This is a genomic window from Bacillus cereus group sp. MYBK108-1, from assembly GCF_051917185.1.
GTDB classification, from domain to species: domain Bacteria; phylum Bacillota; class Bacilli; order Bacillales; family Bacillaceae_G; genus Bacillus_A; species Bacillus_A cereus.
Map to the genome: position 1 here is coordinate 1 of NZ_JBQAHZ010000016.1, position 57,671 is coordinate 57,671.

Consider the following 57,671-nt stretch of genomic DNA (forward strand, 5'->3'; position numbering starts at 1 on the left):
CGATTTTTCAAATTTATCTATCACAACTTGCAATATATCAACGATTTTTCAAATTTATCTATCACAACTTGCAATATATCAACGATTTTTCAAATTTATCTATCACAACTTACAATATATCAACGATTCAATAAAGGATATCGATTTAACGACAAAGATTGACAATAACATTCCTCCTTGTCATACAAGGAAACTCCTAAAACGGATTGGATATTTTTTACTAAAATGTTATTATAACCATATACCTTTAAAGGGAGATGGTTGCTATTTCATTAATAATCTTCAAAATAACTCTTGGCCTTCTCGTCCTGACTTTAGCCCTTTTCACCATTAACAGTCTAAAAAAGACATCCGCCTATAAATCAGATAAATATGATTATTACTTACTAACCTTACTTACATTTGAACTAGTAGTGATGCAAATATCCATATTTCTTTAATACATATAAAAAAAGCATATATCCAAAATGGATATATGCTTTTCTTTTATTCTTGCCCTACACGTTTCACTTCTACATCTTTAATACGTTCACGTACAACGTGACTTGCCATAATTAAGCCTGCCACAGATGGTACGAATGCATTTGATGAAGGCGGTAATTTCGCTTTACGAATTTTTGCATTCTCGTCTGGTACGATTTCTTTACGTACTTCTTCACGAATTACGATTGGGTTTTCGTCAGAGAAGACAACTTTTACACCTTTTTTAATACCCTCTTTACGAAGCTTCGTACGAATTACTTTCGCAATTGGATCTGTATGTGTTTTAGAAATGTCCACAATACGGAAACGAGTTGGGTCCATTTTATTTGCTGCACCCATACTTGAGATAATTTTAATTTTACGACGTAAACATTGTTTAATTAAATGGATTTTGAACGTAATCGTATCAGATGCATCCACTACGAAATCTAAACCGTGTTTAAAGAACTCTTCATATGTTTCATCTGTATAAAACATTTCTAATCCAATTACTTCACATTCCGGATTAATGTCTGCAATACGCTCTTTCATTAATTCTACTTTTGAACGTCCTACAGTAGATACTAAAGCGTGAATTTGACGGTTTACGTTTGTAATATCTACAACGTCTTTATCAACTAATACGAGACGTCCTACGCCAGAACGTGCTAACGCTTCAGCTGCAAAAGAACCTACGCCGCCAATTCCTAAAATACCGACTGTACTATTTTTTAATATTTCAAGTCCTTCTTTACCGAAGGCTAATTCATTACGTGAAAATTGATGTAACATTCAGCTCTACACTCCTATTACAAAAATGGTCTACCATGTATTCTAGCGTTTTTCCGACTATTTGTATAGAAAAAGTTATAGAATTCCTAAAAATACATATTTCGAGAATGAAAACATAGACCAGAATTTTATTTCTTCCTAAATACACGTTTAAAAAAGAGGATTTAGAGAACCGAGCAGATCGAGGCGCTGAAGCCAGGAGGAGCGCAGTGTAGAAACACTACTCGAGCACCGGACTGGCGAAGCAACGATGGGATGCGACAGTTATCTGAACCAGACTTTTTAAACTTCCTTTCAATACACGTTTAAAAAGGAGGATTTAGAGAACCGAGCAGATCGAGGCGCTGAAGCCAGGAGGAGCGCAGTGTAGAAACACTACTCGAGCACCGGACTGGCGAAGCAACGATGAGATGCGACAGTTATCTAAACCGGACTTTTTAAACAACCTCTCAAAAAAAGTCTAGACGGTTATAGTATAACCATCTAGACCCTATTCTTACTTCTCTTCTTTCAAGCTTAATTTTAAGTTCAGTTCTTCAAGCTGCGCTTCTGCAACTGGGCTTGGAGCTTCTGTTAATAAGCAGCTTGCGCTTGCTGTTTTCGGGAATGCAATTGTATCACGAAGGTTCGTACGGCCTGCAAGTAACATAACAAGACGATCTAAACCTAATGCGATTCCGCCGTGTGGTGGTGTACCGTATTCGAATGCTTCTAATAAGAATCCGAATTGCTCTTGCGCTTCTTCTTGTGAGAATCCAAGTGCTTTGAACATTTTTTCTTGTACGTCACGCTCGTAAATACGAAGTGATCCACCACCAAGCTCATAACCGTTTAATACAAGGTCATATGCTTGTGCACGTGCTTTTTCTGGTGCTGTTTCTAGTAACTCAACGTCTTCACGGAATGGCATTGTGAATGGGTGGTGAGCTGCGAAGTAACGATCTGCATCTTCATCGTACTCAAGTAGTGGCCAATCAGTTACCCATAGGAAGTTAAATTTACTTTCATCAATTAACTCAAGCTCTTTACCTAGACGTAAACGAAGTGCGCCTAAGCTATCTGCAACAACACTCTTCTTATCTGCTACGAATAGTAATAAGTCGCCAGCAGTAGCTTCTAATGTGCTCATTAACACATTTGCATCTTCTTCACCGAAGAATTTCGCAATCGGTCCTTTTAGGCCGTCTTCTTCAACTTTAAGCCAAGCTAGACCTTTTGCACCGTATACTTTCACGAATTCAGTTAATGCATCGATGTCTTTACGAGAATATTTACTTGCAGCACCTTTTGCATTAATTGCTTTTACTTGTCCGCCGCTTTCTACAGCACTTGTAAACACTTTAAAGCCACAACCTGCTGCAAACTCAGATAAGTCTGTTAGTTCCATTTCAAAGCGTGTATCTGGCTTATCAGAACCGTAGCGAGCCATTGCATCAGCATATTTCATACGAGGGAATGGTGCACTCACTTCTACACCTTTTGCATCCTTCATAACTTTCGTCATCATACGCTCCATCATATCTAAAATTTCATCTTGTGTTAAGAATGAAGCTTCGATATCGATTTGCGTGAATTCTGGTTGACGATCCGCACGTAAATCTTCATCACGGAAACAACGTGCTACTTGATAGTAACGCTCAAATCCGCCGACCATAAGAAGCTGTTTAAATAACTGTGGTGACTGTGGTAATGCATAGAATTCACCATCATGTACACGACTTGGCACTAAATAGTCACGAGCTCCTTCTGGCGTGCTTTTCGTTAAAATTGGTGTTTCTACTTCTAAGAACTCTTCTGTATCTAAGAAGTTACGAATTGTTTTTGTTACATCGTGACGCATTTTGAATGTGTTGAACATTACAGGACGACGTAAGTCTAAATAACGATATTTTAAACGCACATCTTCTGATGCATCTGTATCATCAGCAATGATAATTGGCGTTGTTTTCGCTGCATTTAGTACATTTACTTTTGTTGCTTGTACTTCAATACGACCAGTTGCCATATTGTCATTAATTGCGCCTTCACCACGTTCAACAACTGTACCTTCTACGTGTAATACGTATTCGCTACGAATTGTTTCTGCTACTTCTAACGCTTCTTTTGATGTTTCTGGGTTAAATACAACTTGTACGATACCTGTACGGTCACGTAAATCGATAAAGATTAATCCACCTAAGTCACGGCGTTTTTGTACCCAACCTTTTAATTGAACTGTTTGTCCAACAGCTTCTACTGTTACTTTTCCACATGCATGTGTTCTTTCAGCCACTGTAAGTTCCCCCTATATTAATTTCTCTGCTACGTATGAAGCAAATACATCTAACGCTACTTCTTCTTGTTCACCTGTTGCCATATCTTTTAAGTTAATGATGCCTTTATCTAGCTCATCTTCTCCTAATACAGCTACAAATTTCGCCTTTAGACGATCTGCTGATTTAAATTGTGCTTTCATTTTGCGATCTAAATAATCTTTTTCAACTGACAATCCAGCTTTACGAAGATCGAACGCAACTTTTGCAGCATGGTCTTTCGCTTTTTCGCCAAGCGCTACAACGTAACAATCAATGCTATGTTCAAGTGGTAATTCAATGTTTTCAGCTTTTAGCGCCATAATTAAACGTTCAATACTCATTGCAAAACCGATACCTGGCATTTCTGGTCCACCGATTTCTTGTACAAGTCCGTTATAACGGCCACCACCGCTTAATGTAGTGATCGCACCGAAACCTTCTGCCTCACTCATAATTTCAAAAACAGTGTGTTGATAGTAGTCTAAACCACGCACTAAGTTCGGATCTTTTTCAAATGGAACATCCATCATCGTTAATAGTTCTTGAACTTTGTCATAGTATACTGCTGAATCTTCGTTTAAGTATTCTGTAATAGATGGTGCTGTTCCCATTAATTCATGGTTACGGTCTTTCTTACAGTCTAAAATTCGAAGTGGGTTCTTTTCTAAGCGAGATTGACAGTCAGAACAGAATTCGCCGATACGTGGCTCAAAGTGTGCGATTAATGCATCACGGTGTGCTTGACGGCTCGCTGCGTCACCTAAACTGTTTAATACAACTTTAATATTTTTTAAGCCCATGCCGCGGTAAAATTCAACAGCAAGTGCAATTACTTCTGCATCAATTGCAGGGTCATTACTGCCGATTGCTTCGATACCGAATTGTACGAATTGACGATAGCGACCTGCTTGTGGTCTTTCATAACGGAACATTTGACCGATATAGTATAATTTCGTTGGTTGTGTCGCATCACCAAACATTTTATTTTCAACGTAAGAACGTACAACAGGTGCAGTACCTTCTGGACGTAATGTTAAGCTACGCTCTCCACGATCTTGGAATGAGTACATTTCTTTTTGTACGATATCTGTCGTATCACCAACACCGCGTAAAAATAGCTCAGTGTGTTCAAAAATTGGTGTACGAATTTCTTTATAATTGTAACGACGGCAAATTTCGCGTGCTTGCCCTTCGATATACTGCCATAACTCAACAGTGCCTGGAAGAATATCTTGCGTTCCGCGTGGGATTTGAATAGACATATTCAGTTCCTCCTCAAATTGTTTTAATCTTAATAAAAATAAAAAAACTCCCGCCTCTACTGTTTAAACAGTAGGGACGAGAGTATTATACCCGTGGTGCCACCCTAATTGAAGCACGTATGCTTCCACTTTTTTAATAACGCTTAAATATGCGTTCATCCCTACTAAGCATATATGCCGTTCAAGTTGAAACCTCTAGAGTGTCATTCAATCAGTCATCATGCAGAAATGTTTTCAGCCTAAGACATTCCTTCTCTTTCCATGTGTGTCTCATTTACTCTTCTCTATCAACGGTTATATTCATATGTAAATATAAAATTACTATACGTTTGTTAAGTAGGATTGTCAAGTGCTCTAAGAACGTTCAATCTGCTTCTTTAAACGCTTTACATCTTGAAGAGAAATCCCAAACTCCGAAGCAAGCTCCATTGAAGTATTGTTTTGCTCTTTTGAAATAAAATCATGAAAATTCACGTTAAACAGTTGATTTGCACCATTTGTAACAGAATGCCCTTTTTCATTCATACGCATACGTATATCCCTCACATTCAATATGGATGTTTTACTTTTTATTGTTCCATATTGATGAGAGAGTTATACATAACCGAAACTGCTATTGATTCCAAATAAATGAACAAAACATACAACAATGTATAAAAAAGAGAGGATTATATAACCCTCTCTTTTTTATGAACACTATTTACTTTCTACAATTAAGGTCACCGGACCATCATTGATTAAAGAAACGTCCATCATTGCTCCAAACTTCCCTGTTTCCACATGTAATCCTTGTTTACGAACTTCTTCATTAAAGAAATCGTATAAACGCTCTGCATAATCAGGTTTCGCAGCATCCATAAAGTTTGGACGTCTGCCCTTGCGGCAATCTCCGTATAATGTGAATTGCGAAATAGATAGAACTTGTCCTTCTACATCAAGTACAGAATGATTCATCTTTCCGCTCTCATCTTCAAAAATACGTAAGTTTGCAATTTTTTCCGCAATGTAAGTTGCATCTTTTTCTGTATCTTCGTGCGTAATGCCAACTAGTAATGTTAAACCGAACGGAATTTGTCCTACGATCTCACCGTCTACTGTGACAGACGCTTTCTTTGATCGTTGTAAAACAACTCTCATCTTTCTACACTCCCTATTAATGCATCATGCGTCGTACTGCATAAATTTCTGGAACGCGTTTAATGCGTTCTACTACTTTTTTCAAGTGTTGTAAGTTACGAATCGAGATTGACATATTAATTGTTGCCATCTTATTACGGTCACTTCTACCAGAAACAGCTGAAATGTATGTTTTCGTCTCTGTAACAGCTTGCAGTACTTCATTTAATAAACCGCGGCGATCGTAACCTGAAATTTCAATATCAACGTTATACTCAATTTCTTTTTCAGGGCTACCTTCCCACTCTACCTCTAATAATCGTTCTACAGCTTCTTCTGTATGAACATTTACACAATCACGGCGGTGAATTGATACACCTCGGCCTTTCGTAATATACCCAACGATATCATCGCCCGGAACTGGGTTACAGCATTTCGATAAACGGATTAATAAATTATCAGCACCGCTTACCTTTACACCAGAATCCCATTTTCGAATTTTCATCGGTTTACGGACTTCTTTAACTTCAACAATTTCTTCTTCGCGTTGTTTGCGGAACTTGTCCGTTAGTCGCGTAACAATTTGCGAAGCTGTAATTCCGCTATATCCAACTGCTGCAAACATATCTTCTTCATTTGCAAAGTTAAATTTCTCAGCGACGCGTTTTAAGTTATCCGGCGCCAATACTTCTTTCATCTCATACTCTAGACCACGTACTTCCTTTTCAACAAGTTCACGGCCTTTTTCAATATTTTCATCTCTACGTTGTTTCTTAAAGAATTGACGAATTTTATTTTTCGCATGAGATGTTTGAGCAAGTTTTACCCAATCCTGGCTTGGGCCATATGAATGTTTCGACGTTAAAATTTCAATGATGTCGCCTGTTTTTAATTTATAATCCAGCGTCACCATTTTCCCGTTTACTTTTGCACCAATTGTTTTATTCCCAATTTCCGAATGGACACGATACGCGAAATCAATCGGAACAGATCCAAGTGGTAATTCCATTACATCGCCTTTCGGTGTAAAGACGAATACCATGTCAGAGAATAAATCAATTTTTAATGACTCCATAAATTCTTCTGCATTAGAAGCTTCATTTTGCCATTCTAATATTTGACGGAACCATGTGAGTTTCTTCTCTAATGTACCTGTTGTTTCTGCTGTTTTTCCTTCTTTGTATGCCCAGTGTGCCGCGATCCCGAATTCTGCAATTTCGTGCATTTCTTTCGTACGAATTTGCACTTCAAGTGGATCACCTTTCGGTCCAATTACAGTCGTATGAAGAGATTGATATAGATTTGCTTTTGGCATTGCAATATAATCTTTAAAACGACCTGGCATCGGCTTCCAGCACGTATGAATAATTCCAAGCACAGCATAACAATCTTTAATACTATTTACAACGACACGTACAGCTAATAAATCGTAAATTTCATTGAACTGCTTATTTTGCAGTGCCATTTTACGATAAATACTGTAAATATGTTTCGGTCTTCCAGAAATCTCAGGTTGAATTGCAACTTCTTTTAATTTCTCACGAATACCAGTCATTACTTCGTCTAAATATTCTTCACGTTCTGCACGTTTACGCTTCATTAAATTTACAATACGATAATATTGTTGTGGATTTAAATAGCGAAGTGACGTATCCTCTAGCTCCCATTTAATAGTACTAATTCCGAGTCTATGTGCTAAAGGTGCAAAGATTTCTAACGTTTCATTCGCTATGCGACGCTGCTTCTCTTGAGGCAAATGTTTCAATGTACGCATGTTATGAAGACGATCAGCTAGTTTAATTAAAATAACTCGAATATCTTGAGCCATTGCAATAAACATTTTGCGATGGTTTTCTGCTTGTTGTTGTTCGTGAGATTTATATTTGATCTTCCCAAGCTTTGTAACGCCATCAACAAGCATAGCAATTTCTTTGTTAAATTCCCGTTCAATATCTTCTAACGTAATCTCTGTATCTTCCACTACATCATGTAAGAAACCTGCTGATACCGTAGCTGGATCCATGTGTAAATCAACTAAAATACCTGCAACTTGAATCGGATGAATAATATACGGTTCACCCGATTTTCTATATTGTTCGCTATGCGCATCACGTGCATATTCATAGGCACGTGCCACTAGCTCAATATCTTCATCCGCTAAATATTGACTTGCTTTCTCGAGTACCTGTTCAGCTGTTAGTACCTGCTCATTTGCCATCGAATCACCTTTTATTGAAAATTGACTTTATCTTTATTTAATAGAATAAATTATATTCTATCATTATAACCCAATGATTGTGAATTGTGAAAAGGAAAAGATTTTACTGACATTTCACCATAATTTTTTGTTCAATTATACAAAAGTACCCGCTCCTCTCCAAGAGATTCACGGGTACTTTTTATCACCGTAGTTTTACCTATATAGTGATTAGTATTTTTCTAATACTAATACATCGTAACCATCTAACATTTTACGACCATCTAAGTAAGTAAGTTCTACTAAGAATGCAATTCCTGCTACAACTCCGCCTAGCTCTTCAACTAACTTAATTGTCGCTTCGATTGTTCCACCTGTAGCTAATAGATCATCTGTAATTAATACGCGTTGACCTGGCTTAATTGCATCTTTATGGATTGTTAAAACATCTTTACCATATTCTTTACCGTAGTCAACTGTAATTACTTCACGTGGTAATTTTCCTAATTTACGAACTGGCGCAAATCCTACTTCTAACGCATAAGAAACTGGGCAACCGATAATGAAACCACGAGCTTCTGGTCCTACTACAACATCGATATCTCTTTCTTTTGCGTACTCAACGATTGCGTCTGTTGCTGCTTTGTATGCTTTACCGTCATTCATTAAAGGTGTAATGTCTTTAAACACAATACCTTCTTTCGGATAATCCGGTACAATTGCGATATGTTGCTTGAAATCCATATTTCTGAATCCTCCTCAGATCTAAAAGGTTTGTAAATACAAATCCTTTACCCTAACTGTTCTACTTCTTTATGATTACGAATCGTTTCAAACCATGTATATAGTTGCTGATATGTGCTATAAACCAATTCTTTTTCTAATTGTAAGTGGTTCATTTTCTCACGATATGTGTTCGATTCAATTAAATCACGCTTTTGTTTTTTGTCTGCCATAAAAATGACGCCATCTTTTATTGTAACAAATTCTAACTCAAAAAACACCTGTGTCATGAAATTTACTGTATCTTTTGACCAACCTTTATGACGACATAGTTGTTCTCCATATTGTCTTAAAGAAAATGGTGTTTTTTGGCTTAAGAAAGAATAGTACCATTTAAAGTGTTCTCTCGTCGGAACTGTACTAAATAAGTGGTTATTCTCTTGATAAAATAGCGTATAAATTCGCGCTGGGAATCCTACCTTAAATAGCTCACGTAATTCATCTGTTCCTTTTGGTAAATCAAGTAACACGATATATTGATCATCTAAATGCGTTACTTCTGAAGCATGCATGAGCTTTTCTTTATAGCTCTCTAAAGAAAATTTATTCAATACCTCTTCAGAAAAATACACCATTGTTATTTTTTCTTTCGGAAGTTCTGCTAAATTTGCTTCTGCATTACGCATACTACGCCAATCAAATAATTGCCACGCCTCTACAGCAATATCTTGTACCATTAGTTGTGGCTTCTTAAAGTTATTCCATTCATTAATAGACGCTTCTCCTATTACAGATACTTTTGCAACTGGAGAGATTTCTTTCGCATATGCACCAAAGCCAAATCCAATTGTATCCAGTGTTGCTTGTCCATCACGAAGAGCCATTTTTAAATGAGAGCCATCTGATCCGATTGCGCGAATGCTTTCTAACTCTGCATCTTTTACTGCAATACGTGGTTTCGGATTTCCAACACCAAACGGGGCTAGTTTTTGCATATCTTCAATTGCCGCTAGCGTTACATCCTCTACTTTACAAAAAACATCAACTGCTGTAATTGGAATAAAATCTTCTTCTGTTAAAATCGCATCTGCTTGTTCATTTAAGCGGCGACGTAATTCATCTACATCATTCATATGTAGCGTCATTCCCGCTGCCATCGGATGCCCTCCGAAGTGTGGTAATAACTCTCTACAATCTGATAAATTTGCAAACAAATCAAATCCTGCAATACTACGTGCTGAGCCTTTTGCTGTTTCTTTTATAGGATCAATGCTTAATACAATCGTCGGACGATAAAAACGTTCAACTAATTTCGAAGCAACAATTCCAATTACCCCTGGGTTCCAGCCTTCTTTCGCAAGTACTAATACTTTATTTTCTTCTGGTGGGAAGTTATTTTCCACTTCAGCGATAGCCTCTTCTGTAATTTGCTTTACAATATCTTTTCGCAGTTTGTTCAGCTCATCAATTTCTTCAGCTAGCTCTTTCGCTTCCTCTGGATCATCTGATAATAAAAGGTGTACAGCCGGCGCAGCATCTTCTAAACGCCCAACCGCATTAATACGAGGTGCAATTGAGAAACCAATACTCTCTTCGGTAATTTCACTTTGCGAAACGTTAGCAACTTTAAACAATGCCTTCAAACCAATATTTCTCGTCATACGCATATGTTTTAAACCGCGTTTCACTAGCAACCTATTTTCACCATGAAGTGATACTAAATCGGCTACTGTACCAATTACTGCGATCTCTAATAAATGTTCTGGTACACGGCCTAATAGTGCATGCGCAACTTTAAACGCAACACCTACACCAGCTAAATAGTGAAACGGATATACACCGCCATCTAATTTCGGATGTATAATCGCAAGTGCTTCTGGCAATTCTGGCGGTGGCTCATGGTGATCTGTAATAATTAGATCTATTCCAAGCTCTTTCGCTACATTCGCTTCATGTACCGCTGCAATACCAGTATCGACAGTAATAATTAGCGAGAACCCTGCGCTATGCGCCCAACGAAATGCTTCTTCGTTCGGTCCATACCCTTCTGTAAAACGATTTGGAATGTAAAATTCTACTTCTGCACCTAATTCTTGAAGAGCAAGATATAAAACTGTCGTACTACTTACTCCGTCCGCATCGTAATCACCAAATATTAATATTTGCTCTCCATTTTGAATCGCCTTATTTACACGTTCTACCGTTCTATCCATTCCTTCTAATAAAAATGGATCATGAAATTCTTGATTTTCTGTATTTAAAAAATCTAAAATCTTATCTTCTGTATCGAGTCCTCTACCGAGGAATAACGAAACGACAAGTGGCGATAACTGTAATTTACTTGCTAATTCACTCACTCGCTCGTCATTATATTCTTTTTCTTTCCAACGCGTCTTCGGTTGTAACACGAAATCACCCCTTAACCTGTTCATTATACAAGACAGATTAAGGGGTGACAATATAATGCAAACTACGATGCAATATCTATATACTAAAATGTTAATGATGTTTAATTTGGAGAATACGGATTTATATGTACGAATACATTTTGTACATTATCTTGTTTCATAAGTATTTCTTTCACATGTTTTCCAATACGGTGTCCTTCTTCTACAGTAATGTATGGATCTACGGACACTTTAATATCGACAATAACATAATGACCATGCTCCCGTGCATATAAAGAACCAATTTTTTTCACACCATCTACTTGAAGAACTGCTTCTCTAAGCGGAATAACATCCTCCTCATGAAGAACATGGTCAAGCGTTGCATGAATTGCTTCCGCTCCAATGCTCCATGCCATTTTTACAACAAGAAGTGAAACAACTAATCCCGCAATTGGATCAGCGTATACAAGCCAGTCTATACCAAGCTTACCACCTATTATAGCTGCACAAATACCGATTAAAGCTGCAATTGAAGAAAATACATCCGAACGGTGCTCATATGCATTTGCAATAATTGCATCACTGTTTACTCTTTTCCCTAATCGGAATTTATATTGAAACATTCCTTCTTTCACGACGATTGAAAGAACAACAGCAAATATCGTAATTCCTTTCGGCGGTTCTAGTTCTTGCGAAAAAGCTTTTATAGACGAAATCGCGATTTCAAGTCCCACAATAAATAATAATACCGCAACAATAATCGCTGAAATCGATTCCGCTTTACCATGACCATACGGATGATCCTCATCAGGTGGCTGCTTTGCCGCTCGCAATCCAAAAAGTACAGCTAGCGAACCTATTACATCTGATGCAGAATGCACGGCATCCGCTAATAGCGCTTTACTGTTCCCAATATAACCAATTACCGCCTTTACAATCGCTAATATAATATTACCAACGATCCCGACAATAGCACCAAACTCGGCCTGTTTAAAACGTTCATCTTTTTCCATAATTAAAATCCCTTCTTTTCTTAACCTATCTTTTTATTTTAACAAAAACAGCGATAGCACCACCACTTTCTTCCATCTTCTTTCTGTTAAAAAGTTGCTATCTTATTGTATCCACAAACGAAAAAAGAGATGCCTCATAATAAGGCATCATCTTTTCTATACTTGCGGTTCAGATTCTACTTTCTCAACCTTCTTCTTGTTTTTTCCCTTTTTCAAACGACGGTTTTCAAGCATTAACCAAATTTGAGAGGCAACGAAAACAGAAGAGTACGTACCTACAATTAATCCAACAAGTAACGCAAACGAGAAGTTACGTAGTGACTCACTACCGAAGATAAGCAGTGCAATTACTGGGAATAACACTGTTAATACGGTGTTAATCGAGCGACCAAGCGTTTGGCGAATACTTGCATTTACGATTTCTTCTAGATCTTTTATATCGCGCACTCGTTTTTTCTGTTTGTATAATTCACGGTTTCTATCAAATGTAACAATCGAGTCATTAATAGAATAACCGATGATTGTTAGTACTGCAGCAATAAACGTTAAGTCTACCTCTAGTTGGAAAATACTAAACATAACAATCATAACGAATGCGTCATGTAATAATGCAAGTACTGCAGATAACGCATACGTAAAGCGGAAACGAATACTTACGTATAAAATGATAACCGCAGAAGCAATTAATACTGCGATAAATGCATTTCGTGCAATTTCTTTACCGATTGTCGGTGAAACTGTACTTACGTTTGGATCTGTACCATATTTATCGTGGAAGAATGTTTTTGTTTTCGCAATTTCATCTTTTGATAAAACACCTAATGTACGAACTGCGAAACCTTTATTGTCATCTCCAGTCGGTACAATATTTTCTTCCTTCACATCAATGTTCAATTCTTTAAAATCTTTATGAACATCAGACACAGTAACGGCTTGTTTTGATTGCAAGTCGATACGTGTACCACTCGCAAAGTCAATACCAAGGTTCAATTTGAAAATTGGTAAGATAATTGCTCCTGCAATTACAACTACAATCGAGAAAATAAGGAATTTATGACCGATATTTACGAAATTAATACGATCAAATCTCGTTGGCGGATGTACTACACCTTTTGTTAATGGAATAATATCCTTTTGTTTCACACCAAAATATCCTGGTTTTTTATCAAAGTAACGGCTCTTTACAAGTAGACCTAGTAAGAAACGAGTACCGAATACGTTCGTAATAAAACCAACTAAAATACTTACGATTAAACTTGTTGCAAATCCTTTTACAGAGCTATTACCATAAACGAATAACACACCAGCTGCTGCAAGAGTCGTAACGTTTGCATCTAGAATTGTTGCTAATGAACGATGGTTACCAGCACGGAATGCCGACATCATTGACTTACCAATTTTCAGCTCTTCTTTCAGTCTCTCGTACGTAATAATATTTGCATCAACTGCGATACCTACTCCGAGCACTAACGCTGCAATACCTGGCAACGTAAGAACTGCATGCATCCAGTTAAAGACAAGTAATGTAACGAAAATGTATAACCCTAACATAATAACCGCTACAAGTCCTGGTAAACGGTAGAATACAAGCATAAATAAGAAAATAAGAGCGATACCAATCGCACTAGCGAAAATCGTTTGCTCTAACGCTTGTTGACCAAATTTCGCTCCAACAGATGTTGAATACATTTCTTTTAAATCAACAGGAAGTGCACCTGCATTTAATAAAGATGAAAGTTGTTTCGCACTTTCAACTGTGAAGTTTCCACCTACGATAGATACTTCAGCTTGGTTAAATACTTGGTTTACTGTTGCTGCTGATAAGAATTTCGGATTCGGTTTTGCAGATTCTGCTTTATACGAATCTTTTCCTTCTTCAAAGTCAAGCCAAATTACCATTAAATTCGTTGGTGGTGGCATTTTAGAAATTTTTTCAGTTACTTCACGGAATTTTTCAGCGCTTTTTAGTGTAAGACCTACGCTCGCACGGCCTTGCTCATCAAATGTTTGCTTCGCTCCGCCGCCTTTTAAATCCGTTCCATCCATAAGAAGGTTATCATCCACATCACGGAATGTTAATTTCGCTTGTGTTGATAACATTTCACGTGCTTTTTGCTGATCTTGTACACCAGCAAGCTGTACACGAATTCGATCTTGCCCTTCGATTTGAATGTTCGGCTCACTTACACCGAGAACATTGACACGATTTTCAAGAGCACCTACTGTACTTACAAGTACATCTCGATCGATTTTATCACCTTTTTTGGCTGGTTTTACTTCATACAGAATTTCAAAACCACCGCGAAGGTCTAGTCCTAGACTAATTCCTTTTGCTATGTCTTTTCCTGCCGCACCAATTACTCCACCGATTAATAAGACGATGAGGAAAAAGGCGGCAATTCTCGTACCACGCTTTGCCATATGTACCCTCTTTCTGCTACTAACACTTTCAATAAATCTCTTACGATTCACTGCTATACGTGTGCATACGCCTAGTTAGTAGACTTCCTTTCTATAATTTTTGCTAGTTCATCACTAGCTCTATAGGTAAGCTTTTACACTACCTACACTTCCATCATTTATTTTCCTCTTCACTACCTCCTTTATATATAATCTTAGACATAATTATTTCCTCTTTATCAATACATATCATTATACTGCAAAAGGAAGAACAAACCAATTGCAGTCGGTTATTTATTTTCGTACTCATCAAATGACCAAAGTGGCGCTTGGTAAGCTTCAACAGTTAAATATGTCATATATTCATTAGCTGTTACTGTTAATACGTCATTAACTAATTCATACAATCTAACATCGCTGTCTATCTTCTTCCACTTTTTCACTTTAAGAAACTTCCAAATGTCATCATCTGTCACTCGGTCGTAACCGAACATTTGAAACTCTTCTACTTTACTTTCTAAAACGACTTGTAACTGTCCGCGGTATGATTCTACCAAAGCCTCTCTATCTAACATCTATAAACATCTCCTTCTTATTTCAGCACGAAAAAGTCGCTTTAATCCCGCTCTAATGGACAGCAATAACTACTTTCAAGAGCACTATCATACTTCACTCTCTTAAATGCTTGTCATTCTTGTCTCGTACGTGCATATAAATTATTGTAAATCATTCCATTGATTTTGAGAAGGTAGGAGAAGAACATGACGAGACAAAGCTTTTTAAAAGGCGCATTTATTTTAATGATAGCCGGCTTTATTACAAAAATACTCGGCTTTATCAACCGCATAGTAATGGCACGTATTTTAGGAGAAGAAGGCGTTGGTCTTTATATGATGGCCGTTCCTACATTCATTTTAGCAATTACATTGACACAAATTGGTCTTCCTGTCGCAATCGCAAAATTTGTAGCAGAAGCGGAAGCTGTGAACGATAAACAAAGAGTTAAAAAAATATTAACCGTATCACTAGCTGTTACATCCGTTATTAGTATCATTTTAACAATCGGAATTATGTTCCTCACACCTATTTTAGCAAAAACATTATTAACCGACGAAAGAACCTACTATCCATTAATGGCCATTTTGCCCGTTGTTCCTGTTATTGCTGTTTCTTCTGTGTTGCGTGGTTACTTTCAAGGGAAACAAAACATGAAACCTAGCGCTTATGCGCAAGTTCTAGAACAAGTCGTCCGCATTACCATTATCGCTATATGCATTCAATTATTTTTACCTTACGGCATAGAATATGCTGCAGCCGGCGCTATGTTATCAGCTGTTCTCGGTGAAGTTGCATCCTTATTATTTTTACTCACGTTATTTCAGCGAGAAAAACATTTATCAATACGCTCTGGATTTTTCACTACTGTAAAGGAAAGCAAAGGGACATTTTATTCTCTGATGGATATTGCCCTTCCAACTACAGGAAGTCGTTTAATCGGCTCCGTTTCATATTTTTTTGAACCTATTGTCGTTATGCAAAGCTTAGCAATCGCTGGTGTCGCTGCTTCTGTTGCAACCCAGCAATACGGTATATTAAACGGTTATGCATTCCCGCTCCTATCACTACCCGCCTTTATTACATACGCTCTCTCTACAGCGCTCGTTCCTTCTATTAGTGAAGCAATGGCAAAAAGACAACATAAATTAGTAGAGCACCGTTTACAACAAGCACTTCGAATTTCATTAATTACCGGCGGATGGTCTGTCGTTATATTATACGTATTCGCTTCTCCTGTTTTAACTCTTATGTATGGATCAGACAGCGCAACAGCATTCATTCAACTTCTTGCGCCTTGCTTTTTATTTCATTATTTCCAAAGTCCACTTACCTCTGTTTTGCAAGCTTTAAACTTAGCAAGAGCCGCAATGATGAATACATTTATTGGTGCCATCGTGAAATTAATCGTTATTTTTGTACTAGCATCAAGGCCAGAGTTTCAAATGATGGGGGTTGCACTTGCTATTGCTGCAAATATTGTAACAGTAACATTTCTTCACTACGCTACTGTTTTAAAAAAGATTACATTTACCATTTACGCAAAAGACTATATTTTCGGCGGACTTGCCATCGGTATCGCAGGCGCCTTCGGTTTTTATCTTCATAAATATATTATTTTCTCTCATTCCCTTGGCATACAAACATTATGGGAAATCACTTTAACAACAATTGTTTATATCGTACTTCTCTTCACTTTCAAACTCATTCGAAAAGAAGAGTTAAGTCGTCTCCCTATCATTCGTAAGCTTTCATTTTTGAAATAAGGTGAAACTTTAATCAGTGGGGTAATCTCCACTGATTATTAGTTATACTAATCATTCTTACTCTTCCAAAGGATAAGTCTCTAATTTTCTTTTACATCAACAAAAAATTGTCCATTTTGAAAACTACAGTATAAAATTTGTGTTATATCGTTATAACCTAAGTTTTTTAATTTCTCAATAAGCCATTCATCTGTATGCTCAATCATTTGTAAATGACTAGATTGAATTTCTCCATCAATAATAAGAGGAAGCGTAAACTGCAATGTATCTTGTTTATTTTTTTGTTTTTGAAAGACAGATAACTTCCCAGACGGTTCCAAAATAGCATATTCTACATCCCGAATATCTCCAACTCCTTGTTCCCTTAATTGCATCATTAAATCATCAATATTATATCGTTGGTTTCTCATCTTTTTTTCATCAATCTTTCCCGCATTAATAATAATTGCTGGTTCACCTTCTATTAAATGCCGAAATCGTTGAAACTTTAATGAAATGACTGACAAAATGATTTGTATGCACATAAGAAAAGTCATCGGAACTAATTGATGCCAAAGTGATTTATCGGTATTTTCAATTGCTACTACAGCCATTTCTCCAAGCATAATAAATACGACTAAATCTAATACACTTAGCTCTCCTATCTCACGTTTACCCATAAGACGAAAAATAATTAAGATGATGATATACAAAAGCATTGTCCGTCCAATTACCGATATCCATTCCATTTCTACATCTCCTTTTTTACGTATAGACTCCCCTATAAAAAAGAAACTAGTCTAACTTGAGCAAAAGGAAAATATGCTTGTATTAAAAAGGGGGAATGCATAAATGGATGGAACGAAAAAATTATCAACTGCAATTGGCTTCGGTATTGTTACACTACTAATTCTCGCATCTATTACTAGTATGATTATGGCTCTTTTATTAAAGTTTACGAATATAAATGAAGGGACATTAACCGTTACTATTTTTATACTCGCTCTTTTATCTATGCTTATGTCTGGATTTACTGCCGGCAAAAAGGCTCAAGGAAAAGGTTGGCTAGTAGGTTTCACAACAGGGCTCACGTTCACTATACTCGTCTTTCTAGTTAACTATTTAGGCTTTTCTCAAACCTTATCGAACTCACAATTACTATATCAATTAGCATTAATGGGGGCGAGTACACTCGGTGGTATTTTCGGTGTAAATATGTCAAAGCAAAGTAACTAAAAAAGGCCCTGCACATTTCATGCAGGGCCTTCCACATTAGTTTTTCACAACTTCACGAATCGCATTGCGATCGAAAGTTAAGTGTGAACCACCAGATTTAATAACGATTTTTGTCTCATCTACTGATTCGATTGTGCCGTGTAAACCACCGATTGTTACGATAGCATCACCTTTTGCTAACTCACTTTGCATTTGAGCAACTGCTTTTTGACGTTTTTGTTGCGGGCGAATTAATAAGAAATAGAAAATCGCAAACATCGCAACGATCATAACGATATTCATCATACCTGCATTCATCTTTTGTTCCTCCTTTTAAATTATGTATTAGAAGTTTTTAGCATTCGGTTTATTAAAGCCATACTGTTCAAAGAACTCTTCGCGGAAATCGCCAAGACGGTCTTCACGAATAGCTTGTCTCACCTGCTCCATTAAGTTTAACAGAAAATGAAGGTTGTGATAAGACGTTAAACGAATTCCGAACGTTTCATCACATTTCATTAAGTGACGAATGTACGCACGTGAGTAGTTTTTACATGTGTAGCAATCACAGTTTGGATCAAGCGGACCGAAGTCTCTTGCGAATTTCGCATTTTTTACAACAAGGCGACCTTCACTTGTCATACACGTACCATTTCGAGCGATACGAGTTGGAAGTACGCAGTCAAACATATCAATCCCACGAATTGCGCCATCGATTAACGAGTCAGGAGAACCTACACCCATTAAGTAACGAGGCTTATTATCTGGAAGAAGTGGTGTTGTAAACTCAAGAACACGGTTCATAATATCTTTCGGTTCACCAACAGATAAACCACCTACAGCGTAACCAGGGAAGTCCATTGAAACAAGGTCTTTCGCACTTTGACGACGAAGCTCTTCGTACTCCCCGCCCTGTACAATACCGAATAAACCTTGATCTTGCGGACGTTCATGCGCTTTTAAGCAACGTTCTGCCCAGCGGCTCGTACGCTCTACAGATTTCTTCATATATTCAAAAGTAGCCGGGAATGGTGGACACTCATCAAATGCCATCATAATATCTGAACCTAATGCATTTTGGATTTCCATCGCTTTTTCTGGTGATAAGAATAATTTATCTCCATTTAAGTGATTACGGAAGTGAACGCCTTCCTCTTCAATACGACGGAAGTCACTTAAACTGAATACTTGGAAACCACCAGAGTCTGTTAAGATTGCACGATCCCAGTTCATAAATTTATGCAAGCCGCCTGCTTCACGAATAATTTCATGACCTGGACGTAGCCATAAATGATACGTATTACTTAAAATAATGCCAGAATCCATTGCTTTTAATTCTTCTGGTGACATTGTCTTAACTGTTGCAAGTGTACCAACTGGCATAAATGTTGGTGTATCAAATGAACCGTGCGGCGTATGCACACGACCTAAACGGGCACCCGTTTGTTTACATGTCTTAATAAATTCATAACGAATTGCTGTCATAACTTACTCCTTTTATTTGTTTCTCATTTTAGCGTGAGATGCAACGAACATTGCATCACCGAAGCTAAAGAAACGATATTTTTCTTTTACTGCTTCATTATAAGCATGAAGTACATTATCTCTATTTGCAAATGCACTTACAAGCATAATTAATGTTGATTTCGGTAAATGGAAGTTTGTAATTAAACCATCAATTGCTTTAAATTCATATCCCGGATACATGAAAATATCTGTCCATCCAGAAGAGGCGCAGAGCTTACCGTCATGATCTGTTGCAATTGTTTCTAACGTACGAGTTGATGTCGTACCTACAGTAATAATACGTCCACCATTCTCTTTCACACGATTTAATAATGCCGCTGTCTCTTCAGACATATGATAATATTCTGCGTGCATATGGTGTTCTTCAATCGTGTCTGCAGAAACTGGTCTAAATGTTCCAAGTCCTACGTGAAGTGTAATGAATGCTAACTGAACGCCTTTTTGCTTTAACTTCTCAAGTAACTCTTCTGTAAAGTGAAGTCCCGCAGTCGGCGCTGCTGCTGAACCGATTTCTTTCGCATATACTGTTTGATAACGATCGCGATCTTCCAGCGTCTCTTTAATATATGGAGGAAGCGGCATTTCCCCAAGTTCATCTAAAATTTCATAGAAGATGCCATCATATGAAAATTCAAGCTGGCGTCCACCTTGATCTGCAGTTCCTGTGCAAGTTGCTTTTAATTTCCCTTCGCCAAAAGAGATAACAGTTCCTTCTTTTACACGTTTCGCTGGCTTTACAAGCGTTTCCCACTTATCACCTTCTTCTTGTTTTAAAAGAAGTACTTCAATGTGCGCGCCTGTATCTTCTTTCACACCGTGCAAACGAGCAGGCATAACTTTCGTTTCATTTAAAACTAAGCAATCCCCCTCATGTAAGTAAGAAAGAATATCCGTAAAATGTTTATGCTCAATATCACCTGTTTCACGGTCTAACACCATTAATCTTGATGTTTCACGATCTTCTAACGGGACTTGTGCAATAAGTTCTTCTGGTAAATGAAAATCAAACAGATTTATATCCATAGCTATATCCACCTATTTCTTATTTAAATCGATTTATTATATACATAATAAAAGATAATACAATACTTAACACAATACATGTAATGATAGGAAAATAAAAGGTAACGTTTCCTTTTTTCACAAAAATATCGCCTGGAAGCCTTCCAATGAACTTCCAAGCTAATCCAACAACGATGAGTAAGATCCCGGCTGTAATAAGCAGCTTTGGCATCTCCGTCATACTTTTGGTATCTCCATTCCGAAATGTTCATACGCAAGCGGCGTTACAATTCGGCCCCTTGGCGTTCGTTGTAAAAAGCCAATTTGTAATAAATACGGCTCATACACATCTTCAATCGTATGAGATTCTTCTCCAATTGTTGCTGAAACCGTTTCTAATCCAACTGGACCGCCACGGAATTTCTCAATAATACCAAGCAGTAATTTATGATCAATATGATCTAGACCTAATTTATCTACTTGCAGCAATTCTAATGCCATTTGTGTAATTTCCATCGTAACCGTTCCGTTACCACGAACTTGCGCGAAATCACGTACACGTCTTAAAAGACGATTCGCAATACGAGGTGTACCACGAGCACGTCTTGCAATTTCTAATGCAGCTAACGAATCGATTTCAACTTCAAATACTTCTGCTGTACGTTCAACAATCGCAGAAAGCTGATCTACTGTGTAGTACTCTAACCTTGAAAGTACACCGAAGCGGTCACGAAGCGGTGCCGATAATGCTCCAGCACGTGTTGTTGCTCCAACTAATGTAAATGGCGGTAAATCTAGGCGTACAGAACGTGCTGAAGGCCCTTTTCCAATTACAATATCAAGGCAAAAGTCTTCCATCGCAGGATACAATACTTCTTCAATTGATCTATGCAAACGATGAATTTCATCAATAAATAATACATCCCCTGGCTGAAGCGCTGTTAATACAGCAGCTAAATCTCCTGGTCTTTCAATTGCGGGACCTGAAGTTGTTCTAACATTAACGCCCATCTCATTGGCAATAATATTCGCAAGCGTCGTTTTACCAAGACCTGGTGGTCCATATAAAAGTACGTGATCTAACGTTTCTTCACGCATTTTCGCCGCTTCAATAAATACTTCTAAATTATGTTTTGCTTTATCTTGGCCAATATACTGACGGAGCGTCTGTGGCCGTAATGAATATTCTAAATCCGCATCTTCATATGCAGATTCCCCTGAAAGGAGACGTTCGTCCATTATACTCACCTCTTACCATTTAGTAAAAGACTAAGTGCCTTTTTAATATACTGATCCGTCGTTAATGATTCTTTTAATAACTCTGGTACAACACGAGAAACTTCGCGTTCTGCGTATCCAAGTGCGCGGAGAGCTTCCAGTGCCTCATCAAGCTCAGCTGATGAACCTTTCTTCTCATCAAAACGTTCTGTGTCTGAGAATAAATCAACAAATGCATCTGGTACGACATCTGCTAGTTTTCCTTTTAAATCTAAAATCATTTGGCGTGCTGTTTTCTTTCCGACGCCTGGGAATTTCACTAAAAACTTCTCATCTTCATGCTCAATCGCTTGAACGACCTGTCCTGTTTGACCAGAAGCTAAAATTGCAAGAGCTCCTTTTGGCCCAATGCCAGACACGCCTAACAACTTTGTAAATAATAAACGCTCTTCACGTGTTTTAAACCCGTAAAGTGCCATAATATCTTCTCTCACATAATGATATGTATAGACACGGATTTCTTGCTTACTTCTTTGAAATACATACGGATTTGGTGTGAAAATTTGATAACCAATTCCATTATGATCAATTACGACATATTCCGGCCCTACATACTCCACGTAACCTGTAACATATTCAAACAAAATACGATCTCTCCCTCTTAAATCATGTATTCCATTTTAACATATTTAATGATAGAAAAGCGAGACTGCCCCAACAAATGTTCTCCACTTGAAACTTCTGTTATTTTCCATTGACAGAAAGGTTAAAGCACCTTAATATACAGAAGTCGATAATGATTATCAATACTAATTAAAGGGGTTACATCAGGATGAAACGTAAGCTATTTATTTTATTTACTATTATGCTCGTTGTTCTTTCTATCGTTGGCTGTTCTTCTCAAAAAGAGGAATCGAAGGCAAAAGAACAACCGAAAACAAAAGTTGTAAAACATGCTAAAGGTGAAGCTACAATTCCAGTAAATCCAAAGAGAATTGTTGACTTATCTGGATCAACAGAAGAACTATTACTTCTTGGACACAAACCTGTTGGTACAGCAAATACATATAAAGATAAAATCCAAAATCACTTAACAGACAAGTTAGATGGAGTAAAAGCAGTAGGTTGGTACTGGGCACCTAAAGTTGATTTAGAAGCTGTTACTGCTTTAAAACCAGACTTAATTATTTTAAACAACCGTCAATTGAAAATTTATGATCAACTAGAAAAGGTTGCACCTACAGTTGTTCTAGAAACAAACTTAGAAGACTGGCGTGGTAAGTTTAAAGAAGTAGGTAAGCTATTTGACGAAGAGAAGAAAGCAGACAAATGGATTGCAGACTACGATAAGAAAGCAGACTCTTTATCTAAAAAAATTAAAGAGAAAACAAAAGATGAGAACTTTATGTTCGTTGCAGTTACACCACAAAACTTCCGTGTATACGGTAGCTTCGGATACGGTGACATCATCTTTAATGACTTAAAACTTCCAGCAACAAAAGGTACGGATTTAAAACAAACGATGGCGCAAGTATCACTAGAAGGTCTAGTTGCATTCCAGCCTGACCAAATGTTTATTGTAAACTTCGGCGGCGAAGCTGATAAAGTTTACGAAGACTACAAAAACAGTGCCGTTTGGAAAGACAATAAAGCAGTTAAAAATAATCACGTATATGAAGTATCAAATGAAGTCTTCAATACGAAAGCATTCAATCCAATCGGAAAAGATATGCTAATTGATGAAATCGCAAAAGAAATTTTAGCTAAAAACAAATAAGAAAAAAAAGCAGCTCACCATGAGCTGCTTTTTTTCTTACTTTGAACTGCGTATTGCTTCATTTTTTCAATCGTCTTCACAAAACCTTCTTTTGATTTAATACGAATGCCACGTTTCAATTTCGCACGTTCATAGCTCTCAAGCTTTTTCATATCAATTTGAAAGAAAGAATGGATCGCATTATCACTTTTCGGTACACCTTTGAAAATTTGTAATATCCCTTCCTCTGAAACACCAAAATACCCGCTCGTTTTCAATAACGGAGAAATATCATCAACTTTCTTTTGCAATACAATTTGTACATCATCACGATCAACGAGCTGCCATTCTTTATACTGCTGTAAAAACTTTTCTAAATCCGTCACTTTTTCTGTAAGTATTTCTTCGCTTACTTCGCCATCAACATACATACGCTCTAATAAAATTGTAACCTCAGGTTCTTTTTTCGTTACTTCTGGTACTGGCCCTTCCGCCTTCACATTCGTTCCATAAACGAAACAAAACATCATAACGAAAGCTTGCATCGCAATCAGTATCCATTTCATTTCCGTTCACCTCTTTTAGGCAAGATCATACTTTCATTAGTAGTTTTTCCGGAAATGGGGGTTTTATCCATATTACATTTCTTTCGAAAAATAAAAAATGCAGATAAGGGTTTACCTCATCTGCATGTATCATTTACTTTTATATAAAATGAAAGACGCCTGCAAAGCAGGCGTCTTGATGCGTTTACGGCGAGAGACCAGGCGACCACATTCGCGTGTTTAGCACTTAAGCATATCTCTCGTCTTACGTAAATTAGCTCATCGCTTTGCTAATATAACATTAATAAAGTATAAGTGCAACATGTTTATAAAAATATTTTATTTCCTCTTTCATCCAAATTATTTTATGTAAATTATAAATTGATAATTGCAATATATATGTTACAATTAATGTGACAGCGAAATCATAATAAGCAGGGGATGAATATTATGAAAAAAATAAAGGATGAACGCCTCATTCTTCAAATGTTAAAAAACATACGTATTGTCTTTCTTTTTCAATACATTGGCGTAGTTGGAATTTTAGGCTATATCGGATTCACTGAAGGCATTGATCAAATTACGAAATCTCCATTGTGGCTATTATTTATGTTTACAAGTATTTTACTTGCTTATTTACAGTTAAGTGTTTCAATCGATGTAGAAGAAGGCGAAAAGGAAATACAGTTAACTCCTTATTACAAACTTGTCTTCCACTCCCTTATTGTAGGAATCGTTACGGCTATTATTTATATTATTTTCAGTCCAGAAAGACCTCTATTTGAAGCTATTTCAACAGGTAGTATTCTTTTCATATGCTTTTTAGTTTCTTATTCCGTTAGTTATTTTATTAAAAAACGTCGCTTACAAGACAACGATGAATAAAGAGGAAGGGCTATCCCTTCCTCTTTTGTTTTGTTATCGCACTGTACCAGTTAAACCGTAACGAATGTCTCGGAACATATTCACTATGTCACGATTAAAATCGTTTGTAACTGTACCGTTACGTAGACGCGTACTCATTGCATCGACACGAGTAAACATATCATTTCTTACAGAAACATATACGTTTCTGTTTCCAACTTCATTTGCAACAGCTTGACGAATTTCGTTAGCCATCGCCGTTTCATTTGTCACTGTGTTACGTGGTTTTACCGCAATCGCTACATCGTTTCCATATACAACTGTAGACACACGGTCTACGTTATTCATACGTTTCACACGATTTGTTATTCTTTCAGCTGTTTTACCATCATTGTTAATGTATGAATTGTTCATTGTAATATTACGAGTTGGATGCGGATTAGCAATTTGTCCATTGTAATTTACATCTCGATAATAATTGTATCCTGTATCGTTACGACCATTTCTATATGTTACATAATCTGTATAACGATCATTACGTGTCACATTATCACGATACTGGTGTGTATCATTATAAGATGTACGCTCGTAATTGTAGTTACGTCCATCCATTGCATTGTTATCTTTCGGTGTACCACATGCAGCTAATGCACTGGTAACTAACAAAGAAGCAGCAATCACTTTTACTTTCGTATTCAATACAAAAACCCCCTCTGTTAGAATGAGCTTCTCTACTGAAAAGCTCCCTCTTATGATGAGTAACCGAGAAGGTTTTTACACTGTTAATATTTCACTGGGAATTTTCTAGCACTTCATAAAAAAACTTCATTTTCTTAATTAACAGGAATGTAAAAAAGGCGGGAATACTCCCGCCTTTTTAAACTTCTTCTTCGTCCTCTTCTTCTGAAACGGGCTCTCCAAATACATTCGGTGGATCTGGTTGATAATACATCGTTCCTGGCTGTGGTGCATATGCAGACTGAGTTGGTTGGTAATATAAAGGATTCGCATATTGCGGACCGCCTGGTTGTGGACTATATAGTCTACTTTCTCCTCCGCATCCACAATCTTCCTCACCCTGCACAAGCGGCGGCATATTATTATCCATTGGCATCATATTCTGGTTTGGCATAGACGTATATTGCGGTCCAAACGGCGCTCCTTGCTGATATGGCATTTGATATGGATTTGGTTGTTGATAATACGAATTCGGCGGCATCATGGGCTGTTGATACGGCATTTGATAGGGCATCATATTGGGTGGTTGATTGTTATCCATAATCGGCATCATATTCGGCATTTGATTGTTATCCATAATCGGCATTATATTCGGCATTTGATTGTTATCCATAATCGGCATCATATTCGGCATTTGATTGTTATCCATAATCGGCATCATATTCGGCATTTGATTGTTATCCATAATCGGCATTATATTCGGCGGCTGGTTGTTATCCATAATTGGCATTATATTCGGTGGCTGGTTGTTATCCATAATTGGCATTATATTCGGTGGCTGGCTGTTATCCATGATTGGCATTATATTCGGTGGCTGGTTGTTATCCATGATTGGCATTATATTCGGTGGTTGGTTGTTATCCATGATTGGCATTTGAATATTTGGCATTTGAATATTTGGCGGTATGACTTGTGGAATAACTACATTTTCTTTCGATACATTTGGCGATACTATATTCCCTACGTTTTCTTTTTTCACTTGCGGTGACACTATATTCCCTACATTTTCTTTTTTCACTTGCGGTGACACTATATTCCCTACATTTTCTTTTTTCACTTGCGGCGATACTATATTTCCTACATTTTCTTTCTTCACTTGTGGCGATACTATATTTCCTACATTTTCTTTCTTCACTTGCGGCGATACTATATTTCCTACATTTTCTTTCTTCACTTGTGGCGATACTATATTGTTTTTTTTCGTTTGCGGAGAAATGATATTGTTAGGTTTCATTTTACTAATTTGAGGAGCAATTAACTCGCTTCCTTTTTTTATTACATCTGAAATTTTATATTCTTTTTTCGGTTTTATTGGTGGTTGTGGCGGCTGCGGTAATACATTTACCGAAAACTTCGTGTTTTCTTTTTCCGCCGGTTTTTGTTTTTCTATCACAGGTGGTTTTTGAATAACAGACGGTTTTTCAACTGGTTTTTCTTTTTGAATTGGCTGTTCTTTTTGCACCTCTTTTTGCGGTTTCACCTGTACTTCTTTTTGTGGCTTTACCTGCATCTCCTTCTGTGGTTTCACCTGTACTTCTTTTTGCGGCTTTACCTGCATCTCCTTCTGCGGTTTTACTTGCACTTCTTTTTGTGTTTGTTGCATAGCTGGCTGCTGTGTAATTGGTGCTGATTGATACGTAACTTCTTCTTCATCTTCTATTCCAAGCGGAGTTGGTGTTGCTGCAAATTCTTTTTGCTGCACTTCTTTTACGTATTGCTTTGGAGGCGCTGAACCTGCTCCAGCCTGTTGTTTCATGTGAACACTCTTGGATGGCACTTTAATTTTCATACCTGGCATAATTAAATCTGGATTACTAAGTTGTGTATTTGTTTTTTTCAACGTGTCAAAATCCACTCCGTACTTTTTCGCAATTTTCCAAAGGGTATCCCCTTTTTGCACGATATGAATTTTCAAATTTTCCCCCTCCTGTATAACTTATCTATAAGTAACAAATCTCATGAAGTAACTCTTTCTAAATAACATTAACTTCTTTTCACTTTTATCACTTCTTCGATTTTCAATATCATTCGAAGCGGAATAAGCATAAAGAACCACAATGATTTCTTCAAAACAATGTATGCCCATTTCGTTCTCGTTATGATTATATGTATGAAAAAAAGCAACAGGAATACCGTTGCTTTACACACGCTCTAACATACGATTTAATGCAAGAACCGCTTCTGCCGTTACTTGTTTGTCTACGCTAATAACGTTAATTTCTTCTCCTCTTTCTATCGTTTCAAGTGTCCATAATAAGTGAGGCAGATCAATTCGGTTCATCGTTAAGCACGGACACATAAATGGATTAAGTGAAACAATTTCTTTATCTGGATGTTGCTGAATAATTCGGTTCACTAAATTCATTTCTGTACCAATCGCCCATTTGCTACCAGATGGCGCTGATTCAATCATATCAATAATATATTTCGTTGAGCCTGCATAATCTGAAGCAGCTACAACTTCATAGCAACATTCTGGATGTACAATAATATTCATATCAGAATGATTTTTTCGTACGCTCTCAATGTTCTTCACTGTAAAATTTTGATGAACAGAACAATGCCCTTTCCATAAAATTACTTGAATTTCTTCTATATCCCCATCGTACTCTAATGAATCTGTGTGTGGGTCCCATACTGCCATTTTATCTAACGGGATACCTAAATCGTACGCTGTATTTCTCCCTAAATGTTGGTCTGGTAAAAAGACGAGACGTTCTTTTTGAGTAAACGCCCAAGATACCATTTGCTTTGCATTAGAAGATGTTACTGTTGCTCCTCCGTTACGACCACAAAACGCTTTAATTGCAGCTGTAGAGTTCACATATGTTAACGGAATCATCGTATCTCCAAATAATTTCGTGAGCTCTTTCCATGCTCTTTCTGTTTGTTCAATATCTGCCATATCCGCCATCGAACAACCTGCACGCATATCTGGTAAGATGACAACTTGATCATCTGTCGTTAACATATCTGCTGTTTCCGCCATAAAGTGCACCCCGCAAAACACAATATATTTTGCGTCTTTATTGCTCGCTGCAACTTGCGCAAGCTGAAGTGAATCCCCTGCTGCATCTGAAAATTGTACCACTTCATCTTTTTGATAATGATGCCCTGGAATGAATAACATTTTCCCCATTTTCTCTTTAATTTCACGAACACGCTTTTCCATATCTTCCGTTGACATCGTGTAATAACGCTCTGGTAACATCGTTTCAATTGGCTGTACTTGTTCTAAAATACTCATATACGTTTCTCCCCTCTAAGCCACTTTCCTTATCCTTCAATATTGAAACTAATATCAAGTGCTTTCACTGAATGTGTTAACGCTCCAAGTGAAATATAATCTACCCCTGTTTTTCCGTATTTCGGTAAATCTTCAATTGTGATGCCCCCTGAAGCTTCTGTAACGATAGCACTTGGTACAATTTTTGAAAACTCCCGGATTTCATCTGGCGTACGATTATCGAACATAATAATATCAGCACCAGCAGCAACAGCCTCTCTCACCTGTTCCTCAGTTTCTGTTTCTACTTCTACTTTCACCATATGTCCTAACTTCTCTTTCACTGATGTAACAGCTTTTGTAATAGAACCAGCAAACGCAATATGATTGTCTTTAATCATGACACCATCATATAAACCGAAGCGATGATTAAATCCACCGCCGCACACGACTGCATGCTTATCAAACATACGTAGTCCTGGCATCGTTTTTCGCGTATCACAAATGCGAGTATGACTGCTATCTAAAGCAAGAACCGCTTTACGCGTCATCGTCGCTATTCCGCTCATACGCTGAATAATATTTAATATAACGCGCTCTGCTGTTAATAACGATGCAATTGGACCTTGCACAGTTGCAATGATTTCGCCTTTTTCTACAAGGTCCCCATCTTTTTTATGAAGCTCTACTTCAATTCTCTCATCAATTAATTTAAATCCTGATTCAATTACTAAACGTCCTGCAAAGACCCCTGTATCCTTCGCAAGAAACGTTCCTTTCGAAAGCAAGTTATCTGAAAAAATAAGCTGAGATGTTACATCTCTTTCCCCTATATCTTCTAAAAAAAATCGATTTAATGCTTCTTTAACTTTTATCGTGTTCATAAAGCCCCTCTTCCCCTCATTACACAAGTTGTCGTTTTCTCTTTACTCGAACAATCTCTTTCTTTCCTATATTTCTATCTGGATAATCACTCCGGTAATGCCCGCCAATACTTTCTTCTCTTTGCAAGGCTGACACAACTATAAGCTCACAAACCGTTAACATATTAATAAGCGTTATCTCTTCATTCGTAAGAACATCATGTTGTAATATCATATTTCGAACACCATACTTACTAAGCCATCTCTTCGCATAAGATAAACTTTGCTCTGTTCGCACAATCCCAACATATTTCATCATGCATTTTTGTATTTCTTCTTTCGTCGGTAAATGATTCAGAACGATAAACTTTGCTTCCTTTTCGGCTAGCATATTCACCTTTTCTTTTGTCTCTCTAGATAAAATGTGTCGTCCGATTCTTTTTCCAAACACAAGACCTTCTAATAATGAATTACTCGCTAATCTATTTGCACCATGAACCCCGTTACAAGCTACTTCACCGACTGCGTATAAGTTCGAAATAGACGTCTCTCCATCACAGTTCGTTTTCACGCCGCCCATGTGAAAATGAGTACCAGGCACGACTGGAATAAGTTTTTTATTTATATCGACTCCATTTGTTTTACATATCGATGACACGGTCGGAAAGCGTTGTTCAAAGTTTTGAATCATTTCGATGTTTAAGTACACTTTTTCACCCGCAAGTAGCTGTTCATGAATAGCCCTTGCGACTACATCACGAGGCGCTAAATCCTGTTCGGAATGTATATCCATCATAAAACGCTGCCCTTTTCCATTTATAAGGACAGCTCCTTCTCCGCGAACAGCTTCGGACACAAGACCAGAACAACGCCCACCCGCGTATAACATCGTCGGATGAAATTGTATAAACTCTAAATCTACAAGCTCTCCGCCTGCACGGTACACCATTGCAAGTCCATCGCCTGTAATCGTCTCATCATTAGAAGTAAAGGCGTATAAACCGCCAATACCGCCTGAAGCTAACACCGTATAATCTGCATTGTAACGTTTCAATTCTCCTTTATTGTTGCGAGTTAAAGCCCCAACACATTTATCTTTTTCTATAATAAAATCGAGCACCATTTCCTGTTCCACTACCGTAACGTATGGAGCTACTTCTTGAATAAGATGCTCTAATAAATTCTTTCCTGTTGCATCGCCACCTGCATGTAAAATACGACGTTTTCGATGCGCTCCTTCTTTTCCAAGATGAGGACCTGTTTCATCTCCATCAAATTTCATTCCATTTTCAATAAGGTTATTAATTTCTTTCGGTCCTTCCTCGACTAAATAACGGACCACTTCTTCATTGTTATAATGACACCCTGCTACTAGCGTATCTTCAAAATGATCATTAGGATTGTCGTATGTAGCTACCGCTGCGGCAATTCCACCTTGGGCTAAATGTGTATTATTATTACGTTTCGTCTCCTTTGTGATAATAATCACATTCTTTTCGTGACAAATCTCTTTTGCAACACGAAGTGCCGCAACGCCACTTCCAATAATTAAGACATCTGCGCTTGGCATAATTGTTGCCTCCTACTTTACACTTTTCAACTGTCTTGACACCTATATTTACATAGTTTTAAAATAATGACAAGAGTTTTTTTATAATTCTTATTTTCACTACCATTTAAAAAGTAAAAGAAATGTAACTCTTACTAGAGAGAGGAACTTACATGATGATATATCTTGACTATGCAGCTACTACACCTATGAGCGAGGAAGCGTTACAAACATATATGAAAGCAGCATCGCAATACTTCGGAAATGAACAAAGTTTACATGATATTGGAGGAACGGCTTCTTCTTTATTACAAGTTTGCCGAAAAACATTTGCGGAAATGATTGGAGGCAAAGAACAAGGAGTATTTTTCACAAGCGGTGGATCGGAATCGAACTATCTTGCGATTCAATCACTTCTAAATGCCCGAAATAAGAAGCATATTATTACGACACCTATGGAACATGCATCCATTCGAAGTTATTTTCAATCCCTAAAATCAAAAGGCTATACAATCACTGAAATTCCTGTTGATAAAAATGGACTCATTTGTTTAGTAGATTTAGAGGCAGCTATTACGGAAGATACTGTGCTAGCAAGTATACAGCATGGAAACTCTGAAATCGGAACCGTTCAAAACATTACAGAAATCGGGGCACTTTTAAAAAAATATAATGTTTTATTTCATACGGATTGTGTGCAAACGTTTGGTAAACTGCCTATCCATGTTTTTGAGATGGGGATTGATAGTCTTTCTGTTTCAGCACATAAAATATACGGACCAAAAGGTGTCGGCGCTTGCTACATAAATCCGCAAACTCGCTGGGAACAAGTATTTCCAGGAACTTCTCACGAAAAAGGATTTCGCCCAGGTACAGTGAACGTTCCCGGCATCGCATCTTTTTTAACAGCTGCTGAAAATATATTAAAAACTCAATGGGAAGAAAGTTTACGTTTTAAAGAGTTACGATCCTACTTTTTAGAGCAAATACAAACACTTCCGCTAGAAATTGAAGTAGAAGGTCATTCTACTTCTTGTTTACCACATATTGTTGGGGTTACAATAAAAGGAATAGAAGGTCAATATACTATGCTAGAATGTAATCGCCATGGTATCGCCATTTCCACCGGAAGTGCTTGCCAAGTCGGTAAACAAGAACCTTCGAAAACTATGCTTGCAATTGGAAAAACGTATGAAGAGGCAAAACAATATGTCCGCTTCTCTTTCGGACAACAAACAACGAAAGATCAAATTGATACTACTATTCATGCACTACACACAATTGGAAATCAATTTTATAGAGGTGTTAAATCATAATGAAACAAAATGAACAAAAAAAGATTTTAGGTGAAGAAAGACGACAGCTTATCCTCCAGTGGCTTCTTGCTGCAAATGAACCGTTATCGGGGAATGAACTATCGAAAAAGACGAACGTAAGTAGACAAGTTATCGTGCAAGATATTTCCTTGCTTAAAGCACGAAACGAACCAATTATTGCGACTGCTCAAGGTTATTTATATTTAAAGCCACAAGAGAAGCAACAAACTTTTGAACGCGTAATCGTATGCCAACATAAACCAGCAGAAGTACGTCAGGAACTTACAATGCTTGTTGACCATGGCGTTACGATTAAAGACGTAAAAGTTGAGCATCCTGTATACGGTGACTTAACAGCCTCCATTATGGTAAGCAATCGCTTTGATGTAGAGCAATATTTACAAAAAATCGAAAACACAAATGCTTCCTATCTTTCACAACTAACAGATGGTATTCACTTACATACAATCGAGGCAGATTCTAAAGAAAAATTAGATGCTGCTTGTGAGGCGTTAGATAAAGCAGGATTTCTCGTTTATTAATGTAAAGCACAGAGTTTTTATCATTCTCTGTGCTTTTTTAATGCTATAATATTGTAATCAATCGTAAAGGAGATCAAATATGGGAATTGAACTCGTTCACTTTAGCATTGGCAAACCGAAACAAATGAAATATGGCGAAGATAAAGAAATGATAACAGGTATATGTAAAGATCCTACAGAAGAGGCCTTTCTCTCAAAAGACGGATTTCGTGGTGATGACGTAGCGGATTTAAAACATCACGGCGGACCTGATCGCGCTGTTTGTGTGTACCCACACGAGCATTACGCACTATGGGAAGAGGAATTTCAAACTACGCTTCCCGCTTCCACATTTGGTGAAAACATTACCGTAACAAATATGTTAGAGCATGACGTATGCATCGGAGATACATATCAACTAGGCGAAGCAATCATTCAAGTAACGCAAGCTCGCGTACCTTGTAGCACAATTTCAAAACGTCTTGGCATCCCTGGCATACTGCCGCGTATTGTAGCAACTGGATTTACTGGCTACCTATGCCGCGTTCTTCAAGAAGGTACTGTACGTAAAGATTCAAAAATTACATTACTAGAACGTCCATCAAGCAATGTTTCTGTTTTATTCTCTAACGAAATTTATTTTCATAATAGAAAAGATAAAGATGGCATCGAGAAGATTCTTGCTGTTCCAGAACTAGCTGATATTTGGCGTGGTCAATTAGAAGATCGTCTTGCGAAGTTAAAATAAAGAATCCCACCTTCTGCAGGTGGGATTTTATTAATCTATTAAAAAATATATTAGGCAATGAAATGATATTGACGATTAGACAAACACCAACATTCCATCTACATCTTACAACCAATAAGAAGAATAACTCCCCAGCACAGTAACAGAAAAACCGAGTGCTTCAAGTTCCATCGTTACGCCTGGCAATAATACGTCATCGTATGCTTTATCGACATCGATTAAGAAAAAGTAATTTCCAAGACCTGTTTTCATCGGACGCGATTCGATTTTTGATAAGTTTAATTTTCTCCATGCGAAAGCTGATAACACTTGATATAGGGCACCTGCATAATCTGCAGGTAACGTTATCATAAGCGTCGTTTTCTCTCCGCGGTTCTCTCCGTTATTCGGGAGTACTGCTTTCTTTTTCTTATGGAGTACTAAGAAACGTGTGTGATTATTTTTATGCGTATGAATACTACGTCTCACAATTGTTAATCCGTATTTTTCTGCAGCCGCTTCATTTGCAATAGCGGCAATTTTCTCTTCAGGATGTTCTTTCACATATTGTGCAGCAGCACTTGTAGATGTCATATCTCGAACAGTTACTCCTTTTAATTCTTCATTTAAAAATTTATGGCACTGTGCAATGGCATGCGGATGAGAATGCACTGCATATACTTCTTCCCACACTTCTGCATACTGCGGATGTACAAGTAAATGCTGCTGAATTGGTACTGTAATTTCTCCTACAATGGAAAGCGGCTGCTCATGTACAAGGTAATCAACCGTTATATTCACTGAACCTTCTATTGCATTTTCTAACGGTACAACTGCGAAGTCTACATTTTCATTTGCAGCTGCATCTATACAATCTGGAATCGTTCGATACGGTACATGCTCTGCTTCCGGAAAAAAACGACTCACCGCCATATTTGTAAATGTTGCTTCTGGTCCTAAATATCCTACTCGAATCATCGTCTTTTCCCCTCTTTTTCGTTTTCTTACTGTTATACCATACTTTTTTATATTCTTCTATGTAAATTTCGAATATTTAAAAAAGACTAGCATTCGCTAGTCTAAATGTTTCTTATACTCTCTTTGAGCGAAGAAGAAATAAATGATACATGCTGCGATATAAAACAGAATGAACAAACCTACTTTTCTGAATGATCCATCCATAAAAAGCGTATTATGAAACGTATATAATGCAACTGCACTATGCATACTCCCTACTATAATTGGCGCAAAAAATAGCATACATAATTGCCAACGAGAAATTTTCCATACTTCTTCCTTCGTCATTCCAAGTTTAGAGAGTGCACCATACTGCTTTCGGTCCGATGCAATATTATGGAACCATTTAAAATACACGATACTACATGAAGTGAGAAAGAATAATATACTAATAAATGAGCCTACAAATAGAGTAATATCGCCGCCTTCTTTCATATTTACATACAACTCCATATTGCTTCGAAATGCATTATTATTATCTTGTTTTATATGTCTCCGTAAATCTTCATTTAATTTCTTCGTCTTTTCGATATTTGATAATGTGTAGCCTCTATATATCATTTTTTCAGAATCAGGAACCTGATTTGCTATACTGTCAAAATCTTCATCATTCATAACGAAGAACAGACCATTAATGTACGAAGGGTGATGGTTAAATTGAACCCCTTCTTTCTGACCGTTAAATACGAATTGATATGGTTGATTCATTACTTGCAATTGAATCTCTTTTTGATTATATACATTCGAATTATTGTATTTATTATAATAAACGAGTGTCACTGTACCTTTTTTAGGACGATACGTTTTCTGTCTTTGTTTCCTTGCTTCTTGGTTATATTCACTTTCTTTTATAAGCGGTACTATTGTTGTTTCTCCCTTATTAGACTGAAAGGATGCATAAACTCCAACAAAACTCATATATTGAAAATCATCATACTCATATTGATGCAGTAATTTTTCAACCGCACCTTCCTCAAAGACTTCATGAGTAGAAATACCTTTTTCTATGTACGAAAACGAGTGTACCCCTCCAGTTCGCCACATATCTTGCATGCTAGAAAAATATAAGAACACCGTACCTGTTGCTGTAACTACAAACGTCGTTGCCATAGACATCAGAAAAAAAAAGCGACCATTTTCCTTCATTCGATGTGACAATTGATTCACTATAAATAAATACGGATATGTATACATAATCTTTTTATTTCGCTTTATCATTTCTAACACTTGGGTAGCTCCATGTGTAAAAGAAAAGTACGTTCCAAAAAAGACAAGTATAGACACAGGGAAAAAGTATATTGCTATCGTAGTCATCGTAACTTGTAGCGCCAACGCATACCCGCCCACTAAACAAGCAAAACCGAATAAACAAAGCCACTTTGATGTTTTCTTCTCTTTTTTATCTGTTCGAAATTCTTTCAATAACCGAATGATTTTTATATTCCATATACGTAAAGCACTTATAAAAGATAACAAAATAAAAACGACCATATATGTAATAAATGTTACACCAATCGCCCTTACGTCAAATATGACAGGGAGTTCTTTCGGAAGCCCCAGTAACATACTAAATACCATAAAAAAGAGTTTTAAAAATATCATACCGAGCACAATACCGAAAATATTCGCGAAGACCCCGATTAAAATTTGTTCGGTCATAATCATTCCTATTACGTTAGATTTCGTTGCTCCCATTAACATATATAACCCTAATTCTTTCTTACGTGCTTCTATGAAAATAGAAGTAGAGTACAAAATAAATATGACGAAAAAAGAAATGATTATAACATTACATATGATAAGTCCCCAACGTACGTTTTGATACCACATCGTCTCTTGCATATACGGATGCACAATGACAGACATATATGCGTAAGAAGCAAATATTGCAAAACAACTACTTAAGAAAAACACTTTATAATTACGCCAATTTCCTTTTATATTTTGCAGCGCTAGTTGCCAAATGTTCATCTATCGTCCTCCTGTAACTTACTACATAGGCAAAAAGCTAGAGGTTCCCCTAGCTTTTTACGTGTTTTAAATATCCTCTTTGCGCGATCATAAAGTAAATGGCAGAAGCTAAAATGTATGCTCCAATTACAAGCGCACCTGATTTCCATAAATCAATATAAAGCATTTTCCCTAACGTATGAAGAGCAACTCCACTATGAATGGAACCGATTAAAATTGGGATAAAGAAGATAACTCCCATTTGTCGAATCGCAATTTTGCGAATTTCTTTATCTGTCATACCGATTCTCTTTAACGATTTAAATTGAATACGATCTTGTTCTTTATCGTTAAACCATTTAAAGTATGTCATACTACAAGCGAAGAAGAAGAACAGTACCGCTACGAAGAAACCGATGAACATTGTAATTGCTCCACCTTCTCTTATATCCTTATACGCAAACACTGAATTTCTCAATTCTCCTTGCTTTTCTGGTGCAATTTCATTTTTCAAATCTAATACAAGATTTTCTGTATTTTTCCAATCCTCGATATAATAACCGTAATATTTCGTCTTTTCTTCATCTGGTACGAGTTTTGCATATTTCTCAAAATCTTGATCATTTACAATAAGATATTCACTATCATTAAAAACAGAAAATAAAGTTGGCTTATTCAGTTGAACAGACTGCGTTTGTCCGTTAATTTTAATTTCATACGGTTTCGAAAGATCTATCTTCATCATATCGTTCGCCATATCCGTTATGACCATTGTTGCACTACCTGGAGCATTATGAACTTCTCTAACTTGCTCTCTTTTTTGTTTACGTACTTCAGCGTTATATTCTTTTTCTGAAACAATCGCCATTGGCATCTCATGTTCACTGTTAAACATCGTGATTTTTTGAGTTCCAGGAAGTTTTACATACGTTACTTCTCGCGCTTCTTCAAATCCGTGTTTTTTTATTAATTCTTTTGTTTTTCCTTCTTTGATGACATTATGCGTATGTATTCCCTTTTCCTCATACGAAATAGCATGCGGGGTACTAGTTATTGCCTTATAACTCATATCCTCAAAAAATACGTACAGCGTACCAACTGCTGAAGATACAACTGCCGTAATGATAGAAATTACAAATAGAAAACGAGCATTATCTTTCATTTTATAAATAAGATTGCTAAGTACGAACATATTTGGATATGTATAAAAAGATTTTTTTCGTTTTTGTAACGCCTTTAATACGACTGTACTACCTTGTGTAAATAGCAAATAAGTTCCGCCTATCGTCAGCCCTACAATTGGTAAAAAGAGAATGATAAAATTCATAAATGTTACTTGGAAGCTAAGTACGTATGCGACAATAATACATCCTATACCAACTACACATAACCATGTAAATGCAAAAGGTTCTACTTTTTGTTTTCTTGCTTCTCTTAATAAATCAATAATTTGCAAGCGTCCTACCGTCCAAACGCTAAACAATGATAAGATTAAAAATAGAATAAAGTATACACCTGCTGTAATCAAAACTGCTTTACTATTCCATACGAGTGGTAATGTTTTATCTATTTTCAATATTACGCTTAATGCTTGGAAAAATAATTTTGAACAAAGCATGCCAAGTCCAATACCTACTACAATTGCAATGCTACCTAACATAAGCTGTTCTAATATAATCATTCGGCCAAGTTGAGATTTCGTTCCGCCTATTAATGTTAATAAACCAAACTCTTTTTTCCTTGCTCGTAAAAACGTTGAATTTGCATATAAAATAAAGAGTGCCGAGAAGATGACCACAATATAATTCATCGATTCTAATCCTTTTGTGATCATCTTTCTCATACTAATATTACCGCTTACGACATCTGGATGATAAATAAAAGAAGCATACATGAAAAATACGACAATCGATAAACAACTACTTATAAGAAACGCTTTATAGTTACGCCAATTTCCTTTTACGTTATTAAGCGCGAGCTGGCGAAAGTTCATGATATTCTCCTCCTAGCATCGCAAGTACGTCCAGAATTTCTTGGAAAAAGGCTTGTTTCGTTCTTCCTTTATGTATTTCCGAGAAAATTTCCCCATCGCGTATGAAAAGGATACGTTCACAATAACTAGCCGCTACTGGATCGTGCGTAACCATTGCAATCGTTACTTTCTTTTGCTCGTGTAAATCTTGCAGAGCGCCCATTAGCGATTTCGCTGACTTCGAGTCTAAGTTTCCAGTTGGCTCATCTGCTAAAATTAACGTCGGTTCATGAATGATTGCTCTCGCTGCTGCTGCACGTTGTTGTTGTCCCCCAGATACTTCGTATACTTTTTTATTTAAAATTTCTTCAATGTTTAAAAACTTCGCAATTTCCAGTACTTTCGCATCGATTTCATTTACAGATTTCTTCGCCATTACAAGTGGTAAAATAATATTTTCTTTAATGGATAACGTATCAAGTAAATTAAAATCTTGGAAGATGAATCCTAAATGTGTACGGCGAAACTCCGCTAATTTTGCAGCACGCATTTGATTAATTTCTTCTCCATTTACAAGCACATGACCTGAAGTTTGCTTATCAATTGTTGCTAATAAATTTAAAAGCGTTGTTTTTCCACTTCCTGAAGGACCCATAATCCCTACAAATTCGCCTTCTTCTATTTTAAAATTTATATCATTTAAAGCAGTCGTCGCTACTGAACCTTTTGATTGGTACACCTTCGTTAATCCTTTTACTTCAAGAACACTCATTTCTAATCCCCCTACGTGTTTTCTTCTTACATTTACTATAAGAAAAATAAGAAAAAGAAACGAGTGATTTCCCTTACAAAACGTTTTGTTATCTTACAGTTTTGTCATTTTTCTCATCAATGTATGATATTCTTCATCTTTTGCAAATTGGAACGTGAATGTTGTCCCTTCTCCTTCAGCCGATTGAACATACATTCCATGATGTAAATTATCGCAAATTTCCTTCGTAATATATAAACCCATTCCAGTCGCTTCTCTCGTTTTACGGCCATTTACCCCCGTAAAGAATGGATCAAATATACGCTTTACATCTTGCTCTGGAATACCGATTCCATTGTCCTTAATATGTAATAACACCTTTTGGTCTTTCTCTTCAATTTGAAATTGAATTTCTTTTTTCTCTGCCGCTGAAATTTTTGTATACTTAATTGCGTTTACAACAATTTGACCTATAGCAATACTTAGCCATTTTCTATCAGAGGCAACCATACAAGTATCTTCTTCAAACATCACTTTCGGAAATACAGACGATTGAATGAAGGATTTCCGATTTTCATTAATAATACCTCGCACGACATCTATAACATTTACTACTTCTACCTTATAATCTTTCGCAAACTGCTCTAGTCTTGCCATATGTAACGCTAAATCTAAACCATTTAGTATACGGTTATTTTCTTCACGAATACTTTCAACTGTTGCTCTTGCCTCACGATGCTCTTTGCCAAACTTTTGCAGCAATAATTCAATAACAGATACTGGTGTTTTCATTTGGTGAATCCATTGGTTCATAAATATCATTTGCTGTTGCTCTTTCGCATGCTGTTTATGAACTTCATTCATATATTGCTGTCTTAATAACGTAAAAGATTCAACGACCATTTCTTGCTCTGATGTATAAGATTCATCAATAAGTAAAGAGTCATGTAATGTATTTCCACCAGTAACATACTTTTCGATCCTCTTTAAAAACACACTCCGTTTTCGGTAATCGTAAATGAGGTATACAGTAAACACAACTGTTCCTAATAAAAGTCCATATAACCATGTACTCCAATCAATGGATCGCTTTTCTAAAAGACTTTGCAACTGTAAAACGAGCCCAAATAAACAAAGGCTAACAATATAAGAAAGAATTAAAGAAAAGCGGTCCATGAGGTAAATTTTAACCTTCATGCCCTTCGCCCCACTCCGTAAGAAGCGCATAACCATATCCACGTTTCGTTACAATTGCATTTTTAATGCCTAACTCCTCTAGTTTCTTCCTTACACGTTTTACATTTACGGTTAATGTATTATCATCCACAAATGCTACTTCATCCCATAGAGCTTCTAACAGTTCTTCGCGCGTTACATATTGATTCACCTGTTTCATTAAACACTCTAATAAGTAAAACTCATTTTTTGTCAGTTCAGTTTGTTGTCCTTGCCACTCAACAATATGCTGAGACGGGAATAACAACAGTCCATTTACACCTAAACAATCACTCTCAGCAGCAGAAGCATACTCTCCGTAACCACGGCGAAGCGCACTCTTCACCTTTGCCATTACGATATCTAAATGGAATGGCTTCGTAATATAATCATCGCCGCCATTTTCAATCGCCATTACTTGGTCCATTTCTCCTGTTCTTGCAGAAACAAAAATAATTGGCGCATTCGATACAGTACGAATTTGACGACACCAATAAAAACCGTCAAAGTATGGTAAATTAATATCAAGTAACACGAGATGAGGATTCACTTTTACAAACTCATCTTTTATTTGACGTAAATCACTTGCTCTAAATGATTGATAGCCATATCTTTCTAAATGCTCTTCTAATATTCCCGCGATTTTCTCATCATCTTCTACAATTAATATTTTATACATGTTCGTTTTCTCCCCATAAAAAATTCTTCTAAAAACCACTCCCTTTTTATTATAAATTGAAAATTTAATTAGTGGGGATTTTTTCCTATATAAATCCGATTTTTACGATATAAAAAAAGACTGCCGTATTTCGGCAGTCTTAATCGATAAATTCAAATTCATATTCAAGAATTTTTACAATATCTCCGTCTTTTGCACCACGTGCACGAAGCGCTTCATCAATACCCATTCCGCGCATTTGACGAGCGAAACGACGTACAGATTCATCACGTGAGAAGTCTGTCATCTTGAATGTTTTCTCGATATCGTAACCAGAGATAACAAACGTGCCATCACTTTCACGTGTAATTTCAAATTTAACACCTTCAGTATCAAATTTGTACATTACACTTGTATCAGACTCATCCGCAACTTCATGTATTGGGAATTCTGGTGTTGTTTCTATTAAGTTCGCTACTTCAAACAGTAAGTCACGAACACCTTGTCTTGTTACAGCTGAGATTGGGAAGATTTTTACTTCGTCTCCCACTTTCTCTTTAAATGCTTGTAAGTTTTCTTCTGCATCTGGCATATCCATTTTGTTTGCAACAACAACTTGCGGACGCTCAGTTAAGCGAAGATTGTATTCTTTCAATTCATTATTAATCGTTACGTAATCTTCATATGGATCACGGCCTTCTAAACCAGACATATCAATAACATGCACGATTACACGTGTACGCTCAATATGACGTAAGAATTGGTGTCCAAGTCCGACGCCAGCATGTGCGCCTTCAATTAGTCCTGGAAGGTCAGCCATAACGAAGCTGCGGTTATCACCAGTTTCAACAACACCAAGATTCGGAACGATTGTTGTGAAGTGATACTCTGCAATTTTCGGACGCGCTGATGATACAACAGATAATAATGTAGATTTACCTACACTTGGGAATCCAACAAGTCCAACGTCTGCTAGTACTTTAAGTTCTAGAATAACATCACGCTCTTGACCTGGTTCCCCGTTCTCAGCGATTTCTGGCGCTGGGTTCGTAGCTGTTGCGAAACGTGAGTTACCACGGCCACCACGGCCACCTTTTGCAATTACAGCAGTTTGTCCATGCGTTACTAAATCGGCAAGAATTTGACCAGTTTTTTCATCTTTTACTACTGTTCCTGGCGGAACCTTTACAAGTAAATCTTCAGATTTACGTCCGTGCTGACCTTTACTCATTCCGTGCTGACCGCGATCAGCTTTGAAATGACGTTGGTAGCGGAAGTCCATTAATGTACGTAAGCCTTCCTCAACTACGAAAACAACATCTGCACCTTTACCTCCGTCGCCACCTGCTGGGCCACCTTTTGGTACATACTTCTCACGACGATACGCAACCATACCATTACCACCGTCGCCGCCTTTTACATATATCTTGACCTGATCTACAAACATTATTTCACCACACTTTTTTCAATTGGTTGTAATATAACTGAGACTTCTTCGTCTCGCACTGTATAAGAAATGGAATACCATTTATTGTTTTGGGTCGCAAGCCAATTCTGTAGTTCTTCTACACTCGTTAGCTTACCACGAAAATCAAAAAAGAAACGAGCATTATCCGCGTCACATTCAATTGTGATACAAACATAATTTTCAACATATACGTCTAAACTATGCTGAAGCATCGAGAAAAATTGATTCGTCCATGTACATACAGTCTCATCTAAGTGAGATAAGTTATGTAATTTCCCTAATACTTCGTACTCCAATAAGCACGGCTGCTGTTTCCAATTATATGTTAAAATCCACTCTGAAAATAAAGGCATTGATAGCCCCATCAGATTGGATTCTTGTCTCGCTTCTTGGACAAAACGATCGATGAGACTATGAATTTCTTCCACTTTTCCAAGGGAAAGGTTTCCTTTCACCATCTGCATACGATTGAGCCAATCATGTCTTGAATGGCGCAATGCATCTATAATTGTCCATTTTTCATTCATTTAGATACCCCTTAATATAGAAAAACTCTAACCTGCACTCAGGTTAGAGTTTTCCGTGAGTTCTTATGCTTCTTGAGCAACAGGATATACGCTCACTTGTTTGCGGTCACGACCAAGACGCTCAAAGCGTACTACGCCGTCAACTTTCGCGTATAAAGTGTCATCGCCACCACGACCAACGTTAACACCTGGATAAATTTTTGTACCGCGTTGACGGTAAAGAATTGAACCACCTGTAACCGTTTGACCATCTGCGCGTTTAGCACCAAGACGTTTTGACTGAGAGTCACGACCGTTCTTTGTACTACCTACACCTTTCTTAGATGCGAAAAACTGAAGATCTAATCTTAACATACGTTACACCTCCTGCACTTTTTCTATTAAACGGATATACTTTCCGTAATCAAGTTCGATCGTCTTAAGCGAAACAACTAATCCTTCTAAAAGCGTTTGTGCTTTTTCTGCTGCATGAACTTCTAAATCATTAGGCAATTCATACGTTAAGAATCCGCCATCACTTCCGAGTTCAATAGTTGCTTGCACATTACAAAGTTCTTCCACTGCATTTATAGAACCAAACACAACCGCTGTAGTTCCAGCACAGACAAGGTCTTGTCCATGTGGCGCATAATCGGCATGTCCAGTCATTTTAAATGATTGGATACTTCCTAATTTCGTGCGACTTATCGTAATTTTAATCATGTTAACCAGAATTAAGCGTTGATAGCTTCAACAACTAGCTTAGTGTAAGGTTGACGATGACCTTGTTTCTTACGATTGTTCTTTTTCGCTTTGTATTTGAAAACGATGATTTTCTTAGCGCGACCTTGTTTTTCAACTTTCGCAGTAACTGTTGCACCTTCTACAACTGGGCTACCAACTTTAACGTTTTCGCCACCAACGAAAAGAACTTTGTCAAAAGTAACAGTTTCACCAGCTTCAACATCTAATTTTTCAATGTAGATTGCTTGACCAGCTTCAACTTTAATTTGTTTTCCACCTGTTTCGATAATTGCGTACATACTTGCACCTCCTCTTAATTACTAAGACTCGCCAAAAACGAGGTAGACATAAATGCCTTTAGGGAACCTGTCTTGTGCGGTTGTAGCATATAGCCGTTTAGGTGCTATAAACTATAACATAAAGATGTTATCATGAATCATAGACGGTTGTCAATAAATGTTCTGCTAACTATTTTTTCCGTTCTACAATTTCTTTTTTACTTCCAAAACGAACGATAGCATACTTTTCGATGATATCATCTTTGAAATAAATTTCAAATGGAATATTTTTTTGTAATCCTTTTTGCAAAAACTGTTTTTGCAGTTCTTTAGGCGCAGCGATTAATACTGCTTCATCTTCTATATTGCCATATGTGATTAGTTCTCTCTCTAACTCATACGCAATTGTTTCATGCGACATCACATAACCCGTCGCTTTGCAAGGTACACACTCTTTTAATAATACGTCCCGTAAAGAATGCTTTTTACGTTTACGTGTCATTTCCAAAATCCCTAGCTCCGTAAAGCCGAGCACCCTTGTATATGTTCGGTCATCTTGCATAGCAGCTATGAGACATTCTCTTACCTTTTCTTTATCTTCTCTTTTTTTCATATTAATAAAATCAATTAATATCATACCACCAATATCACGAAGTCTTAATTGGCGTGCAATTTCTTCAGCGGCTAGCTCATTTGTGCGAAGTACTGTATCTTGTAAATTTTGTTTTCCCGTAAACTTGCCCGTATTCACATCAATTACAGTCATCGTCTCCATTTGTTCTACAATTAAATAAGCACCATTTGGAAGCCAAACAATTTTTTGGAGTGCTTTCTCAATCTCACGCTCTATTCCAAAATGGTTAAACATCAAAGACTTTTCATTATAAAAAGATACTTTTTCTTTTCCAACTTTGTCTTCTAATTCCTTTACTATACTTCTTGTATCTACAACTACTTTTTCAATTGTTTCAATTGGGTTCTCTTGAAATACACGATCTAAAAAGGTCGCCGGTCGATGAAGTAATAACGGCACCTTTCCTTGACCCTCTTTTCTTTTTAACTCTTCATACAACTGTTGTAACCCTTGCATTTCAGCTTGTATTTCTTCAATTGCTCCTTTTTCAGAAGCAGAACGGAAAATGTACCCCCCCGTTCCCTCTATTTCAATTTGGAGTAACTGTTGTCTTCTTTTATTATTTTTTATTTTTCGAGAAACAGCGCGCATCTCATCAAACGGCATATAAACGACATATTTCCCGGTAAATTCTATATTCGCTGTCAATTTAGGCCCTTTCGTATCAATTGCCTCTTTCACAACTTGTACGAGTATCGCTTGCCCTTCATGTATACGATAAGAAGATGGTACATCATCGTATGAAAGGTAAGCATGTTTTTCTAAACCGATGTTTACAAAAGCTGCATTCATTCCAGCAATTGTTCTTACGACACGTCCAACATAAATATGCCCAACAATCTCTTGCTCTTCATTACGTTTCCATAAAAACTCAACAATCTTTTTCTTCTCTTCAATTGCAACGCGCTTTTCCGAACCAGCGTAATTCATATATAACGTTTTCAAAATTATTTCCTCACTTTATAATCTTCTTTGCTTTTACAATAATAAAAGGTTAGTGCTATCGTCAACACTAACCGATTAATTCTTCAACTGATGAAGTTGTTCGTTTTTCAGTAAAATATGCATAGAGCAATTCATTTTCATCCAATGTGTAATGCTCTTTATATTTTCCACGGACGATAATAGAATGCTTATATCCTCTACGAAATTTTGTGAAGATCGTATATAAACGATCTTCCGTTTGCACTTCAATAGGTGCAATCTTTTCGATTCCTCTTTTGTTTCCATAATAACGTTCTAATAAAAAACGCATAAATGCATACTGTCTTTGTTTCCACTCTTGATATAATGACACTGCTAAAAATATGAGTAGTACCCACATCATAATATTGTTACTATTCCAAAGTAACTGCCATCCTAATATTACACTAAAAAAAACACATGACAATTGCATCATCTTTTCATGTGCTTGTAAATAAGGGAAACGATATGATAATACATTAAACAATACTTTCCCGCCATCTAACGGCCAAATAGGAAGTAAATTGAATGCTAAAATAATTATATTATTCCACATGAAGAAATAATATAAATCTGCATTCAGCCAACCAGCTTTGAACAACATATAACCTACCAGCATCATCCAAACATGTTGAATCGGTCCTGCAATTACGACAACAAGTTCCTCTTTCAATGACTTATTACCATGTTCCTCAAGCTCGGCAACGCCACCAAACGGCAAAAGCTGAATTCTTTTTATACGCCAATTATAGTGTGCTGCTGCAAAAGCATGCCCAAGTTCATGAATAAGAACAATACAAAATAACAGTAGTAACTCTTTAAAACGCGCAGTAAAAATACCAATGACAATAATAACCCAAAATAATGGATGCACGGAAATTTTCGTTAAAACGTCCCTATATTTAATCAAATGATATCACCTGGATCGGATCAATAAATTTCTCATTCTTTTTTATCGCGAAATAAAACTTTCCATTTTTATCATTTGTATCATTACTCACCGTTCCAATTTTTTGTTTCTTTGAAACGTAATCATATAATTTCACTGACATATCGTTTAAGTTTGCATACCATGACTCCGTACCATCTGCATGTTGAATTTGAACTGTATTTCCAAGTTCCTCTTTCTTGCCTGCAAAAACAACTAACCCTTCATTTACTGACTCCACTTTTGCATTTGTAGCTGTTTGGACAAATACACCTTGGCCATTTTTTTGAAACCCTTGCATTACCTTTCCAGAAGCAGGAATTGCATAATCTTTTTGCTGAATACTTCCTTCTTTTTTCTCGTTCGGCGAATAGAATACAAGCGGTTTTCCAAATTGCTTTTCGTACCATTTCGCTACAGTAGCAAACTGAAATTCCTCTTTCATCACTTTTTCTGTAACAGCTTTAGCTCCATTGAATGAAGAAGGAGCATTCTTATATAAAATAGCAACCGAAAGAACTAATATTGCTGATAATAAAACTTTGAAGAAAAAGACTTCCTTTCGAAATAAAGGATGCATTTCCTTTTCTCCATCTTCAATAAATACTGCTTCACTATCAAAATTCCCTCCGTTAAAATACTGCTCTTCCTCCATCCTTTCTTGCTCGGCCTTCCTTTTTGCAATCCGCTTTTTAATTTCTTCTACGCGTCTATTCTTCATACTGTCTCCTTTCTTTCGTTAAGCTAATTTCATTAGAAACAGTTGTATACAGTTTGTACATATGTATGAGCTAAGAAAGAAAGATATTCGTGTGAAGAAAAAAGAAAGCACCTCGCATATGTGCGAAGTGCTCTTAACGGATTCCAAAGAAGTTTTTCACCTTTGCAAATACCGATACCTTTTCTTGTTCAAATGCTTGTAATGGTACATTCTCACCTAACAAGCGTCTTGCAATATTACGATAAGCCAACGCTGCTTTTCCGCTTGGTTGCAACGCCACAGGTTCACCTGTATTTGTAGCTCGAATAACTTCATCGTCATCTTCGACAACACCAAGAAGCTCGATTGACAATGTACGTACAATTTCATCAACATCTAACATATCCTGTTCATGAAGCATATGACTACGTACACGGTTAATAACAAGTTTGGGTGGTTCAATATCCTCTTTTTCTAAAAGCCCAATAATACGATCCGCATCGCGCATTGAGGATACTTCTGGAGTCGTAACAACGATTGCTTTATCCGCACCAGCTACCGCATTTTTAAATCCCTGCTCAATCCCCGCAGGACAATCGATTAATATGTAATCATAATCTTGACGTAATACTTGTATTAATTCATCCATTTGTTCAGGTGTTACCGCTGATTTATCACTCGTTTGTGCTGCAGGTAATAAATAAAGATCATCAAAACGTTTGTCTTTAATAAGAGCCTGAGGTAAACGGCAACGCCCTTCAACGACATCAACAAGATCAAATACAATACGATTTTCCAGCCCCATTACTACGTCTAAATTTCGAAGACCGATATCTGTGTCAATTAAGCACACTTTCTTTCCAGATAACGCTAGGGCCGTACCAATGTTCGCAGATGTAGTAGTTTTACCTACTCCGCCTTTTCCAGATGTAATTACTATTGCCTCTCCCACAGCTATACAATTCCCCTTTCTAACTTTGTTAAATTAGGTCTAAGATGAGTGAGAAGTTGCAGGCGATCGACAACAATGTGATTGTTCTCATTAATATACGCACATTCTGCCGCCTCCGCTCCGTCTTCTTTCTCTTCCGGAGCCCGCATTGCCACATCACTAATTCGAAGTTGCATCGGGTTCATAACAGATGCAGCGATTACAGCATCCGAATCCCCATAATACCCAGCATGTGCAATTCCTCTTAATGATCCTACGACAAAAATATTCCCCCCAGCGATAACCGTTCCGCCTGGATTAACATCTCCAATTAACAACAAATTTCCTTTTACATGTAAAACTTGTCCAGAGCGAACAATTTTGGAAATAGGGACAATTTCTGTTTCTTCTTTCCAAGCTATTGCTTCTGCTTTAGTGATAACATCACTTTCAATTGAATCCACAACAAGATTCTTTTTATTACGAATTAACGTACGAATCTCTTCTTGTTGGACTTCTGTTAAATAACGATTTCCTACTTTCACATGCACTTCAATTAAAGAGCGCCCATCACCATCGTAGTAATGTGTAGAAAGTTTTTCGTCTAATTCCATCAATAATTCTGAGAATGAACAACAATCATCTAAATGAAGCGTTATCCCATCTTTTGTCCCTTTTATCGTTACATTTTGTTGCTTTTTTTCTTCCACTAAAGTTCACCCCACCGATTCAATTCGACATAAAATTAGAAAATCCTTTTTTCTTTTTCTTCCATCGCTTTTGAAAGACGCACTATATATCGTCTCAGTGGGAAACAAACTATCAATAAGAAAATAGCATTTAACAATAAAGTAGAAAGGAGACGATCTGTGAAAAAGACATACGCTGGCATATGAGTACGCCCTAATAAAGTTAAGAATCCATACACATAATACTCTAGTGCTACAACGCTAGCTAATATGATAGAAACAACAATAAATAAATTCAATTGTAATACTTTCATCACACTATATACTAAATAAGCTAAAATCGGATAAGCAAAAATATATATCCCGACAAGTTCTGTGTATACGGTATCAAATAAGAAGCCAAATAATAGTCCGTAATAAATCCCTTGGACCGGACTATAATACACTGTAATAAAACATAAGACGATTATAAAGAAATGCGGTGCTGCTATGCTGTCTTTCCAAAATACATCCGTTGGAACAACAGTAGCAAACATATTTTCAAATAGAAACACAAAAAGGAGCAAAAGAGGAAGAGCTGCTCTTTTTAATATCTTCATCATCTCTTCTTCTCCTCCTATTCTAATGGCGCTGAAGGTGTTGCACGTTTAGCAACCGTAATATGCTCTACGTCATTTAAATCAGCGGCAGGTTTTACATAAGCTGTTTTTGTTAAGCCATATGCATCCGGCTGAACATCAACGATTTTTCCAATTACAAGACCTTTCGGGAAAATATCACCCAGTCCAGATGTTACAACTAGTTGATCTTTCTCTACCGGTGCATCAGAGCCAATCTTTGTGAAAAGAAGTAATTGCTTTTCTTTGTCATAACCTTCAATCAATCCAAAGATTTTCTCTTGCCCTTGTACAATAGCAGAAACGCGATTTGTTCGGCTCATAGAACTTAGTAATTCTACTGATGATGTAAACTGAGATACACTTTTCACTCTTCCAACTAACCCTTGTGAAGTTACTACAGCCATATCTTTTTTAATTCCTTGCTGTGCCCCTTTATCAATTCCAATTAAATCGTACCATTTATCTGGATTACGAGAAACAACAGTAGCTGGAATTTCAGTATACCCGCTATTTAACTCTTTTTTACCAGTTAGCTCTTGTAACTTCTTGTTATCATCTTCTAATTGTTTTACTTTCCCTGATAGACCTGCATAATTATCTAATTTTGCTTTTAATTCTTTATTCTCTTCATACGTGCGCTTTACATCCTCTACATTTTCGAAGAATCCAGCTACGTATTTCGCTGGCTTTTGGAATACACGTTCTACAACACCGACAGTATCTTTAACAAACTGCTCTGGCCATGTTAAACTGTTCCGTTCTTTCAATGAGATTCCAATCAATGCCACGAGAAGAATAATACTAACCAACAAAACAATTAATCTTTTGTTTAAGAAAAACTGTGGCACGTTCACACCCTCTTAATTTCACTGATTTTTATTTTGCAATATTATCGAGCAGCAGTTTTGAAAAGATCGATATTGTCTAATGCTTTACCTGTTCCAATTGCTACGCAATCTAATGGATCTTCTGCAACAAGAACTGGCATTTTCGTTTCTTCACTAATTACTTTATCTAAATTACGTAGTAATGCCCCGCCACCTGTTAATACGATACCGCGGTCCATAATATCAGCCGCTAATTCAGGTGGAGTTTTTTCTAACGTATTTTTAACTGATTCTACAATCGCATCTACTGTATCTTTTAATGCATCTGCAATTTCTTCTGGCTGAATTAGTACTGTTTTTGGTAAACCACTTACTAAATCACGACCGCGAATTTCCATAGGCTCGATACCTTCTGGCTCGCCTGCAGAACCAATTTCTAATTTTAATGCTTCAGCTGTTCTTTCACCGATCATTAAGTTATAGCTTTTCTTAATGTACTGAATGATTGAATCGTCCATATCATCACCAGCAACACGGACTGACTGGCTTGTTACAATACCACCTAGAGAAATAATTGCAACTTCTGTTGTACCGCCACCGATATCAACAACCATACTACCAGTTGGTTCCCAAACAGGTAAGTTTGCACCAATTGCTGCTGCAAATGGCTCTTCGATAGGATAAGCATCACGAGCACCCGCTTGACGAGTCGCATCGATTACTGCACGTCTTTCTACAGCTGTAATACCAGATGGTACACATACCATTACATACGGCTTACGTGAGAAGAAACCGTTTGATTTTTGAGCTTGTTGAATGTAATATTTCATCATTGTTGCAGTTGTTTCATAATCAGCAATTACACCGTCTTTCATCGGGCGAAGTGCCACAACGTTCCCTGGTGTACGACCAATCATTTGTTTTGCATCGCTACCTACAGCAACGATTTGTTTCGTATCAGTTTGTAACGCAACTACTGAAGGTTCACGTAAAACTACACCTTTTCCTTTTACATATACAAGCGTGTTCGCAGTTCCTAAGTCTATTCCAAGATCGCGAGTAAATCCACCAAATCCAAACATATTATTTATCTTCCTTTCTTGTTTTCACGGACTCATTTTTTCTTACTTTATATTATAAAAACAGTACGTTTTTTATATCTTTATCCTTTTTGTAGATAAATTTCTACAAAAAACTCATAAATCACATTATAAAACAAAATAAGTAAAAAGCATAGTCTTAAATATGACCTTTTTCCTTTAAACTCACGAATTTATGGTCACCTATTATAATATGATCAAGCACTTCAATTCCGATAATCTGGCCGCATTCTACTAAGCGTTTTGTTACTGCAATATCTTCACGGCTCGGCGTGGGATCTCCTGAGGGATGGTTATGAAGACATATGATAGAGGCTGCTGCACGACGGAAGGCTTCTTTAAAAACTTCCCTCGGGTGTACAATTGACGTGTTTAAACTTCCAATAAAGATCGTTTGCCTATGTATAACTTGATTTTTTGTATTTAAATATAAACAAACAAAATGCTCTTGTTGTAAAAAACGCATTTCTTCCATCATGTATTTCGCACAATCTTCTGGACTTCGAATACTATATCTATTTTGATATTCTAAACGTACCATTCTTCTGCCTAGTTCAAAGGCTGCCATAAGTTGCGATGCCTTTGAAATCCCAATACCATGTATACTAATTAGCTCTTCTAATGTTGCATCTTTCAACATACGTAAGCCATCAAATTGATGTAAAATTTTATCTGATAACTTTAAAACTGTTTCTTCTTTAGAACCTGTTCTGAGTAACACTGCGAGAAGCTCTCGATTTGATAAACTTCCAGCACCTTCTAACAATAAACGCTCCCGTGGCTGTTCTTCTCTTACAACATCACGAATACCGTTCATCTCTCCACCCCTTTATTTGTTCTCTCAAAGAAAACCCCATGCAATTTTACGCATGGGTTACATCAATATCAAATTGTTTTAATTCCCGAACGAGACGTGCAATTGGTAAGCCAACTACACTATAGTAGTCCCCTTGAATATTTTGAACGAAAATAGATCCTTTACCTTGAATCCCATAACTACCGGCTTTATCAAGAGGTTCTTTCGACGCGACGTATGTATCAATTTCCTCTTCTGTTAACTCCCAAAATGTAACTTCTGTACGCTCATAAAAAGTAACCGTTTTTTCTTTTGCTATAATTGCAACACCTGTATACACTTCATGTGTTTTCCCTGATAGTAATTGCAACATCTCTTTCGCCTCATCCTCATTAGAAGGCTTACCAAGAATACGCGACTCATATGTAACAATTGTATCTGCACCTAACACAATGTGATCACTATTATTTTCTGCCACCGCTGATGCTTTTTGCAAGGCAAGCGACATTACAATATCAGAAGGCGATGAATATGCACCAATTGTTTCCTCTACTTCACTTACAACGATTTCAAATGGCACACTAGCTAACTCAAGCAATTCCTTCCTCCGAGGTGACCCTGAAGCTAAAATTATTTTTCTCATATTTTCTCCTTCCTTTCTCACATGAAGCAGAACAATTTATATTAATCGTATCAAAGGAATAGTTTGTCCACAAATGAAAGAAATATTAATTTCTCTAACTAAAATAACACTTCTTTATTGCATACGATTATATTCCTGTCATAGAGAAAGCACTTTGCTCTAAATTCAAAAGAAAAGAAAGAAGTACATGTACTTCTTTCTTACTCATTTTATTATCCTATCATTTCACTTTCTACGAAACAATTTTTTCATACGAGAGTAAACCATCAATAATAACTTGATTTAATTTCGCCAAAGATTCCTTATCCATCTTCCCATCTTTTACTGTTTGTACAGCTACCGACGTATACATATACAGTTTCTTCGCTTCTTCTTGTTTCATACTTTTCCCTTCTTTTTCAACCTTTTTCCATTCTTTTTCAATTGCTTCTATATCTTTTGCACTGCTTTTTCCACCAACTTGTACGCTAGAAGCATATTTTGCTAAATGAGTGTATAATGGCTGCACTTTTGTTAAAAATGTTCCTACTTCTTTATCATCTTTCAGCAATGCTTTATCTGTTATATCCCAGTTCTTTTTTAAAACGGAGACACCATCATTTTTATACTTAGTCATTAATTGATTTATAGACTGTTCATCGCTAGCAATACCAACAACTATTGCATACTTATCACCGCTCGGTCTCAAAGCACCAATGCCCCCATTACCTTTCCATTCTTCAAGAGCTGCCTGTCCCTTTTCTTCAGAAGAATAAAGCCCCCCTTGAACAAAAAATAATTTCATTGGATCCAATGACGTTCCTGCTTGTGCTTTTTGTTTTTCTTCTTTCGGTGCTGGTGTTTGTTCTGCCGTTCCACCCACCTTTGATTCTCCATTTCCAGTCGGCCTTGAAGCTGTCACTTCACTTCCTCCTGTCGTTCCTTGTCCAGTAAGTAAATGAAGCATCCCCATTCCAAACGCCGTACCGATAATGATTGCAGTTGCAATGATTACAATTAATGTATTACTCCACTTCTTTCGGTATTTTTCCACAGACATTGATTTCGCTTTTTGAAACGGAACAACATTTTTCGGTCGTTCACTTTCTACTACCATCCATTCAAATTCATCTTTCTTTTTTTCCTCATACTTCGCTTCTGTTCCATTCACTTTCACTGAGATCGTTCGTGATTGCTTGTCCATACACTCACACCTCACCTCTTATCGTTGTCCGCATCATATCATATTCATTTCATAAAAAAACGAGATATTTGTCAGAGGAATTCGCCAAATAACCCTATATATTTATCTTATATGTATGCATTTGACTTCATTTGTAGAACAAAAAAACTAGATAGCAAAGACTATCTAGTTTTTCTCGCAAATATATTTACGTACTTCAGAAATGAAATAAAGAGAACCTGTTATGATAAAAACATCATTTTCTGCTATCATTTCAACTTTTGTATCAATTGCCTCTTTCCAATTTTCAAAAACTAATTTTGATTCTTTCTGTGAATATGATGCAAGCTTATCAGCAGAAATAGCACGATCAAAGGCGAATGTTGTAAAAATAATTTCATCTGCAATGGTTTCTAATTGGCCTACCATGTTATGTAATTGTTTATCACCAAGGGCAGTAAATAACACTATTACATTTTTATCTTTGTAATGTGCTTCTACTGTTTTCACAAGGCTTTCGATACCTTCTGGATTATGAGCACCATCTATAATAATATCTGGATTACTTTGCAGTTTTTCAAAGCGCCCCACCCAATACGCTTCCTGTAATCCAGTTCTTATTTCTTCTTCCTCAATTAAAAATGATAAGTATGTTTTTACATACATGACTGCCATAAGCGCAAGTGCTGCGTTTCCTACTTGGTGGCTACCTTTCATTGTGATTCGCACATCTTCAAAAGAGGCGAAAGGACAAGTGAAATCGAACTGTTCTCCATCTTCACTAGACTGTTTATGTAATGCTGTAAAATGGTTGCCCATCTCGTATAAGTTTGCATGATTTTCCTTTGCAACATTTTGAATGACTTGCAAAGCTTCTTCATCTTGTACACCAGTAATTACCGGCACGCCAGACTTAATAATCCCCGCCTTTTCATATGCAATTTCTCCTAATGTATTTCCTAAAATATGCATATGATCGTGACCGATATTCGTAATAATCGTGAGAACAGGGTGTATAACATTGGTAGAATCAAAACGTCCACCAAGCCCTGTTTCAAATAAAACAACATCACAGAAATTGAATTTGCCGAAATAGCAAATCGCCATAACAGTAATAATTTCAAACTCTGTCGCTTCCCCTAAATCCGTTTCATCTAGTTTTTCCACGACTGGTTTTACCAGCTTTACAAGTTCAGTAATCTCTTCGTCTGCAATTGGTGTTCCATTCACACTAATGCGTTCATTAAATGATTCGATGTAAGGAGAGGTAAACGTTCCTACCTTATATTTCGCGCCTTCTAACATGTAACGCATATATGTTAACGTTGAACCTTTTCCATTTGTACCAGCAAGATGAACACATTTTATATGACGCTCTGGATTTCCAAGTTCTTCTAACATCCATCTCATTCTTTCTAATCCTGGCTTAATTCCAAATTTCAATCGGCTATGGATCCACCCTATCGCTTCTTCGTATGTATGTATCACGTATGTTTTTCCCCTTTCAAAAGACAACTTTCATAGTTCTATTATACGCAAAGAAAAGAGACTCACCAATATAGTGAGTCTCTAAAAACATTTTTACTTTTCAAGATTTGCTAGACGTTGACGAACTGCTTCGCGTTTTTCTAGGTAATCTTGCTCTTTCGCACGCTCTCCTTCAATAACCGCTGCAGGAGCTTTCGCTACGAAACCTTGGTTAGAAAGTTTCTTCTGTACACGTTCTACTTCTTTATCGAACTTCTCAAGTTCTTTCTCAAGACGAGCTCTCTCTTCATCAAGATTGATAAGATCAGCTAACGGTAAGAATAACTCTGCACCTGATACGATTGCAGTCATTGCCTTTTCTGGCGCTTGTAAGTCTGTTTGAATTGTTAATTCGCTTGGGTTACAGAAACGCTCAATGTAAGAGCTGTTTTTCGTAAGTTGAGCAAGTACAGCCTCATCTTTTGCTTTAATTTGCATTTGAACTTTTTTGCTCATTGGCGTATTTACTTCTGCACGGATGTTACGAACAGAGCGAATGATATCAACTAGAAGGTGCATTTCTGCCGCAGCCTCCGTATCTTGTAAATCTTCGCGAACTGTTGGCCACGCAGCTACTGTAATAGACTCGCCTTCATGCGGTAAATGTTGCCAAATTTTCTCTGTTACGAATGGCATGAATGGGTGTAATAGACGCATTGTTTGATCTAATACGTAAGCTAAAATAGAACGAGTTGTTTTCTTAGCTGCTTCATCTTCACCGTATAGTGGAAGTTTCGCCATTTCAATATACCAATCACAGAAATCGTCCCAAATGAAGTTGTATAATGAACGACCAGCTTCACCGAACTCATATTTATCCATGTTACGTGTTACGCTTTCGATTGTTTCGTTTAAGCGAGTTAAGATCCACTTATCCGCAACTGATTTTTCACCAGTTAAATCGATTTCTTCATACTTCATATCATCCATGTTCATTAATACGAAACGTGATGCGTTCCAAATTTTATTAATGAAGTTCCAAGTAGATTCTACTTTTTCCATGCTGAAACGTAAATCTTGACCTGGTGCACTTCCTGTTGATAAGAAGAAACGCATTGCATCTGCACCGTACTTCTCGATAACATCCATTGGGTCAATACCGTTACCAAGAGATTTACTCATTTTACGACCTTGCTCGTCACGAACTAAACCGTGAATTAATACATCTTTAAATGGACGCTCGCCTGTAAACTCTAAACCTTGGAAAATCATACGAGATACCCAGAAGAAGATAATATCATAACCCGTTACTAGTGCATCTGTTGAATAGTAACGTTTGAAGTCTGCTGAATCTTCATTTGGCCAACCAAGTGTGGAGAATGGCCATAATGCTGAACTGAACCATGTATCAAGTACATCGTTATCTTGATTCCAGTTTTCAATATCTGCTGGTGCTTCTGTACCTACGTATACTTCACCAGTTTCTTTATGGTACCAAGCTGGAATACGGTGTCCCCACCATAATTGACGAGAAATACACCAGTCATGAATATTTTCCATCCAACGTAAATATGTGTTTTCAAAACGCTCTGGTACGAACGTTACTTTTTCTTCTTCTTTTTGTTGAAGCGCTACT

The 57,671-nt window shown here is 37.0% G+C and carries 54 protein-coding genes, 1 pseudogene and 2 other annotated features (1 of these 57 running past the window's edge); of the genes and pseudogenes, 7 read left to right on the forward strand and 48 right to left on the reverse strand.

What is annotated here, in order from left to right; all coding sequences use genetic code 11:
- Positions 1-486 precede the first annotated feature (486 nt).
- The 11 genes from ACTFSL_RS19915 to ACTFSL_RS19965 form a co-directional block, all read right to left on the reverse strand.
- Entirely contained in the window at positions 487-1,254 is a 768-nt protein-coding gene (locus tag ACTFSL_RS19915) for a tRNA threonylcarbamoyladenosine dehydratase (RefSeq protein WP_440042262.1), read from the reverse strand.
- Between the two features lie 496 nt (positions 1,255-1,750).
- A complete protein-coding gene (gene aspS, locus ACTFSL_RS19920; RefSeq protein WP_000840898.1) occupies positions 1,751-3,526 on the reverse strand; it encodes an aspartate--tRNA ligase in 1,776 nt (591 codons plus the stop codon).
- A gap of 12 nt (positions 3,527-3,538) precedes the next feature.
- On the reverse strand, positions 3,539-4,810 hold the full coding sequence (gene hisS / locus ACTFSL_RS19925) for a histidine--tRNA ligase (RefSeq protein ID WP_000027084.1): 1,272 nt from the start codon (positions 4,808-4,810) through the stop codon (positions 3,539-3,541).
- 69 nt (positions 4,811-4,879) lie between these two features.
- Positions 4,880-5,110 (reverse strand) — a binding site (T-box leader).
- 54 nt (positions 5,111-5,164) lie between these two features.
- A complete protein-coding gene (locus ACTFSL_RS19930) occupies positions 5,165-5,341 on the reverse strand; it encodes a hypothetical protein (RefSeq protein WP_001242605.1) in 177 nt (58 codons plus the stop codon).
- Between the two features lie 165 nt (positions 5,342-5,506).
- Entirely contained in the window at positions 5,507-5,947 is a 441-nt protein-coding gene (locus ACTFSL_RS19935) for a D-tyrosyl-tRNA(Tyr) deacylase (protein ID WP_001266965.1), read from the reverse strand.
- Between the two features lie 16 nt (positions 5,948-5,963).
- Positions 5,964-8,144, reverse strand: a complete 2,181-nt coding sequence (relA, locus tag ACTFSL_RS19940; RefSeq protein ID WP_033695602.1) for a GTP diphosphokinase — start codon at positions 8,142-8,144, stop codon at positions 5,964-5,966.
- 210 nt (positions 8,145-8,354) lie between these two features.
- A complete protein-coding gene (locus ACTFSL_RS19945) occupies positions 8,355-8,867 on the reverse strand; it encodes an adenine phosphoribosyltransferase (protein ID WP_000346215.1) in 513 nt (170 codons plus the stop codon).
- Positions 8,868-8,914: 47 nt separating this feature from the next.
- Entirely contained in the window at positions 8,915-11,254 is a 2,340-nt protein-coding gene (recJ, locus tag ACTFSL_RS19950; RefSeq protein ID WP_000941229.1) for a single-stranded-DNA-specific exonuclease RecJ, read from the reverse strand.
- 101 nt (positions 11,255-11,355) lie between these two features.
- Positions 11,356-12,249, reverse strand: coding sequence for a cation diffusion facilitator family transporter (locus ACTFSL_RS19955; RefSeq protein ID WP_000409743.1), 894 nt, complete (start codon positions 12,247-12,249; stop codon positions 11,356-11,358).
- Between the two features lie 156 nt (positions 12,250-12,405).
- The gene (secDF, locus tag ACTFSL_RS19960; RefSeq protein WP_001119066.1) at positions 12,406-14,670 is read right to left on the reverse strand and encodes a protein translocase subunit SecDF; all 2,265 of its coding nucleotides are present in this window, start codon (positions 14,668-14,670) and stop codon (positions 12,406-12,408) included.
- Between the two features lie 269 nt (positions 14,671-14,939).
- The gene (locus ACTFSL_RS19965) at positions 14,940-15,224 is read right to left on the reverse strand and encodes a post-transcriptional regulator (RefSeq protein ID WP_000886980.1); all 285 of its coding nucleotides are present in this window, start codon (positions 15,222-15,224) and stop codon (positions 14,940-14,942) included.
- A gap of 186 nt (positions 15,225-15,410) precedes the next feature.
- Between ACTFSL_RS19965 and spoVB the strand changes: the two genes are divergently transcribed.
- Positions 15,411-16,970 carry a stage V sporulation protein B gene (gene spoVB, locus ACTFSL_RS19970; protein WP_000198301.1) on the forward strand — a complete coding sequence of 520 codons (1,560 nt, stop codon included), beginning with the start codon at positions 15,411-15,413 and terminating at the stop codon, positions 16,968-16,970.
- A gap of 80 nt (positions 16,971-17,050) precedes the next feature.
- Here the strand turns inward: spoVB and ACTFSL_RS19975 are convergent, their stop codons facing one another.
- A complete protein-coding gene (locus ACTFSL_RS19975; protein WP_000454838.1) occupies positions 17,051-17,698 on the reverse strand; it encodes a DUF421 domain-containing protein in 648 nt (215 codons plus the stop codon).
- Positions 17,699-17,801: 103 nt separating this feature from the next.
- On the opposite strand from ACTFSL_RS19975, the gene ACTFSL_RS19980 reads away from it, so the two are divergent.
- Complete coding sequence (locus ACTFSL_RS19980) at positions 17,802-18,185, forward strand: TIGR04086 family membrane protein (RefSeq protein WP_000349148.1); 384 nt, start codon at positions 17,802-17,804, stop codon at positions 18,183-18,185.
- A gap of 36 nt (positions 18,186-18,221) precedes the next feature.
- Here ACTFSL_RS19980 and yajC read toward each other — a convergent pair whose 3' ends face one another.
- Genes yajC through ruvA form a run of 6 tightly spaced genes read right to left on the reverse strand, consistent with a single transcriptional unit; the run spans position 18,222 to position 22,555 of the window.
- Positions 18,222-18,482: a preprotein translocase subunit YajC gene (gene yajC / locus ACTFSL_RS19985; RefSeq protein WP_000991115.1), complete on the reverse strand. Its 261-nt coding sequence runs from the start codon at positions 18,480-18,482 to the stop codon at positions 18,222-18,224.
- Between the two features lie 27 nt (positions 18,483-18,509).
- Complete coding sequence (gene tgt / locus ACTFSL_RS19990; RefSeq protein ID WP_000125365.1) at positions 18,510-19,649, reverse strand: tRNA guanosine(34) transglycosylase Tgt; 1,140 nt, start codon at positions 19,647-19,649, stop codon at positions 18,510-18,512.
- Between the two features lie 12 nt (positions 19,650-19,661).
- The gene (queA, locus tag ACTFSL_RS19995; RefSeq protein WP_440042263.1) at positions 19,662-20,714 is read right to left on the reverse strand and encodes a tRNA preQ1(34) S-adenosylmethionine ribosyltransferase-isomerase QueA; all 1,053 of its coding nucleotides are present in this window, start codon (positions 20,712-20,714) and stop codon (positions 19,662-19,664) included.
- Between the two features lie 19 nt (positions 20,715-20,733).
- On the reverse strand, positions 20,734-20,934 hold the full coding sequence (locus ACTFSL_RS20000; protein WP_000138162.1) for a DUF2905 domain-containing protein: 201 nt from the start codon (positions 20,932-20,934) through the stop codon (positions 20,734-20,736).
- A complete protein-coding gene (gene ruvB / locus ACTFSL_RS20005; RefSeq protein WP_000344449.1) occupies positions 20,931-21,932 on the reverse strand; it encodes a Holliday junction branch migration DNA helicase RuvB in 1,002 nt (333 codons plus the stop codon). Before ruvB ends, ACTFSL_RS20000 begins: the two co-directional genes overlap by 4 nt.
- 5 nt (positions 21,933-21,937) lie before the next feature.
- Complete coding sequence (gene ruvA / locus ACTFSL_RS20010; protein ID WP_000464511.1) at positions 21,938-22,555, reverse strand: Holliday junction DNA helicase RuvA; 618 nt, start codon at positions 22,553-22,555, stop codon at positions 21,938-21,940.
- 188 nt (positions 22,556-22,743) lie between these two features.
- Between ruvA and ACTFSL_RS20015 the strand changes: the two genes are divergently transcribed.
- Entirely contained in the window at positions 22,744-23,688 is a 945-nt protein-coding gene (locus ACTFSL_RS20015; RefSeq protein ID WP_000823606.1) for an iron-hydroxamate ABC transporter substrate-binding protein, read from the forward strand.
- Positions 23,689-23,702: 14 nt separating this feature from the next.
- On the opposite strand, the gene ACTFSL_RS20020 is transcribed toward ACTFSL_RS20015, so the two are convergent.
- Positions 23,703-24,233, reverse strand: coding sequence for a BofC C-terminal domain-containing protein (locus ACTFSL_RS20020; protein WP_000871192.1), 531 nt, complete (start codon positions 24,231-24,233; stop codon positions 23,703-23,705).
- Positions 24,234-24,662: 429 nt separating this feature from the next.
- On the opposite strand from ACTFSL_RS20020, the gene ACTFSL_RS20025 reads away from it, so the two are divergent.
- Positions 24,663-25,097 carry a hypothetical protein gene (locus ACTFSL_RS20025; protein WP_000721223.1) on the forward strand — a complete coding sequence of 145 codons (435 nt, stop codon included), beginning with the start codon at positions 24,663-24,665 and terminating at the stop codon, positions 25,095-25,097.
- Between the two features lie 33 nt (positions 25,098-25,130).
- Here ACTFSL_RS20025 and ACTFSL_RS20030 read toward each other — a convergent pair whose 3' ends face one another.
- The 5 genes and pseudogenes from ACTFSL_RS20030 to nadB form a co-directional block, all read right to left on the reverse strand.
- Positions 25,131-25,775, reverse strand: a complete 645-nt coding sequence (locus ACTFSL_RS20030; protein WP_001093536.1) for a YhcN/YlaJ family sporulation lipoprotein — start codon at positions 25,773-25,775, stop codon at positions 25,131-25,133.
- Positions 25,776-27,572: 1,797 nt separating this feature from the next.
- A pseudogene (gene safA, locus ACTFSL_RS20035) lies at positions 27,573-27,729 on the reverse strand (SafA/ExsA family spore coat assembly protein); the annotation flags it as partial.
- A gap of 225 nt (positions 27,730-27,954) precedes the next feature.
- Entirely contained in the window at positions 27,955-29,061 is a 1,107-nt protein-coding gene (gene nadA / locus ACTFSL_RS20040; protein ID WP_000025339.1) for a quinolinate synthase NadA, read from the reverse strand.
- A gap of 29 nt (positions 29,062-29,090) precedes the next feature.
- Positions 29,091-29,924 (reverse strand): carboxylating nicotinate-nucleotide diphosphorylase, encoded by an 834-nt coding sequence (nadC, locus tag ACTFSL_RS20045; protein ID WP_440042264.1) that lies wholly within the window; start codon positions 29,922-29,924, stop codon positions 29,091-29,093.
- Positions 29,925-29,943: 19 nt separating this feature from the next.
- The gene (nadB, locus tag ACTFSL_RS20050) at positions 29,944-31,473 is read right to left on the reverse strand and encodes an L-aspartate oxidase (RefSeq protein WP_440042265.1); all 1,530 of its coding nucleotides are present in this window, start codon (positions 31,471-31,473) and stop codon (positions 29,944-29,946) included.
- Between the two features lie 152 nt (positions 31,474-31,625).
- On the opposite strand from nadB, the gene ACTFSL_RS20055 reads away from it, so the two are divergent.
- The 3 genes from ACTFSL_RS20055 (at position 31,626) to ACTFSL_RS20065 (ending at position 34,037) form a co-directional block, all read left to right on the forward strand.
- Complete coding sequence (locus ACTFSL_RS20055; RefSeq protein ID WP_000973777.1) at positions 31,626-32,768, forward strand: IscS subfamily cysteine desulfurase; 1,143 nt, start codon at positions 31,626-31,628, stop codon at positions 32,766-32,768.
- A complete protein-coding gene (locus ACTFSL_RS20060) occupies positions 32,768-33,310 on the forward strand; it encodes a transcription repressor NadR (protein WP_000812275.1) in 543 nt (180 codons plus the stop codon). Before ACTFSL_RS20055 ends, ACTFSL_RS20060 begins: the two co-directional genes overlap by 1 nt.
- A 79-nt stretch (positions 33,311-33,389) precedes the next feature.
- Entirely contained in the window at positions 33,390-34,037 is a 648-nt protein-coding gene (locus ACTFSL_RS20065; RefSeq protein WP_000510666.1) for an MOSC domain-containing protein, read from the forward strand.
- A gap of 105 nt (positions 34,038-34,142) precedes the next feature.
- Here the strand turns inward: ACTFSL_RS20065 and pheA are convergent, their stop codons facing one another.
- From pheA to ACTFSL_RS20185, 24 genes are all read right to left on the reverse strand, one after another.
- Positions 34,143-34,994, reverse strand: a complete 852-nt coding sequence (gene pheA, locus ACTFSL_RS20070) for a prephenate dehydratase (RefSeq protein WP_000621705.1) — start codon at positions 34,992-34,994, stop codon at positions 34,143-34,145.
- 96 nt (positions 34,995-35,090) lie between these two features.
- On the reverse strand, positions 35,091-37,004 hold the full coding sequence (locus ACTFSL_RS20075) for an ABC transporter permease (RefSeq protein ID WP_440042266.1): 1,914 nt from the start codon (positions 37,002-37,004) through the stop codon (positions 35,091-35,093).
- 49 nt (positions 37,005-37,053) lie between these two features.
- Complete coding sequence (locus ACTFSL_RS20080; RefSeq protein WP_440042268.1) at positions 37,054-38,976, reverse strand: ABC transporter permease; 1,923 nt, start codon at positions 38,974-38,976, stop codon at positions 37,054-37,056.
- Positions 38,951-39,727: an ABC transporter ATP-binding protein gene (locus ACTFSL_RS20085; RefSeq protein ID WP_000114529.1), complete on the reverse strand. Its 777-nt coding sequence runs from the start codon at positions 39,725-39,727 to the stop codon at positions 38,951-38,953. Before ACTFSL_RS20085 ends, ACTFSL_RS20080 begins: the two co-directional genes overlap by 26 nt.
- A 93-nt stretch (positions 39,728-39,820) precedes the next feature.
- Positions 39,821-40,903, reverse strand: coding sequence for a HAMP domain-containing histidine kinase (locus ACTFSL_RS20090; RefSeq protein WP_000865181.1), 1,083 nt, complete (start codon positions 40,901-40,903; stop codon positions 39,821-39,823).
- Positions 40,893-41,600, reverse strand: coding sequence for a response regulator transcription factor (locus ACTFSL_RS20095; protein WP_000276723.1), 708 nt, complete (start codon positions 41,598-41,600; stop codon positions 40,893-40,895). The genes ACTFSL_RS20090 and ACTFSL_RS20095 overlap by 11 nt, the downstream gene beginning before the upstream one ends.
- Before the next feature lie 139 nt (positions 41,601-41,739).
- Positions 41,740-43,026 carry a GTPase ObgE gene (gene obgE, locus ACTFSL_RS20100; protein ID WP_000497128.1) on the reverse strand — a complete coding sequence of 429 codons (1,287 nt, stop codon included), beginning with the start codon at positions 43,024-43,026 and terminating at the stop codon, positions 41,740-41,742.
- Complete coding sequence (locus ACTFSL_RS20105) at positions 43,026-43,574, reverse strand: sporulation initiation phosphotransferase B (protein ID WP_001003584.1); 549 nt, start codon at positions 43,572-43,574, stop codon at positions 43,026-43,028. The genes obgE and ACTFSL_RS20105 overlap by 1 nt, the downstream gene beginning before the upstream one ends.
- A gap of 63 nt (positions 43,575-43,637) precedes the next feature.
- Positions 43,638-43,928, reverse strand: coding sequence for a 50S ribosomal protein L27 (rpmA, locus tag ACTFSL_RS20110; RefSeq protein ID WP_000944958.1), 291 nt, complete (start codon positions 43,926-43,928; stop codon positions 43,638-43,640).
- 3 nt (positions 43,929-43,931) lie between these two features.
- Positions 43,932-44,276, reverse strand: coding sequence for a ribosomal-processing cysteine protease Prp (locus tag ACTFSL_RS20115; RefSeq protein ID WP_440042269.1), 345 nt, complete (start codon positions 44,274-44,276; stop codon positions 43,932-43,934).
- Positions 44,277-44,287: 11 nt separating this feature from the next.
- Positions 44,288-44,596, reverse strand: a complete 309-nt coding sequence (gene rplU / locus ACTFSL_RS20120; RefSeq protein WP_000270907.1) for a 50S ribosomal protein L21 — start codon at positions 44,594-44,596, stop codon at positions 44,288-44,290.
- 14 nt (positions 44,597-44,610) lie between these two features.
- Positions 44,611-44,688, reverse strand: a sequence feature (ribosomal protein L21 leader region).
- A gap of 77 nt (positions 44,689-44,765) precedes the next feature.
- The gene (locus ACTFSL_RS20125) at positions 44,766-46,154 is read right to left on the reverse strand and encodes an Rne/Rng family ribonuclease (protein WP_440042270.1); all 1,389 of its coding nucleotides are present in this window, start codon (positions 46,152-46,154) and stop codon (positions 44,766-44,768) included.
- A gap of 67 nt (positions 46,155-46,221) precedes the next feature.
- Positions 46,222-47,082: a stage IV sporulation intramembrane metalloprotease SpoIVFB gene (gene spoIVFB, locus ACTFSL_RS20130; RefSeq protein WP_440042271.1), complete on the reverse strand. Its 861-nt coding sequence runs from the start codon at positions 47,080-47,082 to the stop codon at positions 46,222-46,224.
- Entirely contained in the window at positions 47,075-47,821 is a 747-nt protein-coding gene (spoIVFA, locus tag ACTFSL_RS20135; protein ID WP_000797471.1) for a stage IV sporulation protein SpoIVFA, read from the reverse strand. Before spoIVFA ends, spoIVFB begins: the two co-directional genes overlap by 8 nt.
- Positions 47,822-47,954: 133 nt before the next feature.
- Complete coding sequence (minD, locus tag ACTFSL_RS20140) at positions 47,955-48,752, reverse strand: septum site-determining protein MinD (protein WP_000503309.1); 798 nt, start codon at positions 48,750-48,752, stop codon at positions 47,955-47,957.
- 2 nt (positions 48,753-48,754) lie between these two features.
- Positions 48,755-49,441 carry a septum site-determining protein MinC gene (minC, locus tag ACTFSL_RS20145; RefSeq protein WP_000391521.1) on the reverse strand — a complete coding sequence of 229 codons (687 nt, stop codon included), beginning with the start codon at positions 49,439-49,441 and terminating at the stop codon, positions 48,755-48,757.
- A 35-nt stretch (positions 49,442-49,476) separates the two neighbouring features.
- Positions 49,477-50,022: a rod shape-determining protein MreD gene (gene mreD, locus ACTFSL_RS20150; RefSeq protein WP_000975766.1), complete on the reverse strand. Its 546-nt coding sequence runs from the start codon at positions 50,020-50,022 to the stop codon at positions 49,477-49,479.
- Between the two features lie 14 nt (positions 50,023-50,036).
- Positions 50,037-50,888: a rod shape-determining protein MreC gene (gene mreC, locus ACTFSL_RS20155; protein ID WP_001135487.1), complete on the reverse strand. Its 852-nt coding sequence runs from the start codon at positions 50,886-50,888 to the stop codon at positions 50,037-50,039.
- A 41-nt stretch (positions 50,889-50,929) separates the two neighbouring features.
- On the reverse strand, positions 50,930-51,949 hold the full coding sequence (gene mreB / locus ACTFSL_RS20160) for a cell shape-determining protein MreB (protein ID WP_000466736.1): 1,020 nt from the start codon (positions 51,947-51,949) through the stop codon (positions 50,930-50,932).
- A gap of 157 nt (positions 51,950-52,106) precedes the next feature.
- Positions 52,107-52,784 carry a RadC family protein gene (radC, locus tag ACTFSL_RS20165; protein ID WP_001013390.1) on the reverse strand — a complete coding sequence of 226 codons (678 nt, stop codon included), beginning with the start codon at positions 52,782-52,784 and terminating at the stop codon, positions 52,107-52,109.
- Positions 52,785-52,830: 46 nt separating this feature from the next.
- On the reverse strand, positions 52,831-53,406 hold the full coding sequence (locus tag ACTFSL_RS20170; protein ID WP_001226291.1) for a Maf family protein: 576 nt from the start codon (positions 53,404-53,406) through the stop codon (positions 52,831-52,833).
- Between the two features lie 232 nt (positions 53,407-53,638).
- A complete protein-coding gene (locus tag ACTFSL_RS20175; protein WP_063537565.1) occupies positions 53,639-54,589 on the reverse strand; it encodes a hypothetical protein in 951 nt (316 codons plus the stop codon).
- A 165-nt stretch (positions 54,590-54,754) separates the two neighbouring features.
- On the reverse strand, positions 54,755-56,056 hold the full coding sequence (locus ACTFSL_RS20180) for a bifunctional folylpolyglutamate synthase/dihydrofolate synthase (RefSeq protein ID WP_000582064.1): 1,302 nt from the start codon (positions 56,054-56,056) through the stop codon (positions 54,755-54,757).
- A gap of 93 nt (positions 56,057-56,149) precedes the next feature.
- Positions 56,150-57,671: the 3' portion of a valine--tRNA ligase gene (locus ACTFSL_RS20185; protein WP_440042273.1), read on the reverse strand. 1,124 nt of this gene lie beyond the right edge of the window; only the last 1,522 of its 2,646 coding nucleotides appear in the window; its start codon lies off the right edge, out of view; its stop codon occupies positions 56,150-56,152.

Coding starts and splice junctions, on each gene's coding strand:
- obgE (WP_000497128.1), bottom strand. CDS start 43,026: ATGTTTGTAGATCAGGTCAAGATATATGTAAAAGGCGGCGACGGTGGT.
- ACTFSL_RS19965 (WP_000886980.1), bottom strand. CDS start 15,224: ATGTTAGATAGAGAGGCTTTGGTAGAATCATACCGCGGACAGTTACAA.
- rplU (WP_000270907.1), bottom strand. CDS start 44,596: ATGTACGCAATTATCGAAACAGGTGGAAAACAAATTAAAGTTGAAGCT.
- ACTFSL_RS19945 (WP_000346215.1), bottom strand. CDS start 8,867: ATGGATTTCAAGCAACATATCGCAATTGTACCGGATTATCCGAAAGAA.
- ACTFSL_RS20095 (WP_000276723.1), bottom strand. CDS start 41,600: ATGTATAAAATATTAATTGTAGAAGATGATGAGAAAATCGCGGGAATA.
- ACTFSL_RS20090 (WP_000865181.1), bottom strand. CDS start 40,903: ATGAAGGTTAAAATTTACCTCATGGACCGCTTTTCTTTAATTCTTTCT.
- ACTFSL_RS20080 (WP_440042268.1), bottom strand. CDS start 38,976: ATGAACTTTCGCCAGCTCGCGCTTAATAACGTAAAAGGAAATTGGCGT.
- ACTFSL_RS20025 (WP_000721223.1), top strand. CDS start 24,663: ATGAAAAAAATAAAGGATGAACGCCTCATTCTTCAAATGTTAAAAAAC.
- ACTFSL_RS20075 (WP_440042266.1), bottom strand. CDS start 37,004: ATGAACATTTGGCAACTAGCGCTGCAAAATATAAAAGGAAATTGGCGT.
- mreD (WP_000975766.1), bottom strand. CDS start 50,022: ATGATGAAGATATTAAAAAGAGCAGCTCTTCCTCTTTTGCTCCTTTTT.
- secDF (WP_001119066.1), bottom strand. CDS start 14,670: ATGGCAAAGCGTGGTACGAGAATTGCCGCCTTTTTCCTCATCGTCTTA.
- queA (WP_440042263.1), bottom strand. CDS start 20,714: ATGGATATAAATCTGTTTGATTTTCATTTACCAGAAGAACTTATTGCA.
- ruvB (WP_000344449.1), bottom strand. CDS start 21,932: ATGGACGAACGTCTCCTTTCAGGGGAATCTGCATATGAAGATGCGGAT.
- ACTFSL_RS20065 (WP_000510666.1), top strand. CDS start 33,390: ATGGGAATTGAACTCGTTCACTTTAGCATTGGCAAACCGAAACAAATG.
- relA (WP_033695602.1), bottom strand. CDS start 8,144: ATGGCAAATGAGCAGGTACTAACAGCTGAACAGGTACTCGAGAAAGCA.
- nadC (WP_440042264.1), bottom strand. CDS start 29,924: ATGAACACGATAAAAGTTAAAGAAGCATTAAATCGATTTTTTTTAGAA.
- ACTFSL_RS20060 (WP_000812275.1), top strand. CDS start 32,768: ATGAAACAAAATGAACAAAAAAAGATTTTAGGTGAAGAAAGACGACAG.
- ACTFSL_RS20085 (WP_000114529.1), bottom strand. CDS start 39,727: ATGAGTGTTCTTGAAGTAAAAGGATTAACGAAGGTGTACCAATCAAAA.
- rpmA (WP_000944958.1), bottom strand. CDS start 43,928: ATGTTAAGATTAGATCTTCAGTTTTTCGCATCTAAGAAAGGTGTAGGT.
- ACTFSL_RS19955 (WP_000409743.1), bottom strand. CDS start 12,249: ATGGAAAAAGATGAACGTTTTAAACAGGCCGAGTTTGGTGCTATTGTC.
- ACTFSL_RS19915 (WP_440042262.1), bottom strand. CDS start 1,254: ATGTTACATCAATTTTCACGTAATGAATTAGCCTTCGGTAAAGAAGGA.
- tgt (WP_000125365.1), bottom strand. CDS start 19,649: ATGACAGCAATTCGTTATGAATTTATTAAGACATGTAAACAAACGGGT.
- ACTFSL_RS20175 (WP_063537565.1), bottom strand. CDS start 54,589: ATGGACAAGCAATCACGAACGATCTCAGTGAAAGTGAATGGAACAGAA.
- ACTFSL_RS20170 (WP_001226291.1), bottom strand. CDS start 53,406: ATGAGAAAAATAATTTTAGCTTCAGGGTCACCTCGGAGGAAGGAATTG.
- ACTFSL_RS19930 (WP_001242605.1), bottom strand. CDS start 5,341: ATGCGTATGAATGAAAAAGGGCATTCTGTTACAAATGGTGCAAATCAA.
- hisS (WP_000027084.1), bottom strand. CDS start 4,810: ATGTCTATTCAAATCCCACGCGGAACGCAAGATATTCTTCCAGGCACT.
- nadA (WP_000025339.1), bottom strand. CDS start 29,061: ATGAGTATTTTAGAACAAGTACAGCCAATTGAAACGATGTTACCAGAG.
- radC (WP_001013390.1), bottom strand. CDS start 52,784: ATGAACGGTATTCGTGATGTTGTAAGAGAAGAACAGCCACGGGAGCGT.
- pheA (WP_000621705.1), bottom strand. CDS start 34,994: ATGATTCGAGTAGGATATTTAGGACCAGAAGCAACATTTACAAATATG.
- ACTFSL_RS19980 (WP_000349148.1), top strand. CDS start 17,802: ATGGATGGAACGAAAAAATTATCAACTGCAATTGGCTTCGGTATTGTT.
- mreB (WP_000466736.1), bottom strand. CDS start 51,949: ATGTTTGGATTTGGTGGATTTACTCGCGATCTTGGAATAGACTTAGGA.
- ACTFSL_RS19975 (WP_000454838.1), bottom strand. CDS start 17,698: ATGGAATGGATATCGGTAATTGGACGGACAATGCTTTTGTATATCATC.
- nadB (WP_440042265.1), bottom strand. CDS start 31,473: ATGCCAAGCGCAGATGTCTTAATTATTGGAAGTGGCGTTGCGGCACTT.
- spoIVFA (WP_000797471.1), bottom strand. CDS start 47,821: ATGAAGAATAGACGCGTAGAAGAAATTAAAAAGCGGATTGCAAAAAGG.
- yajC (WP_000991115.1), bottom strand. CDS start 18,482: ATGAATGCAGGTATGATGAATATCGTTATGATCGTTGCGATGTTTGCG.
- ACTFSL_RS20115 (WP_440042269.1), bottom strand. CDS start 44,276: ATGATTAAAATTACGATAAGTCGCACGAAATTAGGAAGTATCCAATCA.
- ACTFSL_RS20015 (WP_000823606.1), top strand. CDS start 22,744: ATGAAACGTAAGCTATTTATTTTATTTACTATTATGCTCGTTGTTCTT.
- ACTFSL_RS20055 (WP_000973777.1), top strand. CDS start 31,626: ATGATGATATATCTTGACTATGCAGCTACTACACCTATGAGCGAGGAA.
- spoVB (WP_000198301.1), top strand. CDS start 15,411: ATGACGAGACAAAGCTTTTTAAAAGGCGCATTTATTTTAATGATAGCC.
- ACTFSL_RS20105 (WP_001003584.1), bottom strand. CDS start 43,574: ATGAATGAAAAATGGACAATTATAGATGCATTGCGCCATTCAAGACAT.
- ACTFSL_RS20020 (WP_000871192.1), bottom strand. CDS start 24,233: ATGAAATGGATACTGATTGCGATGCAAGCTTTCGTTATGATGTTTTGT.
- ACTFSL_RS19935 (WP_001266965.1), bottom strand. CDS start 5,947: ATGAGAGTTGTTTTACAACGATCAAAGAAAGCGTCTGTCACAGTAGAC.
- ACTFSL_RS20000 (WP_000138162.1), bottom strand. CDS start 20,934: ATGACGGAGATGCCAAAGCTGCTTATTACAGCCGGGATCTTACTCATC.